Consider the following 51,382-nt stretch of genomic DNA (forward strand, 5'->3'; position numbering starts at 1 on the left):
CGCCAACGCCGTATGTGCAATGTGCGGGTCCGCCGGTGTGCGGCTCGACGGTTTACGGCTCGAACTTGTAGCCCAGGCCTCGTACCGTCACCAGGTAGCGGGGCGCTCCCGGGTCCGGTTCGATCTTGGCGCGCAGGCGCTTGACGTGGACGTCGAGGGTCTTGGTGTCACCCACGTAGTCCGCGCCCCAGACCCGGTCGATGAGCTGCATACGGGTCAGCACGCGGCCCGCGTTGCGCAGCAGCATCTCCAGCAGGTCGAACTCCTTGAGCGGGAGGTCGACCTTGCCGCCGGAGACCGTGACGACATGGCGGTCCACGTCCATCCGGACCGGGCCGGCCTCCAGGGCGGCCGGGGTGACCTCCTCCGGCTCGCCGCGGCGGCGCAGGACCGCGCGGATGCGCGCGACCAGCTCCCGCGAGGAGAAGGGCTTGGTCACGTAGTCGTCGGCTCCTATCTCCAGGCCGACCACCTTGTCGATCTCGCTGTCCTTGGCGGTCACCATGATCACCGGGACGTTCGACCTGCCGCGCAGCTGGCGGCAGACCTCGGTGCCCGGCAGGCCGGGCAGCATCAGGTCGAGGAGGACGAGGTCGGCGCCGTTGCGTTCGAACTCGTCGAGCCCCGCGGGCCCGGTGGTCGCGATCGCGACCTCGAAGCCTTCCTTGCGGAGCATGTAGGAAAGGGCGTCGCTGAAGGATTCCTCATCCTCGACGACGAGCACTCGGGTCACGGAAGGACCTCCGGGGCAGGTATCACGGTCGGGGAATCCAGCCGAAGGCCGCGGCTGGGGTCTGTTGCGGTGGCGTAGGGGGCGTGGTCGTCTTCGTCCGGCCCGGTGGTGGGTGTGCGGTCCCGTCCGGCGCCCGCCTCGGGCAGCCTCAGGGTGAAGGTGGAGCCCTGGCCTTCGGCGCTCCACACCGTGACCTCCCCGCCGTGCGAGGCGGCCACATGCTTGACGATGGCGAGGCCGAGGCCCGTACCACCGGTGGCCCGGGAGCGGGCCGGGTCGACGCGGTAGAAGCGCTCGAAGACCCGCTCGCGGTCCCTCTCGGAGATACCTATGCCCTGATCGGTCACGGCTATCTCGATCAGGTCCCCGCCGGTGGCGGAGACGCGGTGCGCGGCGATACCGACGCGCGTGCGGGCCGGTGAGTAGTTGACCGCGTTCTCGACGAGGTTGCCGAGGGCGGCGGCGAGCTGGCCGCGGTTTCCCCATACCCGCAGGTCGGCCGAGCCGCCCGAGGCCATGGTGATCTGTTTCGTGGACGCGGGCTGCCGGGACCGGTCGATGGCCTCGGCGACCAGTTCGTCCACCCGTACGGACTCCGAGTCCTCCAGCGGGTCGTCGTTCTGCACCCGGGAGAGGTCGATCAGCTCCTGGACCAGATTGGTGAGGCGCGTCGCCTCGATCTGCATCCGGCCGGCGAACCGGGTGACCGCCTCGGGGTCGTCCGAGGCGTCCATGACGGCCTCGGAGAGCAGCGAGAGCGCGCCCGTCGGGGTCTTCAGCTCGTGGCTCACGTTCGCCACGAAGTCGCGTCGTACCGCTTCGATACGGCGGGCTTCCGTGAGGTCCTCGACCAGGAGGAGGACGAGACGGGAGCCGAGCGGGGCGACCCGGGCGGAGACGGCGAGGGCCTCGCCCCGGCCCGTACCCCTCCGGGGGAGGTCCAGCTCCACCTGTCGTATCTCGCCGTCCCTGCGGGTGTCACGGGCCATGACCAGCATGGGCTCGACGGCGAGCTTGCCGCCTCTGACCAGGCCGAGGGCGTACGCCGCCGAGCTGGCCTTGACGACGGAGTCGCTCTCGTCGAGCACGACGGCCGAGGAGCGCAGCACCGAGAGGACGGTGTCGACGCCCGGGGGCAGTACGGCATCCGTGTGCAGTGAGGTGCGTGTAGGTCTTGCCTGGTCGCGTTCGCTCCAGCGAAACGCCAGCATGGCGATCACGCCGGTACACACCCCGGCGATCGCTGCCAATGCGGCGACTGCCGCGTTCACGTCCATGTGTCCCAGGTTATGCGCGGCCACCGACATGCTCCCAGCCATCAGGGTGTCTCCTCGAACACTCGTCGCCCAGAGTTCACCGAGGGGAAAGTGCCGGTTCATTTGGGAGGGAGGAGCCGGACGCGTAACGGACAGAACGTGGGAGCGTAGGGTCCCGGCCACCGTGGCTCCTGGCCCCGGCCCCCGGCCCTGCCTCTGGCAAAAACGTTATAAGAACGTCGAGAGAGGGACAAACCCCATGCGGGACGCGTACCACGAGGAACTGGACTCGATAGGCGAAGACCTGGTCGAGATGGCCCGGCTGGTCGGTTCCGCCATAGGGCGTGCCACCACCGCCATGCTCGACGCGGATCTGAAGCTCGCCGAGAGTGTGATCGCGGCCGACGACAAGGTCGACACGCTCCAGCACGAGCTGGAGGCGCGCGCCATCGCGCTGCTGGCGCGGCAGCAGCCGGTGGCGACGGATCTGCGGATCGTGGTCACGTCGCTGCGGATGAGCGCCGACCTGGAGCGCGCCGGTGACCTGGCCCAGCACGTGGCCAAGCAGGCCCGGCTGCGTTTCCCGGAGTCGCCCGTGCCGCGCGACCTGCACGCGACGCTGCTGGAGATGGGGCAGCTCGCGCAGCGTCTGATGGCGAAGGCCGCCGAGGTCATCGTCACCAAGGACGTCGAGCTGGCGCTCCAGCTCGAACAGGACGACGACGAGATGGACCTGCTCCACCGCACGCTCTTCCAGCACCTGATGGACGACCGCTGGAAGCACGGCATCGAGACGGCGGTGGACGTGACGCTGCTGGGCCGCTACTACGAGCGGTTCGCGGACCACGCGGTGTCGGTCGCCAAGCGGGTCGTCTACCTGGTGACGGGCGAGCACGCGGACGAGATCCAGGCGGCCGACACCCCGGTCGAGGGCGCATAGGCGTGCAGAGGTGAGGCAGGGGCGCGGAAGGGGCGCGAACCGCCGCGCTTGCGCGGGTGCGCCGCGCATGCGCCGTTGTTGCCCCGGCTTCGACGGGCATGCAATGGCGGAGGCGACATCCGTGCACGCCTTGAGGAGGATCCCATGGCCGATTCCCCTACCACCGCCCCCCGGCAGCAGGCCCCGGCGGCCTCTGTCTCCGTCGTACGTCCGCCCGTTCTCGGCGCGTGCGGCTGCGGCTCCGGCTGCGGCTGCGGCTGCCAGTCGGGCGGCCCGTGCCAGTGCGGCGGGGGCTGCGGCTGACGGCCGGCGCCCCTGACCGGCCGGCCAGCCGGCCGCGGCCGCTGACGCGCACCGTCACGTATGCGAAGACGTACGACGACGGACGTACGACGACGTATTTCGCTCACAGCACGCGCACGCGGAGGGCCCCGCCCGGACGGAACGTACGATCACGTTCCGCCGGACGGGGCCCTCCGGCCGTTCCCCGGCCTTCTCGGCCGCGCCGTCGCCGCCTACTTCGCCATCGCGGGTTCCTTGGCGGCCGTGGGTTCGGGGCCGCCCTCGCTGAGGCCGATCCGGTCATGGAGCTTGCGGAGGAAGCCGGGCGCGTACCAGGCCGAGCGGCCGAGCAGCCGCATCGCGGCCGGGACGAGTACGCCGCGTACGGCCAGGGCGTCGATGAGGATGGCCAGCCCGCTGCCCAGCCCGAACATCTGCATGAAGCTGATCTTGGCGGTGCCGAAGGCGAAGAAGCTCACCGCGAGGAGGAAGGCCGCCGCGCTGACGATGCGCCCGGTGTGGCCGAGTCCGTCGGCCACGGCGGTCTCGTTGTCCGCGCCCAGATCATGGAGTTCCTTGATCCGGCTGGTGACGAACACCTCGTAGTCCATCGAGAGACCGAAGGCGATGCAGAACATCAGCACGGTCATCGACACCTCCATCGGCTGCGCCGTGAAGCCGAGCGGGGAGGAGAGGTTGCCGTCCTGGAAGATCCAGGTCATGACGCCGAGGGTGGCCGCCAGGCTGATCACGTTGAGGGCCAGTGCGCGCAGCGGCTGCACGACGCTGCCGGTGAAGAGGAAGAGCAGGACGAAGGTGGTGAGGACGATCAGGGCCACGGCCATCGGGAGCCGGTCGGCGATGGAGTCCCTGGTGTCGACCAGTACGGCGTCGGTTCCGCCCACCAGGGGGTGTGTCCCGGCGGGCGGGGCGAGCGCCCGCACTTCCCTGACCAGGTTCTGGGCCGCGTCCGACTTCGGCGTCAGGGAGCTGGTCACGTTGATGCGCTGCGCGTCGGGCCGGCCGAGGGTTGCGCTGCCGGGGCCGGGCGGCGTGGCCTGTCCCGCGGCGTAGCTTCCCGTACCGGTCTCGACGCGTACGACGTCCTTGAGGCCGGAGAGCGCGACCGCGTACGACTCCAGCGGGGCGTCGTCCACGGACTTGTCGATGACGATGTGGAGGGCCGCGTCCTCGCTGCCGCCGAAGTTCTCCCGCAGCGCTGTGGAGACCTGGCGGCTGGCGGCGTCCTCGGGCAGGACGCGTTCGTCCGGGGTGCCGAAGGTGATGCCCAGCAGCGGACTCGCCGCCACCAGCAGTACGGCCAGCACGGGGAGCGCGGTGAGCACAGGTCGCCGCATGACCGTACGGGCCAGCCGCCCCCACATCGGCTCCCGGGCACCGGAGCGCCCCGGCTTCGCCCACGGCAGCCGCCCGCTGTTGACCCGGTGGCCCAGGACGGCCAGCAGGGCCGGCATCACGAACAGGGTGGCGAGGGCGGCGATGGCGACGACGCCGGCCCCGGCGAAGCCGAACGAGCGCAGGAAGTACTGCGGGAACACCAGGAGTGACGCGAGCGCCGCCGCCACGGTCGCGGCGGAGAACGCGACGGTACGGCCCGCGGTGCTCACCGTGCGCCGCACGGCGTCGTCCACGCTCGCCCCTGCCGCGAGCTGCTCCCGGAACCGGCTGGTCATCAGCAGGGCGTAGTCGATGCCCAGCCCGAGGCCCAGGGCGGTGGTGAGGTTGGTCGCGGTGTCGGCGACATCGGTGACGCTGCCGAGGAGGAAGAGCTGGGCGAACGAGCCGATGACCGCGATGACCGCGATGACCAGCGGCAGCAGGGCCGCGACGACGCTGCCGAAGACGAACAGGAGCAGTACGAGGGTGAGCGGTATGGCGATGATCTCGGCCAGGACCAGATCGTCGACCACCTGCGTCGACAGGTCGCTGCCCACGGCGGCACCGCCTCCGGCCTCGACCGTGAGGGCGCCCTTGTCCGTTCCGGTGTAGGTGTCGATGATCTGCCGGGCGTTTTCGCGCTGCTCCGTCTCGTCACCCGTCACATGGGCGAGCACCATGGCCTCGCGGCCGTCCCGGGAGCGGAGATCGGGGCTGTCCGTGTCCCAGTACGAGACGACGTTGGTGAGGCTCTCCTCCTTCTTGAGGTCGGCCACCAGGGCCTCGCCGCTCCGCGCGGCATCGGGGGTGTCGACGCGGCCGTCGGGGGCGCGGACGAGCAGAACCAGGTTGGTCTCCCCGCCGAACTTCTCGCCGATGACCTGAGCGGCCCGCGTGGACTGGGAGGCGGGGTCGTCGAAGCCGCCGCCGAGCAGCTTGCCGAACGCTCCGGCTCCCAGCGCCCCCATGAGGGCCACGACCACGACGGCGATGACGAGTACCAGCCGGGACCGGCGGATCGTCCATTCGGCCAAGCGTTCAAACACGTGCGCTCTCCTCTGCGTTCTCACGGTGCTGGGGATCCGGCGCAGTGCTCCGCCACGCCTCGTGCCCCCTGACGTCTCGTCAGGATCGCGAGTCGGTTACCGGCCCTCGGGTTCGTGAGAAGTTCTAACGCATTGCCGAGAGAGTGTCAATAATCTTCGTAATAGCCTCTAACGAAATGGAAGGTCCGGGCACAGCAACAGGCCCCCTACCAGCGAAGGAGTCGCTGATAGGGGGCCTGTGCGGGTGGACTCGCCTGAGGCGGGCCCACGTGAGGCGCGCCCAAGTAAGGCGGTCCTACTTCTTCTTGCCCTGGTTCTTCACGGCCTCGATGGCGGCGGCCGCCGCGTCCGCGTCCAGGTAGGTGCCGCCCGGGTTGACCGGGTGGAAGTCGGCGTCCAGTTCGTAGACGAGCGGGATGCCGGTCGGGATGTTCAGGCCCGCGATGTCGGCGTCCGAGACCCCGTCGAGGTGCTTGACCAGCGCGCGCAGGCTGTTGCCGTGGGCGGCGACCAGGACCGTACGGCCGGAGAGCAGGTCCGGGACGATCGCGTCGTACCAGTACGGGAGCATCCGCTCCACGACGTCCTTGAGGCACTCCGTGCGCGGGCGCAGCTCGCTGGGGATCGTGGCGTAGCGGGGGTCGTCGCTCTGCGAGAACTCCGTGCCGTCCTCCAGCGCGGGGGGCGGGGTGTCGTACGAGCGGCGCCAGAGCATGAACTGCTCCTCGCCGAACTCGGCGAGCGTCTGCGCCTTGTCCTTGCCCTGGAGTGCGCCGTAGTGGCGCTCGTTCAGGCGCCAGGAGCGCTGGACGGGGATCCAGTGGCGGTCGGCGGACTCCAGCGCGAGCTGCGCGGTGCGGATGGCGCGCTTCTGGAGGGAGGTGTGCAGCACGTCGGGCAGCAGGCCGGCGTCCTTGAGCAGCTCGCCGCCCCGGACGGCTTCCTTCTCGCCCTTGTCGGTGAGGTTGACGTCCACCCAGCCGGTGAACAGGTTCTTCGCGTTCCATTCGCTCTCGCCGTGGCGGAGGAGGATCAGCTTGTACGGTGCGTCGGCCATGGGCCAAAGCCTAATGGACCCGTCGCGCGCGGTCCGGGGGCGCCTCGTGCCCCGGTCCGCGCGGCTTCCGACGATGGACGAGTGAGGCCAATCGGGTGGCGGACCAGGGGCGCCCGTACATACATTTCCCCTGTTCGTCGCAGTGCCGGTCGGTCGCGCCGCTGACGGTCACCACCGCTCGTCACCACACTGCCCCGGGGGACCTGTATGTCCGTTTCCACGTCGGTCACGACCATGGCCGCCGTCTGGGCCACCGGGTTGCGGCGAGGGGTGCGCGACAGCGTCTCGGGGCTGCCCCGGGAGTTCTGGTGGCTGTGGACGAGCACTCTCGTCAACCGGCTCGGGGCGTTCGTCGCCACCTTCATGGCGCTGTACCTGACCCTGGACCGGGGCTACTCCGCCTCGTACGCGGGGCTGGTGGCCTCGCTCCACGGGCTCGGCGGGGTGGTCTCCGCGCTCGGCGCCGGGGTGTTGACCGACCGGCTGGGGCGGCGCCCCACGATCCTGTTCGCGCAGGTGTCGACGGCGGCGTCGGTCGCGCTGCTCGGTTTCATGCGGGACCCGGTGGCGATCGCGGCGGTGGCGTTCCTGGTCGGGATGGCCTCGAACGCCTCGCGGCCCGCCGTGCAGGCGATGATCGCGGACATCGTCCGGCCCGAGGACCGGGTGAGGGCGTTCTCCCTGAACTACTGGGCGATCAATCTGGGCTTCGCGGTCTCGGCGGCGGGCGCCGGGTTCATCGCGCAGTACAGCTACCTCGCGGGCTTCCTGGGCGAGGCCGTACTGACACTGGCCTGCGCGGTGGTGGTCTACCTGAGGGTGCCGGAGTCCCGGCCCGAAGGTACGGGGCCGACGGGCGCGGGTGCGGGTGCTGGGTCGGGCGCGGGTGCTGGGTCGGGGGCGGGCGCGGGCTCACGGGCGGGTGTTCCGGCGGGGGCGGGGCTGGGGGCGGTCCTGCGGGACGGTCGTTTCATGAGCGTCGTCGGACTGTCCTTCGTGGTGGCGCTGATCTTCCAGCAGGGGTACGTGGGGCTGCCGGTGGCGATGGGCGCGGCCGGGTTCGACAGCGCCGATTACGGCACGGCGATCGCGGTCAACGGCGTACTGATCGTGGTCCTCCAGATACCGGTCACCCGCTTCATCCAGCACCGCGACCCGCGCCATCTGCTGATCGCCTCGTCGGTCCTGGCGGGGTACGGCTTCGGCCTGACGGCGTTCGCCGGGTCGCTGGGCGTGTACGCGCTGACGGTCGTCGTCTGGACGCTGGCCGAGATCGTCAACGCGCCGACGCAGACGGGACTGGTCGTCCGGCTCTCCCCGCTCCACGGCCGGGGCCGCTACCAGGGGATGTACACGATGTCCTGGTCGGCGGCGGCGCTGATCGCCCCGCTGATGTCGGGCTTCGTGATCGACCGGTTCGGCGCGAACTGGCTGTGGGGCGCGTGCGCGGCGCTGGGGACGGCGGCGGGGCTCGGGTACTGGCTGCTGGTACGGGGGCTGTCGGATCCGGTGGGGCGCGAGCGTACGGACGGGGGCACCGGCGTTGCTCCTTCGGACGCGGGCGCGGAGAAGGACGCGGGCGTGGGCGTGGGCGTGGGCGTGGAGAAGGATGCGGGCACTGTCATGGCCGCGCCGAAAACGCTTGGACGGGCGGACGAGGCCACTGCGATCATGGGCGCGAGCCATCCGGACCTCCGACCCTGAGGAGAACGGTTCGCGTGCCCGCTGTTCCCGCCGACCCGACGGTGCTTCACCCGATGCCGGGTCAGCCGCGCGTCGTCCTGCTCAAGCCGCTGGTGACCTCCCCGCTGATCAAGGTCGGAGAGTTCTCGTACTACGACGATCCGGACGACCCCACCGCCTTCGAAACCCGGAACGTGCTCTACCACTACGGGCCGGAAGAACTCGTCATCGGGAAGTTCTGCGCGCTGGGCGAGGGTGTGCGGTTCCTCATGAACGGTGCCAACCACCGGATGGACGGCCCCTCGACATTTCCGTTCCCCGTCATGGGTGGTTCCTGGTCCGACCACTTCGACCTGATCACCGGATTGCCCGGCCGGGGCGACACCGTGGTCGGACATGACGTCTGGTTCGGCTACCGCGCGACGGTGATGCCCGGCGTCCGCATCGGCAACGGTGCGATCATCGCCTCGGGCGCCGTGGTCGTCGACGACGTACCGGACTACGGCATCGTCGGCGGCAACCCGGCGAAGCTCATCCGGAAGCGGTTCAGCGAGCCGGACATCGACCGCCTGCTCTCGCTCGCCTGGTGGGACTGGCCGATCGAGCACATCACCGAGCGCGTGCGCACGATCATGTCCGGAAGCGTGGACGATCTGGCGGCGGTGGCCCCCGCACGGGGGTGAGCAACCGCTCGGCCGACGGGCCGGTCCACGGATCGGCCCACCGTTCGGGCTGTCAGGCGGAGGCAGGCCCCTCGCCGCGCCGGGTCAGATGCGCGAACGCGTCCAGGTTCCGCGTGGACTCGCCGCGCGACACCCGCCACGCGTGCTCCTTGCGGATCGCGCTCGCGAACCCCAGCTCCAGCAGGGTGTTGAAGGAACCGTCCGCCGCCTCCAGCACCGAGCCGAGCAGCCGGTCGATCTCGTCCTCGGTGACAGCCGCCAGCGGCAGCTTGCCCGCGAGGTAGATGTCGCCGAGGGTGTCGACCGCGTAACTCACCCCGTACAGCTTGAGGTTGCGCTCCAGCAGCCAGCGGTGGACGCCCCCCTCGTTCTCGTCCGGGTGGCGGATCACGAACGCGTTGACGGAGAGCGCGTGCCGCCCGACGCGGAGCGAGCAGGTCGTCGAGAGCTTGCGGGTGCCGGGGAGGGTGACGACGTACGAGCCGGGCTCCGGGCTCTCCCACTCCAGCTCGGCGCCTTTCAGCGCCTGTTCGATGATCCGCCCGGTCCGCGCGGTCCGCTGTACGACATCGACGTCAGCCATGGGCCGAGCCTACGACACGGGCTCGGCCGGGGCGGGCGGGTCAGCCGTGGTGCTGGGGGCGGCCGCGGCGCCGGTGGTCCTGGACCGCCGCCGTGTAGACGTCCGCCGTCGCCGCCGCCGCGGTGTCCCAGCCGAAGGACTGGGCGTGGCGCGCCGCCGCCGCTCCCATACGGTCGACCAGCTCCGGGGTGTCGAGGAAGCGGCGCAGGGCCGTCGCGTACGCCGCCGGTTCGTGGCCCGGGACCAGGAAGCCGGTCTCCCCGTCCCGTACCGCCACCGGAAGTCCGCCCACCGCGGCGGCCACCACCGGGGTGCCCGCCGCCTGGGCCTCTATCGCCACCAGGCCGAAGGACTCGCTGTACGAGGGCATGACCAGTACCGAGGCCGCCCGGAACCAGTCCGCGAGCCGCGCCTGCCCGACCGGCGGCCGGAACCGTACGACATCGGCGATGCCGAGGCGCGCCGCCAGCTTCTGGAGCCCTTCCGGCTTGGCCAGGCCACTGCCGCTCGGGCCGCCGACGACCGGAACGACCAGTTTGCGGCGGAGCGAGGGGTCCTGCTCCAGGAGGACGGCCACGGCGCGCAGCAGCAGGTCGGGGGCCTTCAGCGGCTGGATACGGCCGGCGAAGAGGGGGATGAACGCGTCCGGGGGAAGCCCCAGCCGGGCACGGGCCGCGGCGCGGCCGTCGGCCGGACAGAAACACTCCAGATTCACCCCGGGGTGGACGATCGCGGCCTTGTCCGGCTCCGCCTCGTAGAAGCGGATCAGGTCGTCGGCCTCCTCCGCCGTGTTGGCGATCAGGCGGTCGGCGGCGCGCACGATCTGGGTCTCGCCGATGACCCGGGCCGCGGGCTCGGGCCGGTCGCCCTCCGCCAGCGCGGCGTTCTTCACCTTCGCCATCGTGTGCATGGCGTGGACCAGCGGGACGCCCCACCGCTCGGAGGCCAGCCAGCCGACATGGCCCGAGAGCCAGTAGTGCGAGTGGACCAGGTCGTAGTAACCGGGGCGCTGGCCCGCCCAGGCCTGCATCACGCCGTGCGTGAAGGCACAGAGCTGCGCGGGCAGCTCCTCCTTGGCCAGCCCCTCGTACGGACCGGCGTCCACATGGCGTACGAGCACGCCGGGCGCCAGCTCCACCGCGGGCGCCAGGCCACCGGTCGTGGCGCGCGTGAAGATCTCCACCTCGATGTCGATCGCGGCGAGGCGCTTCGCCAGCTCGACGATGTACACGTTCATCCCGCCCGCGTCGCCCGTGCCCGGCTGGTGCAGCGGCGAGGTGTGGACGCTGAGCATGGCTATCCGGCGCGGCTTGCGGTGCGGCCCTGGGAGGCGCCGCAGCCTGGGCGGACCTGCGAAAGTGCCGGCGATTCGGGACACGTACTGGCTCACGTCCACGGTCCTCTCGCAGGAAAGCATGCCGGGAAGCATGACGAAGGAAGGGCGTGGGGACCCCTCCGAAGGCCGTCAACAGTGGAACGCACCCCCTTCATTTCCGTTTTGCCAAATCATTACCGACAACGGCTCAACCCGCGCGCCCGTGCCCGATCTGGATACGCTCACCCGTATGGCGCAGCACCTGCCCTCTTCGGCTCATACGGCTTATACAGCTCATACGGATCGGACGCCACGTACGAGCCGTACGACTCGTACGGCCCGGCCGGTGGGCACGGTGACCCGTGGCACCACCCACCAGAACCGGCTGCGCCGCATGGACCGCTGGATCGCCGCCACCCACGGCCCGGCGCTGCGCCGTTCGGCCGATCCCGTGGTGGTGGACCTGGGGTACGGGGCCGCCCCGTGGACCGCCGTCGAGCTGCTGGGGCGGCTGCGCACGGCGGACCCGCGTACCGAGGTCACCGGCATCGAGATCGAGCCGGCGCGGGTCGCCGCGGCGCTCCCGTACGAGAGGGACGGGCTCCGCTTCCGGCACGGCGGCTTCGAGGTGCCGCTCCCCGACGGCCGCCGGCCGGTGCTGATCCGGGCGGCGAATGTGCTGCGGCAGTACGACGAGGGCGAGGTCGCCGCGGTCTGGGCGCGGCTGTGCGCGCGCCTCGCGCCGGGCGGGCTGCTGGTGGAGGGGACGTGCGACGAGATCGGGCGGCGGCATGTGTGGGTGGCACTCGGCCAGGAGGGGCCGCGTACGGTCACGTTCGCGACGCGGCTCGGTTCACTCGACCGCCCCTCCGATCTCGCGGAGCGGCTGCCGAAGGCGCTGATCCACCGCAATGTGCCGGGCGAGCCGGTCCACGCGTTCCTGCGCGACTTCGACCGGGCGTGGGCCGCGGCGGCCCCGTACGCCTCGCTGAGTGCGCGGCAGCGCTGGATCAGGGCCGTACGGGAGCTGTCGGCCGACTGGCCGCTCGCGGACGACGCGCGCCGGTGGCGGCAGGGCGAGGTGACGGTGAAGTGGGCGGCGCTGGCACCGGGTTCGGGGACGGGAGCCGTAACGGGTACGGGGACCGGGACCGGAACGTGAGCGTGGACCGGGACGTGAACGGGGGCTGGGGCAGGGGCTGAGCCCGGCCGCGGTCGGTGAGCCGCGTCGGGAGCACGGATATGGGAGGGGAACGCGAACACGGGAGGGGAGCGGAAACACGCGAGGCGCCTGGGGAACGACTGTGCGGGCCCGTTCGTCTCACCTGCGGGGAGGGGCCTCTGTCGTTTTGACGGCGGACATGGCACGATCTCGCCTGTAGCGAGATGTTACTGACGGTTCATCAGATATGTCTGCTGCGTGGTCGGCCTGGAGGGGGAGCCTGTGAACCGACGCCGTCGCGTCTCTGCCGCGATCACCCTGGTCTGCGCGCTCGCCGTGCTGTCCGCACCGGGAGCCGGCCTGCTGGGCCAGGCGTACGCGACGCCCGCGCCCCCGGCCGCCCCCGGGCCCGCGCCGACCACATCGCCGCCCGCCGTCGCACCACCCCCGGTCGAACTGCCCCCGGGTGTCACGCCGTCGGACATCACCGCGTCGGGCACGGCCGCGGCCTCCCTGGACGAGGTGCGCAAGGAGATAGAGGCCCTGTACCAGAAGGCCGCCTCCGCCACCGACGCGTACAACCTCGCCGACGAGCGCGCGAAGAAGCAGTCGGCGGAAGTCGTCGGGTTGACGGAGGACATCGTCAAGGGGCAGGTGCGGCTCGACAGCCTCAAGAAGCAGGCCGGTGCCGCCGCGCGGGCGCAGTACCGGGACGGCGGACTGCCGCAGGAGGCGGAGCTGATGCTCACCGGCGATCCGCAGCTCTTCCTGGACGGCGTCGGGCGGGCCCGGGAGGGCCAGAAGGCCACGCGGGACCTCATCGCCGAACTCTCCAGGGCGCAGGAGGACTTGAAGACCTACACCTCGGACGCGGGGACGCGGTGGCAGGAGCTGGAGGCCAACCGCGCCAAGAAGGAGAAGGCGAAGAAGGAGATCACGAAGCAGATCGCCGCCGCCGAGAAACTGGAATCGGGTCTGGCGCGCAAGGACCGCGCCCGGCTGTCCCAGTTGGAGAAGGACGCCGCGCTCACGGCGCAGACGGCGTGGCTCGGCTCCGGCGCGCTCCAGGAGATCAACCGGACGGCGAGCGCGCAGGGCAGGAAGGCGATCGGGTTCGCGACGGCGCAGGTCGGCAAGCCGTACGTCTGGGGCGCGGAGGGCCCGGACTCGTACGACTGCTCCGGGCTGACCTCGCAGGCGTGGGCGGCGGGCGGACGGCCCATCCCGCGCACCTCGCAGGAGCAGTGGCGGCTGCTGCCGCGCATCGACATCAAGAACATGCGGCCCGGTGATCTGATCATCTACCACCAGGACGCGAGCCACGTCGGGATGTACATAGGCGACGGCAAGATCGTGCACGCGCCCCGGCCGGGGCGGAACGTGACGGTCACAGGTGCGGGGTCGATGCGCATCCTCGGAGTCGTACGACCGGACAAATAGGACCGCGCCGCCCAGTCGCGCCCTCCGGGCGGAAGCCGCGTCACGCGTGCGGCCCGTGTGACGCGTTCCATGGTTGTCCCTTATGACACGCGCGTACGCACGTGATGTTTGTCATGGGCGCAGAGCCCCGAATCCCGCCGGATGCGTGACGGGAAGCGGCATATGACGGTGTGGTCCGGTCCGTACGCCATTCCACTGGGGTGGCGGCTACCGCTATGGTCCCCGTCTGGTGGAACGTCGATCGTCGCTCCACCGTGCCCTCAGGGGGAGGGAAGGAAACCCAGACCGATGTCCGTACCCGCATCTGTACCCGTACCGCGGCAGCGCACTGGTTCTCCAGCCGCCGGCACGGGCACCACGAGCACCACCGGCACCACGGCCGGCACGACCACCGCCACGGAGTCCGTCCCGGAACCCGCCATGGAACCCGTCACGGAGTCCGTCAAGAGCGGCGCCCTCACGCTGCTGCTGATCGAGGACGACCCCGCGGGCACCTTCGCCACCCCCGAACTGCCGGAGGGTGCGGGTACGCACGTCCGTATCCGCAGCGCCCGCAACCTCACCGAGGCCGAGCGGCTGCTCACGGACGACATCGACTGCATCCTGGTGGATCTCGCGCTGCCCGGCGCGGCCGACGGCGACGGGCTGGGCCCGCTGAAGCACGTCCTGCGGCTCGCCCCGCGCCATGCCGTGCTCGCGCTGGCGGCGGAGGGCGACGGCGAGCGGGGGGCGGCGGCCGTACGGGTCGGCGCGCAGGACTACCTCTACCGCGACGAGCTGGACGGACGGCTGCTGAGCCGCGCCATCCGGTACGCCGTCGAGCGCAAGCGCGCGGACATCGCCCAGCGCCAGCTCACCGAGTCCCGGCTGCGCGCCCAGGAGAACGCCCGGCTGGAGCGCGGCCTGCTGCCCACTCCCCTGCTCCAGGGCTCGGACCTGCGCTTCGCCGCCCGTTACCGCCCCGGCCGCTCCCGTGCGCTGCTGGGCGGGGACTTCTACGACACGGTCCGCACGCCGGACGGTACGGTCCACGCGATGATCGGCGACGTCTGCGGCCACGGCCCCGACGAGGCGGCACTCGGCGTGGAGCTGCGGATCGCGTGGCGGGCGCTGACGCTGGCCGGGCTCTGCGGCGATCAGCTCCTCTCGACGCTCCAGCAGGTCCTGGAGCACGAGCGGGAGAGCGAGGAGATCTTCGCGACGCTCTGCACCGTCGACATCTCGCCGGACGGACGGCGCGCCGGGATGTGCCTGGCCGGCCACCCGTCGCCGCTGATCACCCGCAGGGGCCGGGCGGCACGGCTCCTCCCGTACGAGGAGGGCGGCCCTGCGCTGGGCCTGCTGCCGCGGGCCCGCTGGCCACGCCGACAGGTGGAGCTGGGCGGGTCATGGAATCTGATGATGTACACGGACGGCCTGATAGAGGGCCGGGCGGGCCCGGACACCAGACAGCGGCTCGGCGAGGAGGGCATGGTCGAGATGATCAACGCCCAGCTCGACGCGGGGCTGCGCGGCGACGAACTGCTGGCGGCGGCCGTCGCGCGGGTGCGCGAGCTGAACGGCGGCGAGCTGACCGACGACGTGGCGGTCCTGCTGCTGGGCCGCGGCGCCTGAGCGGGCCCTGAGCGGCGACCGTACGGTCCCGGTCCAACTCGCGTCCGCGACCTCCGCCCGCGCCGGGGCCTGCACCTGTGTCTGCGCCTGCGCCGGTCAGCGTCCGCCGTTGTACGGACCGTAAGGACCGTCGCTGCTGGAACCGCCGCGCCGTCCGCCACCGCCGCCACCGGAGATCTGCTGGACGGCGGGGCGTACGTCGACCATGAAGACGATCGTGGCGACGAGCCCGGCGATCTGGAGGAACAGCATCGGCACGAAGAGGTTCACGGCGACCGTGACACCGAGAATGATCAGCCAGAACTTCTTGGTCTGCTTGTCAGCCGCCCTGTAGGCGTCCTCACGGGTCGTAGCGGAGAAGAAGAGCGCGACGACGGCGAGGACGAGCATGGCCAGATTGAGCAGCCACAGAACAGAACCGAATGCCGAGAGCAACATGCTGAGCACCGCCTAACAGTGGGTGGGACGCCTTGCGGTCCGTGTGCCGATCCGTACGTCGAAGGTACCTGGACAACGGGCCGGACACCCTTGAGGTGCCCGGCCCGGTCCGTTCTTCCGCTCGCCGTCCCGGCCGGCCTACTCGGCGGCGGGAGGGGTGGCCTTCTTGGCGGCCGGCTTGCGCGGCGCGGGCTTCTTACCGGCGGGCTTGGCCTCGACGACGGGCCCGGCCTTCGCCTCGACGACGGGCTCCGCCTTCGTCCCGGCCTCGGGCTCGGCCTTGGCCGCGGGCTCCGGCTCGACGGCGACGGCGATCTCGGTGATCTCGTCCGCCGCCTCGCCGCGCCACGCCCGTACGCTCTGCTCGCCGCGCTCGGCGACCTTCTCGTACGTCTCACGCGCCCTGACCGCGTACTCCGCGGCCACACCCACCCCGCGCAGCGCCAGGTCCTGGGCGGTCTCGCCCAGCTTCCGCAGATCGGTGTCGAGCGAACCGATCACCTCGGTGACCTTGGCCTGAACGGTCGCCTGAGCCTCTTTGGCCTGACCGGCGACCCTCTCCTGGACGGCCTTGGGGTCCGAGTTCCGTACGGCGTCGATCCGCCCCGGCGCCTCGGCCCGGATCTGCTCGATCAGACCGGGCACCTTCTTGGCCTGCTCCACGGCGAGATCGGCGGTACCGGCGGCGAAGTAGAGGGGCTTCGAGTCGCTGAAGGTCTTACGCAGGTCATCGGTGATGGCCATGACTGGGGTCCTTCCGGTCGGTTCAGTCTGAGGGTGGGGTGGCAGCACTGCCGCCGTCCGCACGGGCGGCTCGCTCAGAAGTCTGCTCAGAGGCATGCTCCGAGACTGATTCCGAGGCCGGTCCCGAGGTGTCCGTGTCGAGCGCGTTCTCCTTGCGGAACGAGTCGTAGATCTGGAGCAGCACCTGCTTCTGCCGCTCGTTGATCGAGGGATCGGCGAGGATGACGCCACGCGTCTCCAACTCCTCGCGCTCCCGCTCGTCGAGCATCCCGGCCTGCACGTACAGCGTCTCCGCGGAGATCCGCAACGCCTTGGCGAGCTGCTGCAAAATATCCGCGCTCGGCTTGCGCAGCCCGCGCTCGATCTGGCTCAGATACGGATTCGACACCCCGGCGGCATCGGCGAGCTGCCGCAACGAGAGCTGCGCGTTGCGGCGCTGTTCCCGCAGGTACTCACCGAGATTGCCGACGTTGAGTGATGCCATGACTCCATCCTGCGTCGCGCCGCTAACTTTTGCAAGCAGACGCTTGCAAAAGTGTTCCGCCCCACAGATCCGGGCCCGCGTGACCCGCAGCGACAACTGTCACTTCGCAGCGGTATCCGTCACTGGCTGTTGGTAGTCGCCAACTGATGAGGCGAGCCGAAGCACGATAGCTGTCACCAAGGCCGGCTGTCTGTCTGTCTGTCACCAGGACTTCCGGGCCGGGTGTGCGCGGGGCTGGAAGCCGTGCCAGAACCCGTGATCCGTGACGTTCCGCGACAGTGGACCGGGTTGGCAGAGCCAGTGCGGTTCCGGCGGTCACCTGAGACCCATCAGTCTCTCGTTTGTGCAACCCACTTCGATGTCCCGGCGTCCAGTTCCATGACGGACGGCTGCCGATCACCCGGGAGAGCACGTGGCGAAGAAGGACCGGACAACGGACGCGGCGAGGGAAAAGGACCGCGAGAAGTGGATGGCGCGTTTCCAGGTACGGCTGGCCATGCAGCCGGGCGTGGACCGGGCAGTGGTGCTCCGGGCGGTCAAGGACGTCACAACGCACTGCGCGGATACGGGAGAGCACCCGCAGACTGCTTTCGGCGCCCCGGACGCCTATGCCGTGCAGGCTGCCGAGCGGCTGGTGCCGGCGGACCGGGCGGCACGAGCGAGGCGGCACGACGCCGCGGTGGACGCGCTCGGCTCCGTGCTGAAAAAGGCCAGGGACGTCACGGGGCTGTGACCGGTTGAAGCGACTTCCGTCATGGCCCGGCGCACCTGGTGAAGGCCGCCACTCGCGGTCGCGCCGGCCGTCGCCGACGGACGTCGACGGGAGCGCTACTGCTCCGACGGTTGCAGCCACGAATGGCATCACCTGTCCGTCGACACCCCTTGCCGAAACGCTGACCTGATTCCTCGCGCTGTCGCCCCTATCGGGCCAGCGGCCCCAGGGGAAACATCGCGCTCAGCCGAGGCAGTTTGCGCGCCGTCTCGGCTTCGCTCCGCACGTCCCACTGCTCGCCGAGCGGCCCTCGGCTGCGCCCCATATCGTCCTGCTCGGCTTCGACGGCTTCATAGAAGGCGTCGCCGCAGTCATCGACGCCGGTAAGGAGCCCGTACGCCTCCATGGCGACGTAGTCGAGCGACTCCCACTCGGGCCAGTCGTCGTTCCAGAGCTCGCAAGGGCAAGCCACCAGGCACTGGACCTCAGGGGCGTCGGCCAGAGCGTCGGGATCGGCCACTGCCCTGGAGAAGGCGTCCCGGCCGAGCCCCACCATCCACAGGCCGAAGTAGCAGAACCCGTCGTCCGAACACCAGCCGCCGAAGATCCGCTCCGCCGCAGCCCATAGATCCCAGGTGAAGGCTTCGTGCGTCCCTTCGTCCAGGCGAACCTGGAATTGCACAATCTCTGCCAGCGGCCTCCGCGACAACTCGTCACGCAACCACGCCAGCCGTTCGTCCCGGTCCCGCGCCTGCCGTCGGCACTCTTCGATCAGCTTCCAGAAGGAATCGATGTCCACGGCGGCACTGTGCCAGGCACCTCTGACACCGCGCGGTCGCCGAACTATGTTCGAGCAGTGGAGAACGCGGAGATCATCATCAAGCTCACCCCTGATGAGGGACTGGTCCTGTCCGATTGGCTGGAGAGGGTGCAGATGACGGACCTCAGCCGTCTCGTCGGCGATGAGGCGGTCCGGGCACCCGTTCACAGGCCGGCCGGGACGCTGGACACCCGGACGCCGGACCTTCCCCGCGGTCGCGGTGCCCAACGGGGTGGTGAACACACCACCCTCTAGACGACTGGTCTAATCTGATGTTACGGTCGAGCCATGCCAGTGACCAAGGTGGAGACGCGCAAGAGCCTTCTGGACGCCGCGCGACGGATCGTGGCCGCCAAGGGTTACGCCGCGGTCGGCATCAATGAGATCCTCGCCGCCGCCGGTGTTCCGAAGGGGTCGTTCTACCACTACTTCGGCTCCAAGGACGCCTTCGGCGAGGCGATGATGAAGGCCTACTTCGACGAGTACCTCGCGACCATGGACGGGATCGTCGCCGACCAGGGCAAGAGCTCCGCGGAGCACCTGATGGGGTACTGGCAGAATTTCCACGACACGCAAGCCGTGGACGGCTGCCAGGGCGGTTGTCTGGTCGTCAAGCTCGGCGCGGAGGTGGCCGACCTCTCCGAGGCGATGAGAGTGGCGACGAAATCCGGGACCACGGCGATCGTCGACCGACTGGAGCGGATGATCACCGACGGCATCGCGGATGGGACCGTGTCCGTCGACGACAGCCCCCGCACGACGGCCGAGGCTCTCTACAACATGTGGCTCGGAGCGAGCATCATGGCGAAGATCCATCGCAGCCCGGACCATCTCGATCGCGCCATGACCGTCACGCGCCAGGTCCTCCACGTCTGACAAGCCCTCCACGCCTGACAAGCCCTCGCCGCCTGCGGCGCACCGGTCAGGACAACGAATAGTAGACCGGTCTAAACAAGGAGATCATCATGACGACCGACCTCATCCACTCCGACGCGAGCGGGCTCGCCGCACTGATCCGCGACAGGAAGGTGTCATCCGTCGAGGTGGTGCGGGCGCACCTCGATCGCATCAAGGCCATCGATCCGAAGGTCAACGCCATCGTCACACTCGCCGACGGTGCTCTGGAGGCCGCGAAGGCCGCGGATGAGGCGCTCGCGGCCGGCGTGGAGGCCGGGCCGTTGCACGGCGTGCCGTTCACGGTCAAGGACTCGTTCGACACCGCCGGGGTGCTGACCCAGCGCGGTTCCCCGATCTTCGAGGGCCGCATCCCCGATACGGACGCCACCAGCGTGGCCCGTATGAAGCGCGCCGGTGCGATTCTGCTCGCGAAGACGAACCTCCCGGAGTTCTCGTACTCGACCGAGTCCGACAACCTCCTGACGGGCAGGACGAACAACCCCTGGAACCTCGACCGCACGTCCGGCGGTTCCAGCGGCGGGGAATCGGCGGCGATCGCGGCCGGTATGTCGCCGCTCGGGCTCGGAAGCGATCTGGCCATCTCGGTGCGCGGGCCGGCTGCTCACACCGGCATCGCCGCCCTCAAGGCGACGCACGGGCGTATCCCGATGACCGGTGTCTGGCCGCGGGTGCCGCGCCGTGACTGGCACGTCGGCCCGATGGCCCGCACCATCCGCGACCTCGCACTGGCGTACTCGGTGCTCTCCGGCCCGGACGGCGCCGACGGCTTCGCCACCGTTCCGCGCGCGTTCGACGCCGGCCTGGGCTCGTCGCCCGACCGGCCCGTCCGCGTCGGCTGGCTGGTCGACTCCGGACTCGGCCCGATCGACCCGGAGGTCGCCGCCACCGTGCAGAAGGCCGCCGAAGCGCTCCAGGGCGCTGGGGTTCACGTCGAGGCTGTGGGCATCCCGGCATTCGAGCGGGACAACCCCCTCGACCTCTTCTACCGGCAGCACGTCATGGAGGTGAAGCCGGCCTTCCGGGACGTCACCGCCGGCCACGAGGACCAGATGGCCAAGGTCTCCAGGTCCATGCTCGCCGGCCCCGACACGTCCATCCGCGACTACGTCCTGGCCGAACAGGGCATCGAACGTCTCCGGGACGCGTTCACCGAGTACTTCCAGCGGTACGACGCCCTCCTGCTCCCGGTCCTGCCCGTCCCCGCCCACGAACACGGACTCACCCGGTTCACCATCAACGGCCGGACGGTGGACGCCGCCCACATCCAGACGGCGACCATTCCGTTCAACCTGACCGGACTCCCGGCCCTGTCCATGCGGTTCGGCACGAGCGGCGACGGCATGCCGATCGGTGTGCAGCTGGCAGCCAACTGGCACTCCGAATCGACGATCCTGCACATCGCGTCGCTGCTGGAGTCGCTCAGCCCGGTCCGTGACCAGCACCCCGCCATCTGACGTCACGGCGATGGTGGCGGACTTTGAACGTGCCGGAGGCATCGGAGCAGCTTCCGGCGCGCCCCGTGACGCGCGTCCGTAGGCCGGGCGGCGTTCGTGTTCGCGCCTGTGGCCGGCCGGTCGGCTCAGGCGGGGAGCTGGAGGCCGGCGGCGTGGAACAGCCGGTCACGGGAAGCCGCGGCCTCGTCGAAGACGGCGTCCCCGGCCTTCAGTACACCGTTCTCCTTGAGGACGTCACCGGCCACCACGACCAGGTCGACGTTGCCGGCGTGGCCGCCCGCGACGATCGTGGCGGCGACGTCCGTGGCGGGCAGCATGTTGGCGTGGTCGAGGCGGATCATGATCAGGTCGGCCTCCTTGCCGGGGGTCAGGCTGCCGGTGCGGTCGTCGATCCCCGCGGCCCGTGCGCCCTCGATGGTCGCGAAGGACAGCAGGTCGGCGGCGTCGAAGGTCGGCAGGCCGGGGATCCGGTCCATGGGTCCGGCCGCGCCGGCGCGGATCAGCTGCTGGTAGGCGAGCGTTGCCCGCATGACGCCGAACATGTCACCGCTCACGATCGTCTCGGTGTCCACGCTGAGGCTCGGGCGGACACCGGCGGCCAGCAGCCGGTTGGTGGCCGGCTGGCCGAGGCCCGGCATGAAGACCTCCAGGGCGCCGGCCACGGACGCGGTGGCCCCGTGCGCGGCCAGCATCCGCAGCTCCTCGTCGGTCGACGTGCAGCAGTGGATGAACGTCATGTCGGAGGCCAGCAGCCCCGTCTCGGCGAGCTGCCGGATGGCCTGCTGCTCGGCCCCCCACTCGCCGAGGCCCACGTGCATGCTGATCCGCAGGCCGAGCTCCCGGGCGAGCCGGATGTCCTGCTCGGACACGTCGGGGGTGGACAGCTCCGGTCCGCGGAGCATCGCGTTCAGCGTGACCCGCGCCGAGTCGTCGGACAGCACCTCGTCGCGGATGCGCCGGATGTCGGCGGGATGTGTGCGGTCGCTGCCGAACTGCCACTGCTCGGCCTCTGTCGACGGCCAGCCGTGGTCGAAGACGGCGCGGATGCCCGACTCCCAGTGCGCCGCGATCGCCGCGTCCGAATGCTCGGGGCTGTTGCTGATGTGGGACTCGTCCCGCACGGTCGTCACCCCGGAGTCGAGGGACATCAGGTCCGCCGCCAGGTTACCGACGTGGACATCCCGAGGTTCGAAGTGCCGGCCGAGGCCGATCTGCACCTGACCGCGGTACTCCTCGTAGGTCCAGGCGGGGCCCAGGTTGCGCAGCGCCCCCTGCCAGTTGTGGCGGTGGGTGTCGATGAAGCCGGGCAGCACGGCGTTCCCCGTCCCGTCGACGACCCGGGCCCGGCCGTCGGTCAGATCCCGGCCGATGCCGATGATCCTGCTGTCGGCGACGAGGACGTCGCCCACGAAGTTGCCGAGCTTGTCGTCCTGCGTCATCAGGTACGCGCCCTTGATCAGGATGCGTTCCTTGTTCTGCGGCTGGTCGTGGGACACCTTTTGTTCCTTTCGTGCCGCGCGCGGCACTGTGTCGCTTGTCCGTGGAGAAAGGGACGGTGGGTCAGGGGAGAAAGGGACGGTGGGTCAGGTCCGCTTCCGGTCCGGGAGCGGACGTGGATCGCTGCCCCGTCGTGCCCGTGGGCGCCGGGAGGCGATCCGGACGGCGGCGAAGGTGAGCAGCGCGCCGAGGACAGTGAGTACGGAGGGGGACCGACCGCCGGAGGGGACCAGGAAGTCCAGGGCGATCGAACTGGCGAGCTGTCCCGCGATCGAGGCCATGCTCAGCAGCAGGACACCGATCCGGCGCACGAGGAACGCCGAGGCGCCGATGAACACCATGCCGCACAGTCCGCCGAGGTAGACCCACCAACTGGTGGGCAGCGGATGCCCCGACGTTCCCTGGACGAGTGTCTTCACGCCCCAGGCGGCGACGAGAAACACCGCTCCGACGCAGAAGTTGAGCCAGGTCGCGGCGAGCGGCGAGCCCGACGCGGCGGTCGCCGCCCCGTTCAGGGCCTGCTGCACGCCGAGCAGGAAGCCGGCGGCGAGCGCGGCGAGGGCGGGCAGGACGATGGCGGCGGGCGCGGGGGTGTCGGCGAAGCGGGGCAGCGCGGACACCACGGCGGCCACCAGGATGACGGCCGCTCCCGTGAGCCGTGCGGCACCCGGGTGTTGCCTCAGCCCGCCGCCGATGCCACGGGCGTCCACGATCAGACCGCCGAGGGTCTGACCGGCGATGGCCGACACGGTGAACACGGCGATGCCGGTGACCAGCGCGGCGGTGGACTGGGCCAGCGCGAACGTGCCGCCGAGTACACCGGCCAGCAGGTACCGGCGGGGAAGCCGGCCGTCCCGGGCGGCCCCGGCCAGCCGGCGCAGCGCGCCACGCAGCCCGGAGGAGAAGACCGCGAGGAGGGACAGCAGGACGAATCCACCCGAGAAGCTGATCGCCGCCGCGGCGATGCCGTCATCGAGGCGATGGCTCAGTTCGCCGTTGAGCCGGGCCTGTACCGGTACGACCATTCCGGCGGCGATGGCCGCCGTGACGGCCAGGGAACCGCCGCGGGACGCGGACGGGCGGGAGTGTCCCGGTGACTGCGGGCCGGGCCCGGCAGGACGGCGGCCTGACCCAGGCGGTGCGGTGGGAATGGTCATGTCGAAGCCCTCAAGGAAGGCAGTACACGCATGGTCATCCTCATTCACTGACGTTTTCCTGGACGGGGCGGTAGCCCGCACGACAACGGTCGCCCCGCCTGGCTATCGTGTCCAACGAATGTTTCCGAATATCCAATCGGGAACATCGATGAATGGGGTCCGGTGGATCAGAAAAAGCTGGAGTACTTCATCGCCGTCGCCGAGGAACTGAACTTCACCCGGGCGGCCCAGCAACTGCACGTCACACAGTCCACGCTCTCGGCCGGCATCAAGGCCCTGGAGCAGGACCTGAGGGCCGAACTGCTCGTCCGCTCCACTCGGTCGGTCAGGCTGACGGAGGCCGGTTCGGCGTTCCTGCCCGAGGCGCGTACCGCGATCGAGGCACTCGACCGGGCCAGGGCCGCGGTGGAGCCGCTCGCCACGGGGCTGCGCGGCAGCCTCACCGTGGGCGTTCTCAGCGGGCTGACCGTCATCGACGTGCCCGCACTGGCGGGCGACTTCCACCGGCGCCATCCGGAGGTCCGGTTGCGTGCCGAGACCTCCCAGCGGGGGACCTCCGGGCTGATCGAGAAAATGAAGGAAGGCCACATCGACGTGGCCTTCGTGGGAGCCGATATCGCGGACGCGCACCTCAGGGTGAGGGCCGTCAAGAGGTACGACGTCCAGTCGCTGGTTCCCGCCGGTCACCCACTGGCTCTCCGGAAGAGCGTGCGGCTGAGGGACATTGCCGGGGAACCCTTCATCGACATGCCACTAGGGTTCGGGCAACGCCAGATCGTGGACGACGCCTTCACGAGGGCGGAGCTGTCCCGGCGTGTCCTGATCGAGGTGTCGGACATCACCACGATCGCGGAGTACGTGGCGCACGGTCTGGGCGTAGCGCTGCTGCCCCCGGACTTCGCGGAGGCGGCCGGGGACGCGGTGCGTCCCGTCCCCCTCGCGGACGCGCGTCTGTCCTGGACGCTCAGCGTGGTTGCCTCGGCGACGCGTCCGCCGACGCGGGCGCTGCACGCCTTCCTCGACCTCATCCCGCACCACATCCGTCGCGACCGCGTGTTCTGAGCGGACGTGCGCGACCGCGTACGAATCACTGCCCGGAAACGCCGGACTCGCGCGGACAGGGCATGTGCTCAGGGAGGCGAGCGGGTCGGCCGGCGGCCGGATGCGCTCCTTCCGCTCCCTGGAGTGGTACGCCGCCCCGGCGTCGCCGCGGTCGCCCGGCACGCCGCCATCCCGTTGTCCCTCTTGGCACGCGCATCGGGTCCCTGGGCGAAAACAGCGCGTCGATCTTCAGCTCATGTTTTCAGTACTGCGGCGGCCGTTCCCCGATCCAGGATTCGGGCGAAGGGCTGCGGGTGCGCCGGCGGCGAGGCCGTCGTACTTTGGACTCCGAATCATGCGTGCCGAGAGGAGTGAATCGTCATGAGCGACGATGCCGAACTTGTTCCCGGACCTGATCCGGCACGGAATCTGGACGCGGACGATTCCGAGCACCCGGGTTTTGTCGTCCTCGGCGAAGACGACACTCCTGGGCACAAGGCTTACTACATTCATCTTGAGGCGAAGCCGGGCAAGGAAGGCGAGCTCAAGAAGTTCCTTGAGGACATCAACGCCGGAGTGGATGACGAGCCGGGTACCGGCCCGTGGTTCGCGTTGCGCTTCTCGAAGACCGTTTTCGGAATTTTCGAAGCGTTCCCGGACAAGGAGGCCCGTCACACCCACGACATGGGTCCCGGAGGCCGCAACTTCCTGCGCTTCGACCTTCTCGCGGACACGCTGGCGTATCCCGCCCGTCTTTACCGGCTCGACGTCATGCACGGCAAGTACAGCGTGATGCTCGGCCACAAGGTGGTTCAGGCCTGAAGCGTGTCACGGAGGACGGTGACCCGGGAATTCTCCGTGTACGCATGGAATGTCGAGTGCCTGCTTTTCGATCTCCGGTCGGCCGTGGGAGGGGATGTCAGACCTGGGTGCCACACTGCGGTCCATGTCTCTCGCTGATCTCGGTCTCGACCAGTGGCGGTCCTTCGAACCGTCTGTCGCACGTCGCGTCGCCCAGGAGGCGGCGGACCGGGTGGCCGGTCGCGTGACCGTCGTGGAGACCGTTGAGCATCTCGGTGCTTCACTGCACCGGGTCCGGATCGAGAGGGACGGTCAGGAATTCGCCCTGATACCCGGCGGCGCGGTGACACTCGGCTTCGACGTCGACACCTGGCGGCCGACGCCTGAGCAGGCCGCCGACTACGCGGAGAGCCTGGATCAAGGCTTTGGCCACGGTCCCGACCTGCGGACCCATCTCGCGCAGGTGCTCAGCCCCCGCCGGAGCGTCGTCCTGGCCACGGTGCTCATGGCGGTGGAGGACGAGAATCTGACCGAACCGCCCGCCGGCATGCCGGCCGTCCTCGCCGCTCGCGGCCTGCGGATGCCGAGCTCCGACGAGTGGGAGCACGCCTGCGGAGCCGGTACGGACACGCTGTTCCGGTGGGGCGACGACTGCCCCCTCGACCGCACCCCCTACGGGGACAGCACCGGCCCGCATCAGCGGCTGAGCGGCTTCGGCCTGCGCATCGCCCATGACACCTACCGCACGGAGCTGACGAGCGACGTCACCGCGGTGCACGGCGGGGACGGCGGCGAGTCGGAGTGCGGGGGATACGGCCACATGCTGGCGTGGCTGCCCCTGGCCACCGCCAACCGCAACCCGTTCATGGCCGAGTTCGTGTACGGACCGGACGGCGAAGGCCTCTGCGAGGACTTCTCCACCCGGCCTGTGCTCACGCTCTGAGCGATCTCAGCAACGTCAGGGGCGTGAGAGTTGTTTTCGATGTATCGGAAACCTCCGCGCCGACCCTCCCCACTCACAGTAGAGTCGCGTGATCACACTCAGGGGGCCTCATGCAGTTTCGACGTGTACGGCGTAGAACGATCCTCGGCGCGATCCTCGCGGCCAGTCTGCTGTCCTGTTCCAGCGGCACGGACGACAGCATCGGCGGCGCCGAGGCGCGGGACACCTCCCGTTCCTCGTCCGCCGCGGCACCGGTGGAGGCCGCGAGGGAGAAGACCGCGGTTGGCCCTGATGCTGCGGCGGCCCCGGGGCCCGAGCTGGTCCGTGACGCCTTTGCCGGGCTCCAGGCCACGCTCAACGACTCCTGCGCGCCGGGCTCGGGAGAGTGCGCGAACTTCCTGGGCCGGGTCCACGAAGAGGTGATGGGCCTCGACGCGTCGATGAAGGCGGACCCGAAGGGCCCGGCCCACTTCCCGGAGCCCCTCACGTGGATCGCCGGCCTCCGTACGACGCTCGACGGCGACACCTCCACGGAGAACCTGGAGACCCACCGCACAGAGCTGATCAGCGTCCGCGACCGGATCAATGTCTGGATGCAGGACCACCCCGACGACTACAGCTAGCACCGCCATCAGCTCTGTTCGCCCGGTTATCCGGTGCCGCTATTCTTCGACGGGTACGGCGGCGCGCCGCTGGTGGCCACGCCGGTGGACCGCCCTGCACGGCAGACCAGCAGGTCGCGGTGTCCGCCGTACCGGTCGGCCGCGGACCGCGTGCGGCGGCCGTCCCGTACCGCCGGCTCCCCGTCCGCCCGCGCCGCGTCCGGGCCGGGCGGTGCCGACCGGCGTCGCGAGGACCCGCCCGCGCGACCGATGCTTCGCGCAACCGGTTCTTCGCGTAACCGATGCCCGTGGCTGATGCCCGTGACCGACACCCCGCGCAACAGATGGAGAGCACCACGATGAGGACGGACAGACCGCACGCCGCAGACAGTCACGAGCTGATCCGCGTGCACGGCGCGCGTGAGAACAACCTCAAGGACGTCAGCGTCGAGATCCCCAAGCGCCGGCTGACGGTGTTCACCGGTGTCTCCGGCTCGGGCAAGAGCTCCCTGGTGTTCGGCACGATCGCCGCGGAGTCGCAGCGGATGATCAACGAGACGTACAGCGCCTTCGTGCAGGGCTTCATGCCGACGCTGTCGCGGCCCGAGGTCGACGTCCTCGAAGGGCTGACGACCGCGATCATCGTCGACCAGCAGCGGATGGGCGCCGACCCCCGTTCCACCGTCGGCACCGCCACCGATGTCAACGCGATGCTGCGCATCCTCTTCAGCCGGCTCGGGCAGCCGCACATCGGCTCGCCCAACGCGTTCGCCTTCAACGTTCCCTCGGTGCGGGCGAGCGGGACGATCACGGTCGAGCGGGGTGGCCGCAAGACCGAGAAGCAGACCTTCAACCGCACCGGCGGCATGTGTCCGCGCTGCGACGGCAGGGGCACGGTCTCCGACATCGATCTCGCCCAGCTCTTCGACGACTCCAAGTCGCTCGCCGAGGGCGCGATCACCGTCCCCGGCTACAAGACGGACGGCCACTGGACCGTACGGATCTTCATCGAGTCGGGTTTCTTCGACCCGGACAAGCCGATCCGTGACTACACCGCGGCCGAGATGCGGGACTTCCTCCACCGCGAGCCCACCAAGATCAAGATCAATGGCATCAACCTCACCTACGAGGGGCTGGTCCTCAAGGTCCAGAAGTCGTTCCTGGCCAAGGACCGGGAGGCCATGCAGCCGCACATCCGGGCGTTCGTGGACCGGGCGGTCACCTTCACCGCCTGCCCCGAGTGCGACGGCACCCGGCTCGCCGAGGCGGCCCGGTCGTCACGGATCGGCGGGATCAACATCGCCGACGCGTGCTCGATGCAGATCAGCGACCTGGCCGCCTGGGTACGCGACCTCGACGAGCCGTCGGTGGCACCGCTGCTCGGGACGCTGCGGGAGACCCTGGACTCGTTCGTGGAGATCGGCCTCGGCTATCTCTCCCTCGACCGGCCGGCGGGCACGCTCTCGGGCGGCGAGGCGCAGCGCGTGAAGATGATCCGGCACCTCGGCTCCTCGCTCACGGACACCACGTACGTCTTCGACGAGCCCACCAGCGGCCTGCACCCGCACGACATCCAGCGGATGAACAGCCTGCTGCTGCGGCTGCGGGACAAGGGGAACACGGTGCTCGTGGTGGAGCACAAGCCGGAGACGATAGCGATCGCCGACCATGTCGTCGACCTCGGCCCCGGCGCCGGTACGGCGGGCGGCACCATCTGCTTCGAGGGCGGCGTCGAGGGGCTGCGGGCCGCCGGCACCCTCACCGGGCGCCATTTCGACGACCGGGCCGTCCTGAAGGAGACGGTGCGCAAGCCCACCGGCGCGCTGGAGATCCGCGGCGCGACCGCGAACAACCTGCGGGACGTCGACGTCGACATCCCGCTCGGGGTGCTGGTCGTCGTCACGGGCGTCGCCGGCTCCGGCAAGAGCTCGCTCGTCCACGGGTCGCTGGTCAAGGGTGCGGGGAGCGACGGTACGGGGCCCTCCGACACGGGCGTGGTGTCGATCGGGCAGGGCGCGATCCGCGGGTCGCGGCGGAGCAACCCGGCGACGTACACCGGACTGCTCGACCCGATCCGCAAGGCGTTCGCCAAGGCCAACGGGGTGAAGCCGGCGCTGTTCAGCGCCAACTCCGAGGGCGCCTGCCCCCAGTGCAACGGCGCCGGCGTCATCTTCACCGACCTGGCGATGATGGCGGGCGTCTCCACGACCTGCGAGGAGTGCGAGGGGAAGCGGTTCCAGGCGGCGGTGCTGGAGCACCACCTCGGCGGCCGGGACATCAGCGAGGTGCTCGCGATGCCGGTGACCGAGGCCGAGGAGTTCTTCGGCGCCGGTGAGGCGCGCACCCCGGCCGCGCACGCCATCCTCGGCCGGCTCGCCGATGTCGGGCTCGGCTACCTCAGCCTCGGCCAGCCGCTCACCACGCTCTCCGGCGGCGAGCGGCAGCGGCTCAAACTGGCCACCCACATGGCCGAGAAGGGCGGCGTCTACATCCTCGACGAGCCGACCACCGGCCTCCACCTCGCCGACGTCGAGCATCTGCTCGGCCTCCTCGACCGGCTCGTCGACTCCGGCAAGTCGGTCATCGTCGTCGAACACCACCAGGCGGTCATGGCGCACGCCGACTGGATCATCGACCTCGGCCCCGGCGCGGGCCACGACGGCGGCCGGATCGTCTTCGAAGGCACCCCCTCCGACCTCGTCACCGCCCGCTCCACCCTCACCGGCGAACACCTCGCGGCCTACGTCGGCACCTGACCGGGAGGTCTGAACGCGCGGCGCACGAAGGGTTCATGGCCGGCCTGGAGCGGGACGGGGCTTCTGACGGCCCGGACGCGTGAGCCGCTCGCTGACGGGGCGTGTACGGAGCGGGTCGTGCGGCCGTCCGGTGCGCGAAGCCCGTCGCGGGGGCTTCCGGTGGCCGGCGGGCCGGGGGACAATCGCCCTTTGTGACGATCACAGAGACCAGCGGGCCCACCGAGTCCCGCCGCATCGGGCCCGCCGCGCTGCTGGGCAGTCTGCTGACCGGTGCCGTGGTCGGCGCGGCGGTGGCGTCCGTGGTGGTCGGGATCATCATCGGGAAGGCCATGCTGTGGGGCGCCGGTGCCGGGTTCTTCCTGTTCGTCGTCCTGGTCACGGCCCTCTCGGGACGCCGGGCGCGGGCACGGACTCCGAGGCCCGAGAAACGTACGGCCCTCGCGATGATCGAGAGCCGGCGGGCGACCAACGGTGAACTGGCCGACGTCCCGGTCAGTTTCGTCCTGACGGTCGCCGCGGAGGACCGCCCCGCCTACCGGGTCGCGTTCTCCCAGTCGATCAACCTCGTCGACCTCGCCGACTATCCGCTGCGCCGCGTCGTGGTCGTCGAATACCCCGCGAACGAGCCGTGGGACGTCAGGATCGTGACCCGGCCGGACCAGGAGTGGGCGCGGCGGGCCGCCGAGGCGTCGATGGACTCCGCCCCCGAGTCCACGCTCGTCAAGAACCCGAGCCGGGAGGGGACGTACTGCCTGGCCTCCCTCCTCGCGATCCTCCTCGGTGCGGCGGTCATCGTTCTGCTGTTCCGCGCCGATCTGTTCCGGGAGGACCACGGGGCCGGCGGGAAGGGGGCCGGCGGCGGAACCGGGGGTGCCGAGGTCTCCGTCTCCGCCTCGGCCTCCCTCTCCTCGCGTACGAGCACCACGCGGACCACCGAGTCGATGCTGCGGGACGGAGGGATGCGCCGCACGGTCGACGCGCTGGCCATGGCGGGGGTCCTCACCGCCACCGAGTTCCGGATCGAGGAACACAGCATGGCGGCCGAGGGCGTCGGGGACGGCGCCGACAGCGGTACGGGTGGAGGTGAGCCGTCTTTCGCGCTGCGCTCCCTCCCGTACGAACGCCTCCCCGCCCTGGTCCGCGAGGCGCGCACCACCTCCGGCGCCGGTGACGACGGCTCCTGGCGCATCGACATCGGCCACGACGCGAAGACCGGCGCCCTGGTCATCCGCGTCACCGTCACGGACTCCCGCGGCTCCGCCACCCTCCGCGCGGACGCCCAGGGCCGCGTCGTCGAACCCGCGACCGCCCCGCGCTGACCCCAGCCCCGTCGCTGCGTGGAACCGGGCCGGCGGCCCCACGCGTAGGCCCCGACCACGCGGGCAGGGGACTCGGCGTCCAGATCCTGGCGGGCGAGATCGCCAGGACCGTCGCGGCGTGGCTCCCCATCCGGGAGAGTGGCCGGGGCAACTCGCCGTACCAGGCGGCGAGTCGTCGTGGCCCAGATGAAGTGAGAGGCACAGACGATGATGAGCACCGCCCCCCGTTTTCTCCATCTCGCCCGGCACGGCGAGGCGTCGGCGGACGAGACCGCGCTGACCGGGGACGGCCGCCGCCAGGCCGTACTTCTCGGCCAACGGCTGCGGAGCGTACCGCTGTCGGCGGTGCACCACGGTCCGCTCGCCCGGGCCGAGGAGACGGCCACGCTGCTCGCCGGACAGCTCGACGGCGTGCCGCGGCGCGTGTCGGACGCGGCCGGGGACTACGTCCCGCACCTGCCGCGGCGGGAGGAGCTGCCGCCGGACTCCGCCGACGCCATGCTCGCCTTCCTCGCTGGGGTGACGGAGGAGGAGGCCCGGGCCGGCGCCGCTCTGGCGCGCGAGGCGCAGGCGGAGTTCACCGGGCCGGTGGCCGGGGACACGCCTCGCCACGAGCTGGTCGTCACCCACAGCTTCCTCATCGGATGGCTGGTCCGCGCCGCCCTCGACGCGCCCGCGTGGCGCTGGATGGGCCTCAACTTCGCCAACGCCGCGCTGACGGTGATCCGTTACGCGCCGGGCCGGCCGCCGTCCGTGCTCTGCACGAACGACATGGGGCACCTGCCCGCCGAGCTGCGCTGGACCGGTTTCCCGCCCGAACTCCACGTCTGAGGGGCTGGGTTCGGGCGGTCAGGCGGTTCGGACGGTCAGGCGGGTCGGGCGGCGCGGCGGTGCGCGTCGCGGCGGTGCGCGGCCACCCTCTCGCGGGTCGCGCACCGCCGTGAGCAGTAGCGGCGGGCCGGTCCGCCGCCCTGTGTGAGGAAGACGTTCCGGCAGCTCGGCGACGCGCAGAGGCCGCCCGGCGGGCGCTGGTGGTCCCAGATCAGCACCGTCAGGGCGAGGCAGGACGAGGCGAGCAGCCACTCCCCCCACGGCGCCTCGTCATCGCTGTCCAGGTGCGGATGCCAGTCCGTGAGGCCGTTGTGCGAGGTGAGGCGTACGGTGCCGGTGCTCCGCCGGAGGAGACGGTTCAGGCCGGCCGCGGCGGTGTCCACGTCGGGCGCGGCGAAGACCTCGCGCAGGAGCAGCGCCGCCGTACGCATCTCCGCGATGTCGTCCGCGGAGAGTTGTACGGGGCCGGGCTCCCCGTGGGCGAGCAGGACCCCGGCGACGGTGTCCGGGGCGGGGAGCGGGGCGGGGCCCTCGCTGTCGGCCTTGCTGTCGGCCTTGCCGTCGTCCTCGCCGGTTGCGTGACTCCCGTACAGGGTCAGGGCGTTGACCAGGGCGACGGTCCGGTGCGCGGCGGACCGTACCGACAGCCGGGCGGACCGGTCGGCGGGACGGTGGCCGGGGTCGCGGGCGAGGCCGGGGTCGGGGTCGAAGTCAGGGTCGGGGGCGGGGGCGGGCGGAAGAGACGGCTCCATCCGGCGAATGTAACGCACCTGGTGAACCTTTGCGTTACATACGTAACGTGCTCCGCATGAAACAGCGTTACGCGCTACGGGTGTACGTCGGCGGTGCCACGGCGGCCCGTACCGGAGACGAGATGTCGGGCCCGGCCCTGCTGCTGGCCGCGCTCGCGGCCACCGGATCCGCGGCGACGGCGTCGACGCTGCTGGCCGGGGTCATGATCTCGGCGGCCGTCGGCGGACCGCTCTTCGGCGTCCTCCTCGACCGGTCGGCCGCGCCGGGGCGGCTGCTGGGCGGGGCGCTCGCCCTGTACGCGGCGGGGCTCGGCGTCATCCTGGTCCTGCTGGGGCTGAGCCGCGTGCCGGTCCATCTGGCCGTCCTCGTCGCGGTGGTCGCCGGACTCCTGAGCCCGGCCCTGTCCGGGGGATGGACCTCGCAACTGCCGCGCCTGGTACCGCTGGAGGGGCTGCGGCGCGCGACCGCGTTCGACGCGATGACCTTCAACCTCGCGAGTCTGACGGGGCCCGCGCTGGCGGGCGCGGTCGCGGGCCTCTACGGGGCGCGGGTCGGGGTGATCGTGTCCACCGGGCTGATCTGCGCCGCCCTGCCGTCGGCGCTGGCGCTTCCCTCCCCTGCTTCCTCTCCCGTCCCCCGTACCTCCCTCGTCCCGGTGGCCGTCGGCCTCGGCACCGAACTCGCCGCCGGGTTCCGCGCCCTCGTCCGCGCCCGGCCGCTGGCCCGCGCGACGGCGGCGTCCGTCGTCTCGGGCGTGGGCAGGGGCATGCTGATCGCCTGCTGCCCCCTGCTCGGCGAACGGGCCTTCGGTGCGGCCGACCGGGGCGCGCTGCTGCTCGCCGTCGTCGCCGCCTCCGCCCTCGTCGCCAACGCGGCCCTCACCCGCGCCGCTTCCCTTCAGGGGCTCGCGCCGGACACCGTCCTGTGGCTCGGCAGTGCCACCGCGTCCCTCGGCCTGCTCCTCGCGGCGACGGGCCGGCCCGCTCTCGTTCCGGCCGCGCTGGTACTGGTCGGCATCGGGGAAGGCCCGCAGCTCACCGCCCTCTTCGCGATACGTCACCGGGAGGCGCCCGACCGGCTGCGGGGCCAGATCTTCACCACGGGCGCCAGCCTCAAGATCACCGGGTTCGCCGTCGGGGCCGCCCTCACCGGACCGGTCGCCGCGTGGTCGCTGCCGGGCGCGCTGCTGACGGCTGCCGGGTGCGAGGCCCTGGCGGTGGCCGTCTGCGCCGCGTTCCGGCTCCGGGAGGCGCGCCTCAGGCGGCCTTGAGCGCGACGGCCTCGGCCAGCGCCGCGTCGATCGCCTGCTTGCGCTGCTCGGGGCCGTAGTTGATGCCCTGGGCGCGGACGAATTCGAGGTTCCGCACCCCGAGGAAGGCGAAGAAGCTGGTGAGGTAGGTCTCCTGGTGGTCGAACGACGCCGTCGGGGTGTCCGCCACGTACTCACCGCCGCGCGAGGAGGCGACGATGACGCGCTTGGCGCCCGCCAGTCCCTCGGGGCCGTCCTGGGTGTAGTGGAAGGTCTTGCCGAACACGGCCAGGGCGTCGATCCACGCCTTGAGCTGGCTGGGTATGCCGAAGTTGTACATCGGGGCGCCGATCACGACGACCTCGGCGGCCAGGAACTCCTCCAACGCCTCGTCGAGCTTGCTCAGTTCACCCAGGGCGCGGGCACCCGCGTCGAGGTCGGTGCCGGAGACGGACCCGGAATCGGCGCCCGAGCCGTCGTCGGCGCCCCGCGCCGCCGAGGCCGACTTGAGCTTCAGGATGGCCTCCGAGTGGTGCGGCAGCGGCTCGGCGGCGACATCGCGGTACGTGATCTCCAGGCCGGGGTGCTCATCCCTGAAACGGGCGACGACGGCGGCCGAGATCCGGCGGCTGGCCGACTCGGCGCCCGAGATGCTGGAGTCGATGTGCAGAAGCTTCATGAAGGGTGCCGCCTCGTTGGTGCGCCCGGAACACCTGGGTCCGGTTCATCTGGACATGGACGGAATACCGCTGTACGACCGCATACGGATGGCTCTCCGCTTCCTGCCGAGAGCAACGTACAGGCCATTGTTTCCCCATGGCGGACCGAGGTGCCCGGCGAGCGCTCCTGACGGCGGATCAGGCGAGGGGTACGGAAGCCGAGCATGTCGGTACGGCGTCGAGCGCGGCCGGCGTGGCGTCGTCGAACGTGATCGCGCCCGCCGCGATGTTCACCTCAAGACGGCACCCAGGCGATCTCCTCGGCGGAGCGGAGCGCGGGCATGTCCTCGTCGTCGCGCGCCACGAGGCTGTAGGGGTTCTGTACGCGGGCGGTGCCCGCCGGGTCCGCCCGGCGCAGCGCGTCGAGGCTCACGCTGCCGAGTCCGATCGTGCCGATCTTGGCCTCGTCGCGCAGCGCGGCGCCCGCAGTTCCTCGGGCCGCTGGGCGGGACGGAGCCCGGCAGGTCCGACCGCCGACCGGACCGTCCGTAACAGCCGTAGCCACAGCGGAAGTTCACGACACCCCGGGCCCCTGCCCCAACTCCCCCGGCAGCGGGCGGGCGTGCACGATGTGCAGGCGGGAGACCGCGCGGGTGAGCGCCACGTACAGGCGGTGCGCCCCGCGGGCCTCGGCCGCCAGTACCGCCGCCGGTTCGACCAGGACGACGTGGTCGTACTCCAGCCCCTTCGCCGCCGTCGCGGGCAGCACCGTCACCCTGGCCGCCGGCGCGCCGAGGTCGTCCGCCGTGACGGTGGCGATCCCGGCCCCCGCGAGGACGGTACGGAGCCGGTCCGCCTCGGGCCCGGCGGCGATCACGCCGATCGAGCCCTCGCGGGCGAGCGCCACCCGTACCGCGTCGGCCACCACCGCGTCCAGCCCGCCCGGACCGCCGCCCTCTCCCACCCGGCTGATCGTCAACTCCCCCGCGCCACGCAGGGAACGGGCCGGCGGCACGTCGACGTCCAGCGAGGCGAGCAGCAGGTTGGCGAGTTCCACGACCGAGCCGGGCACCCGGAATCCGGTGGTCAGCGAGATCACGGGCGCGTCCGGCCGGCCGAGGTGGGCGAGGAGGGCGGGCCAGGAGCGGGCCGCCCACGGGGTGGTGCCCTGTGCGAGATCGCCCAGCACCGTCAGCGAACCGAAGGCCGCGCGGCGCGCGATCGCGCGGCACTCCATCGGGGAGAGGTCCTGCGCCTCGTCGATGACGACGTGGCCGTACCCCTCGGGGTGTTCGATCAGCCCGGCGAGTTCGTCCAGCAGCACCAGATCGGCCGCGGACCAGGGCAGTTTCCTGGCCGCCCGGGGCCCCGAGGGGAGGCGGGCGCCCGCGCGGAGGATCGCCCGGCGCTCACCGGGCGTGAGGAGGGTGTCCGCCGACGCCGCCGGATCGGCCAGCACTCCGGCCAGCACCTCTTCGGGGCTCACCTTGGGCCACACCGCGTCCAGGTACGCGGTGACCGCCCGCGAACCGCCCACCCGCCGTACCCACAGCGCCGACCGCGGACCCGAACGCCGCTCCGCCCGGAGCTGAAGAGCCCGTACGGCGCGGCTGCGGACCCGCTCCCTGCCGACGCCGTACGGGGGCGCCTCGGCCCGCACCTCCGCGACGGTACGGGCCAGTTCGTCGGGTTCGAGGCGCCAGCGGTACGAACCGTCCGCCACGGCGAGCGGCGCCAGGGAGGACGCGGGCCCCGCGACCCGTCCGTACAGAGCGCGGCGCAGGACCTCGGCCATACGGGCGTCGTGCTTGACGACCGCCGCCGCCTCCGTGTCGTGCGTCCGCACCGGATGGCGCGCGATCTCGTCGCCGACCGTCGACTGGCGGATGCCGATCTCGCCGAGGGCGGGCAGCACTTCGGAGATGTAGGAGAGGAACGTCCGGTTGGGCCCGAGGACCAGCAGCCCGCCGCGTCGCAGCCGCTGCGGGTAGGTGTAGAGGAGGTACGCGGCGCGGTGCAGGCCGACGGCGGTCTTGCCGGTGCCGGGCGCGCCCTGGACGCAGAGGGAGCGGCCGAGTTCCGACCGTACGAGTTCGTCCTGCTCGGGCTGGATGGTGGCGGCGATGTCACGCATGGGCCCGATGCGGGGGCGCTCGATCTCGCCGGTGAGGATGGCGCTCCCGGCGGCGTCCGTCGCCCCTGCCGTCACCGTCCCCGTCCCCGCCGCCGCCCCGGAGTCGAGAAGCTCGTCCTCCAGGCCGGTCAGGTCCTCCGGTTCCCCTTTGCTCCACGGGGCCCACCCGAACCTGCGGCGCACGGCCACGCCCTGCGGGTCGGCGGCGCTCGCACGGTAGAAGGCGCGCGCGACGGGCGCCCGCCAGTCCACCACGAGGGGCGGGGCGGCGGGGTGTTCGGAGATCCGGCGGCGGCCGATGTGGTAGCTCTGCCCGTCGTGGTCGCCGGCGGCCGGGCCGCCGGTGAAGTCGAGGCGGCCGAAGAACAGCGGGCTGTCGGGCTCCTGCCGCAACTCCTCGGCGTAGCTGCGCAGATGGCGGCCGAGGACCTCGGCGTCGGCGCCGGAGGCGAAGGCGTTCTCGCCGGTGACGATCTGTTCGTGCGCGTCGTCCACCATGCCGGTCAGCGCGGCGCGGCAGGTCTGGTGGTAGGTCCGTTCCTCGTCGAGTGCTTCGGCTGCGGTCATTCCACCAAGAATAGCGTGACCGAGTAAAAAACCTTACCGAGTTAACCAAATGACGGGCGAGGACCCCGTCACCAGAGGCCGAGTCCGCTGCGCAGCCGCTCGAAGGCCAGCTCCGCCGAGGCCACCGCGTCGGGATACACCGCCCCGGCCGGCTCGCCCGCCGCGATCCGCCGCCAGTTCTCCTGCGCGAGGACACGGTGTACGGCGACGATCTGCGCCGCGCCGAGCGCCCCCTCGATCCCGCTCCCGAGGGCGGCGGCCAGCGCCTCCTCGGAGCGCCGCTGGTATCCGTACAACCGGGCCACCAGGCTCGGCGTCCCGTACAGCAGCCGGTGGTAGGCGAGCACGCCCTCGGCGTCGTTGAGCCCGGTCACCGGGTCGCGCCGGTCGAGTCCGGTCAGGAAGTGGAGGCGCAGCGCGTCCAGCGGGCGTACGCCGTCGGGCCGGCCGGAGACCACGCGGGCGGCCTCGTCCTCGTGGTCGGCGAAACGGTGCAGCACCAGGTCCTCCTTGGCCGGGAAGTACCGGAAGAGGGTGGGCTTGGAGATCTCGACGGCGGCGGCGACCTCCGCGACCGGGACCCGGTCGAAGCCCTTCGCGAGGAAGAGCGCGATCGCGGCCTCCGAGATCTCCTGGTAGCGCCGGCGTCTCTTCCGCTCCCGCAGACCGACATCGGAGTGGGGCGCGGAGTCGGAGCCCGGGTGGGGGTCGAGATGGGGGCCGGGGTGGAAGTCGGGGTCGAGGACCTCGTTGTCGCCGTCGCCGTTCATGACGGTGAAGCCTACGGGTGCGGCGCGCTCACCCCTGCCGCCGGATCCGCGCCTCCACCCCGTCCAGAAGGCAGTTCAGGCCGAAGGTGAAGTCGGCGTCCGGTTCCCCGTCCTCCTCCAGGCCCCCCTCGGCCAGCAGCCGGGCGACCGACGGGTAGCGGGCCGGGTCGGCCAGACGCCGGAGGGTGCGCCCGTACCCCTCCCTCACCTGCCGGGCCGACGCACCGCTCGCCCCGACCGCCGCGTCCAGATCCGCCATCAGCAGCGCCTCGTTCCGTACGAAGCCGCTGACCAGCAGGATCACCGAGATCCTGGTTCCGTCGTCGAGGCCCGTACCGTCCAGTGCCACCATCCCCTGTTCCCACCACGCCACCATGTGGGGCGTGCTGGGCGGGCCGGAGACCGGAAGGCGCAGCGACCACAGGTTCCGGTGGAACGCCTCCCGCTGCGCCGTGGCCCACCAGGTCAGCGCCTCGCGCCAGCCGAGCGCCGGGTCCGTCGGTGGGGGCGGGGCGCCGATCGCCTCCTCCAGCATGAGGATGTACAGCTCGTCCTTGGCGGCGACGTACCGGTACAGCGACATCGTGGAGACGCCGAGCTCCTTGGCGACCCGCCCCATCGAGACCGCGCCCAGACCCTCCGCCGCCGCGAGGCCGACCGCCGCGTCGACGATGCGCGCCAGGGTGAGGCCGGGCCTCGGCCCCTTGGACGGGCGTTCGCGCAGCCCCCAGGCCGCCTCGATGCTGGCGGGAAGCCCCGTACCGCCCCCCTCGGCCGTGCCGCCCGCGTTGCCCGTCATCGCCGTACCCCTCTTCTCCCGCTCCCCGCCGCTTGACTCCCATCCTAGTAATGCGTAACCCTTACACAGTAACGCGTATGCCATACGCAGAAGAAGCGGAGAAGCAGGAGAAGGAGGAGTGACCGTGCGTTCAGACACGACAGGCACAACAGACACGGCAGACACGGCGGCCACCGCAGACACGGCCATCGAGGCCACCGGCCTCGAAAAGTCCTACCGGGGCACGGGGAAAGCGGCCGTCCGCGTACTCCGCGGCATCGACCTCCGCGTCGAGCGCGGCACCGTCTTCGCCCTCCTCGGGCCCAACGGCGCCGGCAAGACCACCGCCGTGCGGATCCTCACCACCCTCACCACCCCGGACCGCGGCACCGCCCGCGTCGCCGGGTACGACGTCGTCACCGACCGGCGGCGGGTACGCGGCGCCCTCAGCCTGACCGGACAGTTCGCCGCCGTCGACGAGAAACAGACCGGCGAGGAGAACCTCCGCATGATGGCCCGCCTCGGCGGGCTCTCCCGGGCCGCCGCCCGCCGCCGCGCCGCCGAACTCCTCGACCGGTTCGGCCTCGCGGGCTCCGGCCACCGGCTCGCCGTCACGTACTCCGGCGGCATGCGGCGCCGGCTCGACCTCGCCGCGGGGCTGGTCGGCGCCCCCGAGGTGGTCTTCCTCGACGAGCCGACGACCGGCCTCGACCCGCGCAGCCGCCAGGAACTGTGGCAGGTCGTACGGGACCTCGCCGCGCGGGGCACCACCGTCTTCCTCACCACCCAGTACCTGGAGGAGGCCGACCGGCTCGCGGACCGTGTCGCCGTCATGGACCGGGGCCTGATCGCCGCCGAGGGCACCGTGGACGAGCTGAAACGCCTGGTCTCCGGCCACCGCCTCGACCTCGTCCTCACCGGTCCCGACGCCTACCTGCGCCTCGCGGACCGCGCCGTGCACCACGCCCCCGCGTCGCTCACCCTCGGCCTGCCGACCGACGGCACCGCCGCCCACGTACGCGCCCTGCTGGACGAGATCGATCCCGACGGTACGGAGGTGGCGCGCTTCGCCCTGCACAGCGCCACCCTCGACGACGTCTTCCTCTCCCTCACCCGCTCCACCCCCGCGTCCGCCCCCGACCTCGGCCCCCAGGAGCCCGCCCGTGTCTGACGCCCTCGCACCCGGACCCCGCGCCCTGACACCCCGCGCGCTGCCCCACTCCGTCACCCTGGCCGGGCGCGGCATCCGCCTCAGCCGGCGCAACACCGACGCCGTCGTCACCTCACTGATGCTGCCGGTCATGATGATGCTGGTCTTCGTCTACTTCTTCGGCGGCGCCATCAACACCGGTACGGAGTACGTCACGTACGTCGTCCCCGGCGTCCTGATCCTCTGCGCCGGCTTCGGCTCGGCCGGCACCGCCGTGAGCGTGAGCGAGGACATGAAGGGCGGCATCATCGACCGCTTCCGCTCCCTCGACGTCGGCGGCGCCCCGGTCCTCGCCGGGCATGTCGCGGCGAGCGTCGTCCGTAACCTCGTCTCGACCGCGCTCGTCCTCGGAGTCGCCCTGCTGATCGGCTTCCGCCCGGCGGCGGGACCGGCCGCCGCGCTCGCCGCCGCGGGCATCCTGGTCGCCTACATCACGGCGATGTCCTGGCTCTCGGCGGCGGTGGGGCTGCTCGCCAAGTCCCCCGAGGCGGCGTCCGGGTTCACCTTCCTCGTCCTGTTCCTGCCCTATCCGAGCAGCGCCTTCGTGCCCATCGGGACGATGCCGACATGGCTGCACGGCTTCGCCGACCACCAGCCGGTCACCCCGGTGATCGAGTCGCTGCGCGGACTGCTGCTGGGGCTGCCGGTGGGTACGGCGCCGTGGCTCGCGCTGGCCTGGAGCGCCGGGATCCTGGCGGTCGCGCTGGGGCTGTCGGGCGTGCTGTTCAGGTCCCGGACCTCATGAGACCGGTCGCCTCCCTCCGCCCTTCCCCCTCGCCCCTTCCTCCCGTTCCGCTTCGCCCGCTCCGCTCCGCCGGCCGCTCAGAAGACGTCCGGGCACCAGGGCCGCCGCGGCGTACGGAACAGCGCCTCCGCCACCGCCACCGCCCCCGGCCGCTCCTCCGTCACCGTCCCCAGCGCGGCGAGCCGCAGCGCCGACTCGTCCCCCAGGTACAGCGCGCCCAGCTCCCGTACGTCCAGGGCCAGATCGGCCGGCTCCGCCGTCGGCGCACAGCTCGCGCCCTCCGGCGACGCGTCCAGCCGGAAACGGCCGGCCGCCAGGCCCGCCGCGTCGTGGATCTCCAGCACCAGCGTGCCGGGGACGGCGTACGTACGCGCCTCCAGGGCCCGTACGACATCCAGGATCCGTACCCACAGGAAGTCCGAGTGCGTCACGATCCGCGCCGCGCGCGGGTCCGGCAGGAAGTGCGGGAGCAGGTCGTCCGGCGCACGGTGGCCCGTCCTGACCGTCGTGACCCAGTCGATCGAGCAGACGAACCGCCACAGCGCGCGCCCGGCCGCCGGGGTCAGTGCGATCAGGTCCCGTACGCTCGCGGTGTTCAGCGGCTGCTTGGAGTCGCCCCAGGCGCCGTCGGACGCGTAGACGGCCAGCCCCTCCACCTCGCCCGACGCCGAGCGGTACACGGCGTGGTACGGCTCCGTCCACGGAAGTCCGTTGGACGTCTGCCCGGTGAACGCGCCCCACCAGCGCTCGTCCCGGTCGACCGCGCCCGGCTGCCGCGCCCGGAAGCGCTCGTGCAGCTCGGGGCCGAGCTTCCGTACGTCCGCGCCGTCGACCAGGTCGATCCGGCCACCGTCCTCGGCGCCGGGGCCGGACCACCGCGGGTCGAGCCCTGAGCGCGCCACGTCGATCGCCCACTCGGTGATCCACGCGGCGGGCCCGAAGCCGTACCGGCCGTAGATCGGGTACTCGGCGGCGATCAGCGTGGCCACGGTGTCCCCGCGCTCCTTCGCCCGCGCGAGATCGGCGCCCATCATCCGGCCGAGCAGCCCGCGTCGGCGGTGGGTGGGCGAGACGGTGACGTTGGACACCGCGTCGGCGGACAGCACCGCGCCGCCGGGAACCGTCAGCTCCTGGGCGAAGGAGCGGAACGTCGCGACGCACCGTCCGTTCTCGAACGCCCCCTGGGTACGGTCGAGGTCGGCCCGCGCGCACCGCCACTCCACCGTCTCGTCCGCGTCGGTCGGCGCCCGCAGGAAGCCGGTGTTCACCGCCCGGTTCCAGTCGGGGAACTCGGCCTCGGTGACGGTACGGACCTCGATGCTCATGGTCCGCACGCTAGGCGCAGACGCACGGCCGCCGCATCCCGATTTCCGCCGTCCCGAGGCGGGGGCGTGCCGCGGCCCCGATCGCGCCCCCGGCGCCCTAGAAGGCCGCCCGTACCGCCCCGACCTCCGAGGCGCCGCCCAGCAGCGGCGCCCGGCCGATCCGGCCCAGCACCTCCGCCTCGACACCCAGGAGCTGGAGCGCCCGCGCCAGCACCGGGCCCATGGCCCGCGCCCCACCGTCGTCGATCTTGAACGCGAGCGCGCGGCCGTCCGCCAGCGCCACCGCCTGGACGGCCTCCGCGCCCATCTTCGACAGCGTCCCCGGCACCTCCCGCATCAGCCAGGTGTCGGAACGGCGCGTGCCCGCCACGTACTCGGGGTGCGCGCGCATCGCCTCCGCGACCCGCCCCTCGGCCGTCGTCGGCGCCGCGAGGACGAAGTGCCGGAAGGCGCGGGCGAGTCCGGTGAGGCTGAGGGCCATCAGCGGGGCGCCGCAGCCGTCCGTACCGACCGTGGGGACGTGTTCCCCCGCCGCCTCCTCGACCACCGTCAGCACGAGCTGCTGCAACGGATGGGCGGGGTCGAGGTAGCTCTCCGTCGGCCAGCCGTTGAGCGCGCAGACGGCGAGCATCGCCGTGTGCTTGCCGGAGCAGTTCATCACGATCCGCTCGCGCACCCCGCCCGCGGCGAGGTACGACTCCGCCTCCACCGGATCGAGCGGCAGGTCCGGCGGGGTCTGGAGGTCGTCGGGGGTCAGGCCGTACTCGGCGAGCATCGTCCGGACGAGATCGAGGTGGAAGCCCTCGCCGGAATGGCTCGCGGCGGCCAGCGCCAGCCGCTTCCCGGAGAGTTCGAGACCGGCCCGCAGCACGGCCGCCGCCTGCATCGGCTTGTTGCTGGAGCGCGGGAAGACCGGCGCCTGGGCGTCGCCCAGCTCCAGTTCGACCGTACCGTCCGCCGCGAGCAGCACCATCGAACCGCGGTGGCGTCCCTCCACGAAGCCGGACCGGACGACCTCGGCGAGGACCGGCGACGGCGGAAGCGCCCGAGCGCCGCCGGAGACACCGGTGCCGATGCCCGTACCCGTACCGGCGCCAACACCCGTACCGGTCCCGGTTCCGGGGCCGCGGGACGTACCGACACCGACCGCGGTGGACGTGCTGCTGGGCGTGCTGGAGGTCATCCTCGGCCTTCCGGAGGGGAGCAGGAGGGGGCAGGAGGGGCCCCGCCCACGCGCGAACGGACCGCCCGTCCACTACATGAGCAGGTCGTCCACCTGTGCTTCACCTTCACGGTACCTGCGCGCGATCTCCGCGCTGCAATCGTCCGCCGTCCGCTGAAGCTGGTGACGGCGGCGCGAGAGCTGCCGCTCGTTGCGGACCAGCCGCCCCATCGCCGCGTGCAACTCCTCGTCCGTACGCGCCTCCAGGTCCGACAGCTCCACCTCCGCCAGCGTCTCCGCGGCCAGCGCCCGGTACTCCGCGCTGCGCGGCGTGGAGAGCGTGACGTGCCGGGCGGAGCTGCGGTGGCGCGACGGGGCGTCGGTGAGGATCTCGGAGAGCCGGTCGAGCAACGGGGTCTCCGGAGCCGTACGACGGGCCAACTCGGCGCGCAGGATGTCGATACGGCCCTGGAGCAGCCGCCGCAGATAGCTGAGGTCCCCCTCGTCGCGGTGCGAGTCCCGGCGCAGCGCGCGCAGTTCGGGCAGCCTCAGCAGACCGAAGTCGTACGGCCGGGGCGCGGGCAGCGCCCCCTCACCGCCGGCCACGGGCCCACCCGTGCCGACCCCGCTGGTCGTACGGGTCGCCGGTACGGTACCGGGCGGCTGCCCGGCTCCGGATGTGCTCGATGTGCTCATCGCGCGTACTTCCCCTCACTCCGCTGGGGAGACCCGTCCCGCACTCCGCTGGGGACCCCCCTCCCTCGACGGGTGCCTGCCGCGCACCGCCTCCCGTGCATCGTGCCACTCCTGGCGCCCGGTATGGGGGCGGTCTGCACCCGTTCGGCCCCCGATAGATTGGTCCGCATGCGAGCAGTGGTGCAGAGAGTCGACGGCGCGAGCGTCCAGGCCGTGACCGGGGCCGGGACGGAAACCGTCGGCGAGATCGTCGGCGAAGGACTGTGTGTGCTGGTGGGAGTCACCCACGAGGACACGGTGGAGCAGGCGCGGAGGCTCGCCGACAAGCTCTGGTCGATACGGATGCTGGAGGGCGAGAAGTCCTGTTCGGAGGCGAACGCCCCGCTCCTGGTGATTTCGCAGTTCACTCTCTACGGGGACGCCCGGAAGGGCCGCCGCCCCACCTGGAACGCCGCCGCGCCAGGTCCGGTGGCCGAACCGCTGGTCGACGCGGTGGTGGCGCGACTGCGCGAGCTGGGGGCGAAGGTGGAGACGGGCCGGTTCGGAGCGGAGATGCGTGTCTCGCTCACGAACCACGGCCCGTTCACGGTGCTGCTGGACTTCTGACCCGTACGGCGGCGGGGGCGCGGCAGAGCGGGCCCCCGCCCTACGGGCCCTACGGCTCGACCACGACCTCCTGCGCCGCCGCCGTGTCCCCCGCCAGCAGCGGAGCGTCCACCGGCACATTGCGCTTGACCAGCGCCAGTGCGATCGGCCCCAGCTCGTGGTGGCGGGCCGAGGTGGTGATGAAACCGAGCTGGCGCCCCTCGGGGCCGTCCGCCGCGAGCCGCACCGGCGTGCCGTGCCCCGGGAGGTGGACGTCGCTGCCGTCGAGGTGCAGGAAGACCAGCCGGCGCGGCGGCTTCCCCAGGTTCTGGACGCGCGCCACGGTCTCCTGGCCCCGGTAGCACCCCTTGTCGAGGTGGACCGCGCCGCCGATCCACCCCAGCTCGTGCGGGATGGTCCGGTGGTCGGTCTCGAAGCCGAGCCGCGGCCGGTGGCCCTCGACGCGCAGCGCCTCGTACGCCAGGATCCCGGCCGGCGGGCCGTGCTGCTCCGCGTACGCGGTCAGCTCGGCGCGCGGCAGGAAGAGATCACGGCCGTGCGGGGTCTCCCGTACGACGGCGCCCTCCGGGACCGGGGCGATGGAACCGGCCGGGAGGTGGACGAGCGCGAAGTCGTCCGTACGGTCGGCGACCTCGACCCGGTAGAAGAACTTCATCGACTCCAGATAGCCCACCAGGGCTTCCCGCGTCCCGGGCTCGACATGCGCCCAGACCGTCTCGCCGTCGTCCACGAGGTACAGCGCGTGCTCGACGTGGCCGTTCGCGGAGAGGATCAGCGCCTCGGTCGCCCGGCCCGCGGGCAGCTCCGTGACGTGCTGGGTGATCAGCAGATGCAGCCAGCTGAGCCGGTCCGCGCCGGTGACGGTGACGACGCCGCGGTGCGAGAGGTCGACGAAGCCGGTGCCGTCGGCGAGGGCGCGCTGCTCGCGGAACAGATCGCCGTAGTGCGCGGCGACGCCTTCGTCCTGGCCTTCGGCCGCGACGGCTCCGGGCAGGGCGAGGAGAGGACTGGTGGTCGAATGTCGCTGCATAGTCATGAAGCCTACGACTCGGCCGCGCCCGTCGTTGTTCCCGTCGAGGATTCCGAGGAGCCGGCTGCCGCGGCGGTGGCCGTGCACTCCTGGCAGCGGCCGAAGATCGCGAAGTGCTTCATGTCCGTCGTGAAGCCGAAGTCGTTCCGCAGCTTCGCGGTGAACTCGGCCGCGACCTCGGTGTCCGCCTCGATCACCTCCGTGCAGTCCCGGCACACCAGGTGTATGTGGTGGTGCCGGTCGGCCAGGTGGTACGTCGGGGCGCCGTGCCCGAGGTGGGCGTGCGAGACGAGGCCCAGCTCCTCCAGCAGCTCCAGCGTCCGGTAGACCGTGGAGATGTTCACCCCGGAGGCGGTCCTGCGCACCTCGCAGAGGATGTCGTCAGGGGTCGCGTGTTCAAGGGTGTCGACGGCTTCGAGGACAAGCTGGCGCTGCGGGGTCAGCCGGTAGCCGCGCTGCCGCAGATCGCTCTTCCAGTCGGTGCTCACCACGCCCCCAGTGTAGGCAGGCGTGGCGGTACCCCGGCCGCGCCGTCCGGCCGACCGCGCGCGGACCACTTCGCGGACTCGCGGACTACTTGAAGAAGGCGATGCCGTCGTCCGGAAGGTCACCGAGGTCCTTGGCCCACTCGGCGACCTGCTCGGGGCTGACGACCTTCTTCAGGTGCGCCGACATGTACGGGCGCAGCGGCACGTCCGGGGTGGACTTCTCGCCCACCCACATCAGGTCGCTCTTGACGTACCCGTAGAGCCGCTTGCCCCCGCTGTAAGGACCGGAGGCCGCCGTACGGGCCACCGCGTCGGTCACCAGGTCGATCTGCGGCTTCTGGGCCCCCAGCTCGCCGTACCAGACCTCGACGACGCCCTGGTCGCGCACCATGACGACCTCGACCTTGCGGTCCTTGTCGATACGCCAGAAACCGGACTCGGACTCGATCGGCCTGACCTTCTTGCCCTCGCCGTCGAGCGCCCAGGTGTGCGACACGTACTCGATGAAGTCCCGGCCGTCGTGGCTGAAGGAGACCTCCTGGCCGAAGTTGGCCTTCTCCTCACCGGGGAAGTCGAAGACGCCGACGCCTTCCCAGTCACCGAGGAGGAAGACGAGCGGGACGAGGTCCGGGTGCAGGTCCGAAGGGATCTCGATCATCAGCGCTGGCCCTGGTACAGCTTCTTCACGGCCAGACCGGTGAAGGCGAGCACGCCGACACAGACGAGGACCAGCAGGGTAGCGAAGAAAGCCTCAAGCACGGGGTGCTCCTCGGATGAACGGTATGACGCGGTACGGCCGGGCCCCAGCCTAATGGGTGGGGCGCCGGCCCTCTCGCCGAGGTGCGCCAAGGGGCGTACGCCGGGGCTCAGCCGAGGAGCTGGCCCTGGAGCACCACGGTCTGGTGGAAGGGAACGACGGGGGTGCCGCCCTTCCGCTCGTGCACGATCAGCCCGATGGTGTCCCCCGCCGCGACATACGCGTGCCGGGCCTGCGTCGGGCCGTACGGCTCGGGCTCCGCGTAGACGTCCGTACTCACGAACATCTCGGAGCCTGGCGGCGAATCCGGCCAGGACTTGTCCGGCTCCGCACCGGGTGCCGAGGCCACCGACGTACCCACGCCGCTCCCGAACACCGCGCCGTGCTTGAAGCCGGTCGCGAGACCGGACGACGGGAACCGCAGCAGGTAGACCCTGGAGACGGTGCCGTCGGGCATGGTCCAGCCCCGGGCGGCGATGTGCCGTACGGCGAAGTCGTCCAGCAGCGTCGTGAGGGCGCCGCGCTGCTCTGCCGTGTACTCGGACAGGTACCGCTCCGTGCTCACCCAGCCGCCGGTCAGCTTCTTGTCCGGCGTGGCACCCGCCGGGGCCCGGAGCAGCAACGCGCGGAGATCGGCATGGTGGATCTCTCCGGCGTTCTCCGGGTTGAAGGGGCGCGGGGAGCCGGACGGCAGGGCGGGCAGGGAGAGCCGCGGATAGTCCCAGCGCCCGTCGCCGTGCGTCGAGAGCCCCGGGACATCGGTGCGCTCCATCCCGCCCACGCCGTACGCCGCACCGGTCCCGAGCCCGGCGAACACGGCCACGGCGACGGCCCACCGACCGACCGCACGCAGCACACGACGGGGCGGGCGCGGGGCCGGGGCAGGCGCGGGGGCGGGGGCGGGGGCGGCCTGCTCGGTCATACGTTCCCCCCCGGGGCGGCGATGCGGTCGAGCTGGTCCTTCACCAGCTCGGCGACGGTGGACTGGTTGAGCGGCATGCCCTGCGCGACCACGATGGCGAGCAGGTCGCCTTCGTACGCCAGGCAGGTCATGGTCCCGATGTCGGGCGTCCCCTCACTCTCGGACTCCTCGGTCTCCACGGAGCACGAGGAGTTCTTCCGGCCCTCGATGACCGGCCCCTCGCGCTCCCCGTCCGAGCGCTGTGACCCGTCCTCGTACCAGCGGCGGGCGCCGTACGCGTCCTTGACCGCGATGAGGGACACGTCAACGGTGAGCGCGCCCCCGGGGAAGGTGTACGAGCGGAGCGCGACGCCCTCCATCCCCATCCGGTCGATCTCCTTGTTCACCTGCCGGCGTACGGCGGCAGGAGCGTCGTAGTCGTCCGCGGTCGCCTTCATCATCTCGGTCGACTGGCCGGCGGTCAGCTCGGCGTCGTTCCCGTACGCGCCGATGTCGGGTCCGAGCACGTAGCCCGGCGGCACCGGCAGCAGCTTCCGGGTCAGGTCGGTATCGGCGCGGCCTCTGCCGATGGGCCCGGCGGGGTCCTTGGCCGGCTTGGCCCGGCTCTCCGCCCACACCGTGGTGGGAGCGTTCCGGTCCGCTCCGTCGACGGTGGCCCTGATGAACGCGAACCCGCCGCCGAGGGCACCGGCGACCAGGAGAGCGGGCAGTACGGTCCCGAGGAACCGGTGCGTGCGACGGTCGTTCACAGGCGCTCCACCTGGTCCTCGATCAGTGTCCGGATGTCCTTCTCGCCGATCGGCCCGCTGTCGAAGAGCTGGATCTTGACCAGCACATCGCCCCGGTGCGCGGCGGCGTACGCGCGGTACCGCAGAGGCGTCCCGTCACCGGCGTCGTAGACGTAGTAACGGCCCTTGGCGGTGCCCTCGACGGGGTTGCCCGAGCCGGAGCGCGCGATCATCCCCCAGGGCAGCGCCTCCAAGGCGGCGGTGGCGTGCGTGCCGACGCTCGGCCGGTACTGGGCCAGAACGATGTTCCCCTGCCGGTCGCCGCTTCCTGTCCAGGCCGTACCGGCGACCCGTCGGAGGCCGTTGTCCAGCGCCGAGGAGAACGCGTAACCGCCGCCTTCGAAGTACTGGGCGTAGGTCCTGACCGACACCCAGCCGTCCTCAAGCCACGGCACCGCAGTCTCCCGCGTACCGGCCGGCCTGTCGATCAGCAGCCCACGCAGATCGCCGTCCATCCTGACCTGGTTGTCCTCCTCGGCGGAGAGCGGCTTCGGCTCCTCCCCCGCGGGCAGCGGTTTCGCCGGGTACGCCAGCCCGGCCTGGGCGAGCGTCGGCAGGGGCGTCGGCGGCCGGTCGGCCTGGATGGCGTACCCCGTGGCCGTCCCGCCGACGATGCCGAGCACCGCGGCCACGGCGATCAGCAGCGCCGTACGGCCGCGTCTTCGCGCCGGTAAGGCCACCGGAGACGGCGGCTGCGCCTCCGGAGCGGCCGTCGGCTCCAGAGCTGGCTGAGCTTCCAAAAGAGTCCCCCCACGAGACCTGAGGCGCGGGTTCCGTTACCCGCGCACAGATCTGACCCGCCACGACGAAGGGGGGTTGTAGCGCGGCGGATTACGATTCGGCACATGCAATCCGCCGAGAACGCCAAGAAGCTCGTGATCAAGGTGACCGCCGGGGCCGACGCCCCCGAGCGCTGCTCCCAGGCGTTCACGGTGGCCGCGGTCGCCGTGGCCAGCGGGGTGGAGGTCTCGCTGTGGCTGACGGGCGAGTCGGCGTGGTTCGCGCTGCCTGGGCGCGCCGCCGAGTTCGAACTGCCGCACGCCGCACCGCTGCCCGAGCTGATCGAGTCGATCCAGGCGGCGGGGCTGATCACGCTGTGCACGCAGTGCGCCGCCCGGCGGGACATCACGGAGAAGGACGTGCTGGACGGGGTACGGATCGCGGGCGCGCAGGTCTTCGTCAGCGAGATCATGGCCGACGGCGTCCAGGCGCTCGTCTACTGACGGGTTCCGGGACGGCGGCGTGAGCGCGGGGCGTTAATGAGTTGACCGGTCGGCGCCCTCTGGGCAGGCTCCAGCCACCACCTGGACGAAAGCCTCCTTGATCGGGGACCGAGGGATGACTGCTCACCTCCACGCGCTGTGCTTCGACGCGAACGACCCGGCCCGTCTCGCGCGTTTCTGGGCCGGCGTCCTGGGCTGGGAGAAGACCGACGACCCCTCCGGTGGCGTCACGCTCCTGCCGGACGACGACACCGGGTTCCGGATCCGGTTCGTCCCGACCGAGGAGCGGAAGTCGGGCCCGAACCTGATGCACTTCGATCTGACGAGCACATCTCTCGACGACCAGCGGGAGACGGTCGCGAGGTCGCTGGAACTCGGCGCCCGCCACATCGACATCGGCCAACTCCCGGAAGAGGGCCACACCGTCCTCGCCGACCCCGAGGGCAACGAATACTGCGTCATCGAGCCGGGCAACGCCTTCCTCGCCGACTGCGGATTCATCGGAGCGCTCGCGGGCGACGGTTCGCAGGAGGTCGGGTACTTCTGGAGCGAGGCACTGGGCTGGCCGCTGGTCTGGGACCAGGACCAGGAGACCGCGATCCGTTCACCGCACGGCGGTCCGAAGATCACGTGGGGCGGTCCGCCGCTGATGCCGAACACCGGGAGGAACCGGCTGCGTTTCGACCTCGCCCCGCCCGCCGACGGCGAGCGGCAGGGGGAGATCGACCGTCTCGTCGCCTTGGGCGCGACGCGGACCGGCACCGGGCGCGACGAGACCGGCGGGGTGGCGATGACCGACCCCGACGGCCGCGAGTTCTCCGTACGGGCCCCTCGATGACGCGGCGGATCCGGAGGTCGCGACCGGTCGGCGACCCGCCTACCGTGGAAGAGGAGGAAGGGGCGGCCGCGGCGGCCCGGACCGGCGTGGCCCGCCCGACAGCACGACGCCGAGGAGCGCCATGTCACGCAACAGCAACCTCGCCACGTTGGAGAAGCTCGGATCCGCGGTCAACGGCAACCGTCTCGGCGAACTCGACGACTTCTTCGTGTCCGACTCGGTGGACCACGACCCGGCTCCCGGGCAGGTCCCGGGCCCCGAGGGGTACGAAGAGATGTTCGCCACGATGAAGCGGGCCTTCCCTGATCTGCACATCGACGTCGAGCACGTCGTCGCCACCGACGACGAAGTCGCGTTCGCGTACACCATCACGGGGACGCACCTCGGGGAGCTGATGGGGCACGGCGCGACGGGCCGGACGGTCAGCTACCGGGGCATGCAGATCAGCCGGTTCGCCGACGGGAAACTCGTCGAGCGGTGGGGCAGCAGCGACGAACTCGGCATGCTGCGTCAGCTCGGCCTCACGCCGTAGCCCGCCTCACGCCGTAGCCCCGCAACCGCCGTAGCCCCGCAGCGCAAGCGGCCTCGTGAACGTGAGCGGCCTCGTGCCGCTACGGGCGGTTCCGGCGTTCCAGCTCGTCCAGCCACCGGTCGTTCTCGTCGTTCTCGTGGCCTGCCGGGGGCTCGTCCCACCAGCGGTCGTCCTTGTCGCGCGTATTGCCCACGATGGCGGCGACCGGCGGGATCAGCAGGGCGACCACGCAGAGCGCGATGGCCGCGGGGACGGACCAGATGCGTACGAAGGCTCCGGCGGAGACGAAGAGGATCAGGCATCCGCCCATGAGCAGGAAATACCGGCGACGGCGTCGCGCGTACATATCTTCAGCGTACGACTCCGGCGGACCGACCGGAACGGCGCGAAGAGCATCACTCGCGCACGCGCGGAAGGGCCGCACCCCGGTCCGTCCCCCGG

At 71.4% G+C, this 51,382-nt stretch carries 53 protein-coding genes; 25 read left to right on the forward strand and 28 right to left on the reverse strand.

What is annotated here, in order from left to right; genetic code table 11:
• Window positions 1-52: 52 nt before the first annotated feature.
• Window positions 53-733 (reverse strand): response regulator transcription factor, encoded by a 681-nt coding sequence (locus ACFXPL_RS28565; RefSeq protein ID WP_046498012.1) that lies wholly within the window; start codon window positions 731-733, stop codon window positions 53-55.
• Complete coding sequence (locus ACFXPL_RS28570) at window positions 730-2,010, reverse strand: sensor histidine kinase (RefSeq protein ID WP_384924955.1); 1,281 nt, start codon at window positions 2,008-2,010, stop codon at window positions 730-732. The genes ACFXPL_RS28565 and ACFXPL_RS28570 overlap by 4 nt, the downstream gene beginning before the upstream one ends.
• A gap of 238 nt (window positions 2,011-2,248) precedes the next feature.
• On the opposite strand from ACFXPL_RS28570, the gene phoU reads away from it, so the two are divergent.
• Complete coding sequence (gene phoU, locus ACFXPL_RS28575; protein WP_384924957.1) at window positions 2,249-2,929, forward strand: phosphate signaling complex protein PhoU; 681 nt, start codon at window positions 2,249-2,251, stop codon at window positions 2,927-2,929.
• Between the two features lie 144 nt (window positions 2,930-3,073).
• Window positions 3,074-3,232 (forward strand): hypothetical protein, encoded by a 159-nt coding sequence (locus ACFXPL_RS28580; RefSeq protein ID WP_384924959.1) that lies wholly within the window; start codon window positions 3,074-3,076, stop codon window positions 3,230-3,232.
• Window positions 3,233-3,444: 212 nt separating this feature from the next.
• On the opposite strand, the gene ACFXPL_RS28585 is transcribed toward ACFXPL_RS28580, so the two are convergent.
• The gene (locus ACFXPL_RS28585; protein WP_384924961.1) at window positions 3,445-5,655 is read right to left on the reverse strand and encodes an MMPL family transporter; all 2,211 of its coding nucleotides are present in this window, start codon (window positions 5,653-5,655) and stop codon (window positions 3,445-3,447) included.
• A 295-nt stretch (window positions 5,656-5,950) separates the two neighbouring features.
• Window positions 5,951-6,712, reverse strand: a complete 762-nt coding sequence (locus ACFXPL_RS28590) for a phosphoglyceromutase (RefSeq protein ID WP_384924963.1) — start codon at window positions 6,710-6,712, stop codon at window positions 5,951-5,953.
• A gap of 234 nt (window positions 6,713-6,946) precedes the next feature.
• On the opposite strand from ACFXPL_RS28590, the gene ACFXPL_RS28595 reads away from it, so the two are divergent.
• Window positions 6,947-8,416: an MDR family MFS transporter gene (locus tag ACFXPL_RS28595; RefSeq protein WP_384925038.1), complete on the forward strand. Its 1,470-nt coding sequence runs from the start codon at window positions 6,947-6,949 to the stop codon at window positions 8,414-8,416.
• A 53-nt stretch (window positions 8,417-8,469) separates the two neighbouring features.
• Complete coding sequence (locus ACFXPL_RS28600) at window positions 8,470-9,078, forward strand: CatB-related O-acetyltransferase (protein WP_384925040.1); 609 nt, start codon at window positions 8,470-8,472, stop codon at window positions 9,076-9,078.
• 52 nt (window positions 9,079-9,130) lie between these two features.
• Here ACFXPL_RS28600 and ACFXPL_RS28605 read toward each other — a convergent pair whose 3' ends face one another.
• Window positions 9,131-9,661, reverse strand: coding sequence for a YbjN domain-containing protein (locus tag ACFXPL_RS28605; RefSeq protein WP_384924965.1), 531 nt, complete (start codon window positions 9,659-9,661; stop codon window positions 9,131-9,133).
• Window positions 9,662-9,701: 40 nt separating this feature from the next.
• Window positions 9,702-11,051: a D-inositol-3-phosphate glycosyltransferase gene (gene mshA / locus ACFXPL_RS28610; RefSeq protein ID WP_384924967.1), complete on the reverse strand. Its 1,350-nt coding sequence runs from the start codon at window positions 11,049-11,051 to the stop codon at window positions 9,702-9,704.
• A gap of 319 nt (window positions 11,052-11,370) precedes the next feature.
• On the opposite strand from mshA, the gene ACFXPL_RS28615 reads away from it, so the two are divergent.
• From ACFXPL_RS28615 to ACFXPL_RS28625, 3 genes are all read left to right on the forward strand, one after another.
• Complete coding sequence (locus ACFXPL_RS28615; protein ID WP_384925042.1) at window positions 11,371-12,138, forward strand: class I SAM-dependent methyltransferase; 768 nt, start codon at window positions 11,371-11,373, stop codon at window positions 12,136-12,138.
• 282 nt (window positions 12,139-12,420) lie between these two features.
• Window positions 12,421-13,578, forward strand: a complete 1,158-nt coding sequence (locus ACFXPL_RS28620; RefSeq protein WP_384924968.1) for an NlpC/P60 family protein — start codon at window positions 12,421-12,423, stop codon at window positions 13,576-13,578.
• Window positions 13,579-13,998: 420 nt separating this feature from the next.
• Window positions 13,999-15,192 (forward strand): PP2C family protein-serine/threonine phosphatase, encoded by a 1,194-nt coding sequence (locus ACFXPL_RS28625; RefSeq protein ID WP_384925044.1) that lies wholly within the window; start codon window positions 13,999-14,001, stop codon window positions 15,190-15,192.
• A gap of 96 nt (window positions 15,193-15,288) precedes the next feature.
• On the opposite strand, the gene ACFXPL_RS28630 is transcribed toward ACFXPL_RS28625, so the two are convergent.
• The 3 genes from ACFXPL_RS28630 to ACFXPL_RS28640 all read right to left on the reverse strand — a co-directional run bounded on the left by ACFXPL_RS28630 (window position 15,289) and on the right by ACFXPL_RS28640 (window position 16,858).
• Window positions 15,289-15,630 carry a DUF2516 family protein gene (locus ACFXPL_RS28630; protein ID WP_384925046.1) on the reverse strand — a complete coding sequence of 114 codons (342 nt, stop codon included), beginning with the start codon at window positions 15,628-15,630 and terminating at the stop codon, window positions 15,289-15,291.
• A gap of 138 nt (window positions 15,631-15,768) precedes the next feature.
• The gene (locus tag ACFXPL_RS28635; RefSeq protein ID WP_384924970.1) at window positions 15,769-16,374 is read right to left on the reverse strand and encodes a hypothetical protein; all 606 of its coding nucleotides are present in this window, start codon (window positions 16,372-16,374) and stop codon (window positions 15,769-15,771) included.
• Window positions 16,375-16,396: 22 nt separating this feature from the next.
• Window positions 16,397-16,858, reverse strand: coding sequence for a helix-turn-helix domain-containing protein (locus ACFXPL_RS28640; protein ID WP_384924972.1), 462 nt, complete (start codon window positions 16,856-16,858; stop codon window positions 16,397-16,399).
• A 412-nt stretch (window positions 16,859-17,270) separates the two neighbouring features.
• Here ACFXPL_RS28640 and ACFXPL_RS28645 point away from each other — a divergent pair, with 412 nt between their 5' ends.
• Window positions 17,271-17,591: a hypothetical protein gene (locus ACFXPL_RS28645; RefSeq protein WP_384924974.1), complete on the forward strand. Its 321-nt coding sequence runs from the start codon at window positions 17,271-17,273 to the stop codon at window positions 17,589-17,591.
• A 187-nt stretch (window positions 17,592-17,778) separates the two neighbouring features.
• Here ACFXPL_RS28645 and ACFXPL_RS28650 read toward each other — a convergent pair whose 3' ends face one another.
• The gene (locus ACFXPL_RS28650; protein ID WP_384924976.1) at window positions 17,779-18,369 is read right to left on the reverse strand and encodes a DUF4240 domain-containing protein; all 591 of its coding nucleotides are present in this window, start codon (window positions 18,367-18,369) and stop codon (window positions 17,779-17,781) included.
• 57 nt (window positions 18,370-18,426) lie between these two features.
• Here ACFXPL_RS28650 and ACFXPL_RS28655 point away from each other — a divergent pair, with 57 nt between their 5' ends.
• The 3 genes from ACFXPL_RS28655 to ACFXPL_RS28665 all read left to right on the forward strand — a co-directional run bounded on the left by ACFXPL_RS28655 (window position 18,427) and on the right by ACFXPL_RS28665 (window position 20,762).
• Window positions 18,427-18,645, forward strand: coding sequence for a hypothetical protein (locus ACFXPL_RS28655; RefSeq protein WP_384924978.1), 219 nt, complete (start codon window positions 18,427-18,429; stop codon window positions 18,643-18,645).
• Window positions 18,646-18,678: 33 nt separating this feature from the next.
• Window positions 18,679-19,266, forward strand: coding sequence for a TetR/AcrR family transcriptional regulator (locus tag ACFXPL_RS28660; RefSeq protein ID WP_384924980.1), 588 nt, complete (start codon window positions 18,679-18,681; stop codon window positions 19,264-19,266).
• A gap of 89 nt (window positions 19,267-19,355) precedes the next feature.
• Window positions 19,356-20,762 carry an amidase gene (locus tag ACFXPL_RS28665; RefSeq protein WP_384924981.1) on the forward strand — a complete coding sequence of 469 codons (1,407 nt, stop codon included), beginning with the start codon at window positions 19,356-19,358 and terminating at the stop codon, window positions 20,760-20,762.
• A gap of 125 nt (window positions 20,763-20,887) precedes the next feature.
• Here the strand turns inward: ACFXPL_RS28665 and ACFXPL_RS28670 are convergent, their stop codons facing one another.
• Both ACFXPL_RS28670 and ACFXPL_RS28675 read right to left on the reverse strand, forming a co-directional pair.
• A complete protein-coding gene (locus ACFXPL_RS28670; protein WP_384924983.1) occupies window positions 20,888-22,258 on the reverse strand; it encodes an amidohydrolase family protein in 1,371 nt (456 codons plus the stop codon).
• A gap of 87 nt (window positions 22,259-22,345) precedes the next feature.
• Entirely contained in the window at window positions 22,346-23,416 is a 1,071-nt protein-coding gene (locus ACFXPL_RS28675; protein ID WP_384924985.1) for a DMT family transporter, read from the reverse strand.
• Window positions 23,417-23,578: 162 nt separating this feature from the next.
• Here ACFXPL_RS28675 and ACFXPL_RS28680 point away from each other — a divergent pair, with 162 nt between their 5' ends.
• From ACFXPL_RS28680 to ACFXPL_RS28710, 7 genes are all read left to right on the forward strand, one after another.
• Window positions 23,579-24,478, forward strand: a complete 900-nt coding sequence (locus ACFXPL_RS28680) for a LysR family transcriptional regulator (protein ID WP_384924987.1) — start codon at window positions 23,579-23,581, stop codon at window positions 24,476-24,478.
• A 360-nt stretch (window positions 24,479-24,838) separates the two neighbouring features.
• The gene (locus ACFXPL_RS28685; protein ID WP_384924989.1) at window positions 24,839-25,279 is read left to right on the forward strand and encodes a putative quinol monooxygenase; all 441 of its coding nucleotides are present in this window, start codon (window positions 24,839-24,841) and stop codon (window positions 25,277-25,279) included.
• 124 nt (window positions 25,280-25,403) lie between these two features.
• Entirely contained in the window at window positions 25,404-26,201 is a 798-nt protein-coding gene (locus ACFXPL_RS28690; protein WP_384924991.1) for a hypothetical protein, read from the forward strand.
• 110 nt (window positions 26,202-26,311) lie between these two features.
• The gene (locus tag ACFXPL_RS28695; protein ID WP_384924993.1) at window positions 26,312-26,824 is read left to right on the forward strand and encodes a hypothetical protein; all 513 of its coding nucleotides are present in this window, start codon (window positions 26,312-26,314) and stop codon (window positions 26,822-26,824) included.
• 338 nt (window positions 26,825-27,162) lie between these two features.
• Complete coding sequence (locus ACFXPL_RS28700; RefSeq protein ID WP_384924995.1) at window positions 27,163-29,559, forward strand: ATP-binding cassette domain-containing protein; 2,397 nt, start codon at window positions 27,163-27,165, stop codon at window positions 29,557-29,559.
• 191 nt (window positions 29,560-29,750) lie between these two features.
• A complete protein-coding gene (locus tag ACFXPL_RS28705; RefSeq protein ID WP_384924997.1) occupies window positions 29,751-30,878 on the forward strand; it encodes a hypothetical protein in 1,128 nt (375 codons plus the stop codon).
• A 207-nt stretch (window positions 30,879-31,085) separates the two neighbouring features.
• Window positions 31,086-31,709, forward strand: a complete 624-nt coding sequence (locus tag ACFXPL_RS28710) for a histidine phosphatase family protein (RefSeq protein ID WP_384924999.1) — start codon at window positions 31,086-31,088, stop codon at window positions 31,707-31,709.
• A 35-nt stretch (window positions 31,710-31,744) separates the two neighbouring features.
• Here ACFXPL_RS28710 and ACFXPL_RS28715 read toward each other — a convergent pair whose 3' ends face one another.
• Window positions 31,745-32,461 carry a CGNR zinc finger domain-containing protein gene (locus ACFXPL_RS28715; protein WP_384925001.1) on the reverse strand — a complete coding sequence of 239 codons (717 nt, stop codon included), beginning with the start codon at window positions 32,459-32,461 and terminating at the stop codon, window positions 31,745-31,747.
• Between the two features lie 56 nt (window positions 32,462-32,517).
• Here ACFXPL_RS28715 and ACFXPL_RS28720 point away from each other — a divergent pair, with 56 nt between their 5' ends.
• Entirely contained in the window at window positions 32,518-33,732 is a 1,215-nt protein-coding gene (locus ACFXPL_RS28720; RefSeq protein WP_384925003.1) for an MFS transporter, read from the forward strand.
• On the opposite strand, the gene ACFXPL_RS28725 is transcribed toward ACFXPL_RS28720, so the two are convergent.
• The 5 genes from ACFXPL_RS28725 to ACFXPL_RS28745 all read right to left on the reverse strand — a co-directional run bounded on the left by ACFXPL_RS28725 (window position 33,719) and on the right by ACFXPL_RS28745 (window position 38,640).
• A complete protein-coding gene (locus ACFXPL_RS28725; RefSeq protein ID WP_384925005.1) occupies window positions 33,719-34,390 on the reverse strand; it encodes an FMN-dependent NADH-azoreductase in 672 nt (223 codons plus the stop codon). The two genes, ACFXPL_RS28720 and ACFXPL_RS28725, sit on opposite strands and share 14 nt — an antisense overlap.
• A 275-nt stretch (window positions 34,391-34,665) precedes the next feature.
• The gene (locus ACFXPL_RS28730; protein WP_384925007.1) at window positions 34,666-34,935 is read right to left on the reverse strand and encodes a hypothetical protein; all 270 of its coding nucleotides are present in this window, start codon (window positions 34,933-34,935) and stop codon (window positions 34,666-34,668) included.
• A 9-nt stretch (window positions 34,936-34,944) separates the two neighbouring features.
• Window positions 34,945-37,071 carry a HelD family protein gene (locus ACFXPL_RS28735; protein WP_384925009.1) on the reverse strand — a complete coding sequence of 709 codons (2,127 nt, stop codon included), beginning with the start codon at window positions 37,069-37,071 and terminating at the stop codon, window positions 34,945-34,947.
• Between the two features lie 68 nt (window positions 37,072-37,139).
• Window positions 37,140-37,841, reverse strand: a complete 702-nt coding sequence (locus ACFXPL_RS28740; RefSeq protein WP_384925011.1) for a TetR family transcriptional regulator — start codon at window positions 37,839-37,841, stop codon at window positions 37,140-37,142.
• 28 nt (window positions 37,842-37,869) lie between these two features.
• Complete coding sequence (locus tag ACFXPL_RS28745) at window positions 37,870-38,640, reverse strand: TetR/AcrR family transcriptional regulator (RefSeq protein WP_384925012.1); 771 nt, start codon at window positions 38,638-38,640, stop codon at window positions 37,870-37,872.
• Window positions 38,641-38,764: 124 nt separating this feature from the next.
• Here ACFXPL_RS28745 and ACFXPL_RS28750 point away from each other — a divergent pair, with 124 nt between their 5' ends.
• Together ACFXPL_RS28750 and ACFXPL_RS28755 are read left to right on the forward strand one after the other, a co-directional pair.
• Window positions 38,765-39,790, forward strand: coding sequence for an ATP-binding cassette domain-containing protein (locus ACFXPL_RS28750; protein ID WP_384925013.1), 1,026 nt, complete (start codon window positions 38,765-38,767; stop codon window positions 39,788-39,790).
• Window positions 39,791-39,815: 25 nt separating this feature from the next.
• Window positions 39,816-40,574, forward strand: a complete 759-nt coding sequence (locus tag ACFXPL_RS28755; RefSeq protein WP_384925048.1) for an ABC transporter permease — start codon at window positions 39,816-39,818, stop codon at window positions 40,572-40,574.
• Between the two features lie 77 nt (window positions 40,575-40,651).
• Here ACFXPL_RS28755 and ACFXPL_RS28760 read toward each other — a convergent pair whose 3' ends face one another.
• From ACFXPL_RS28760 to ACFXPL_RS28770, 3 genes are all read right to left on the reverse strand, one after another.
• The gene (locus ACFXPL_RS28760; RefSeq protein ID WP_384925014.1) at window positions 40,652-41,899 is read right to left on the reverse strand and encodes a GNAT family N-acetyltransferase; all 1,248 of its coding nucleotides are present in this window, start codon (window positions 41,897-41,899) and stop codon (window positions 40,652-40,654) included.
• Window positions 41,900-41,996: 97 nt separating this feature from the next.
• Complete coding sequence (locus tag ACFXPL_RS28765) at window positions 41,997-43,082, reverse strand: asparaginase (protein WP_384925016.1); 1,086 nt, start codon at window positions 43,080-43,082, stop codon at window positions 41,997-41,999.
• Between the two features lie 72 nt (window positions 43,083-43,154).
• On the reverse strand, window positions 43,155-43,757 hold the full coding sequence (locus ACFXPL_RS28770; protein WP_384925017.1) for an ABC transporter substrate-binding protein: 603 nt from the start codon (window positions 43,755-43,757) through the stop codon (window positions 43,155-43,157).
• A gap of 168 nt (window positions 43,758-43,925) precedes the next feature.
• Between ACFXPL_RS28770 and dtd the strand changes: the two genes are divergently transcribed.
• Entirely contained in the window at window positions 43,926-44,363 is a 438-nt protein-coding gene (gene dtd, locus ACFXPL_RS28775; RefSeq protein WP_384925019.1) for a D-aminoacyl-tRNA deacylase, read from the forward strand.
• A gap of 49 nt (window positions 44,364-44,412) precedes the next feature.
• Here dtd and ACFXPL_RS28780 read toward each other — a convergent pair whose 3' ends face one another.
• The 6 genes from ACFXPL_RS28780 to ACFXPL_RS28805 all read right to left on the reverse strand — a co-directional run bounded on the left by ACFXPL_RS28780 (window position 44,413) and on the right by ACFXPL_RS28805 (window position 49,088).
• Window positions 44,413-45,393, reverse strand: coding sequence for a YgfZ/GcvT domain-containing protein (locus ACFXPL_RS28780; RefSeq protein WP_384925021.1), 981 nt, complete (start codon window positions 45,391-45,393; stop codon window positions 44,413-44,415).
• An 11-nt stretch (window positions 45,394-45,404) separates the two neighbouring features.
• Entirely contained in the window at window positions 45,405-45,884 is a 480-nt protein-coding gene (locus ACFXPL_RS28785; protein WP_384925022.1) for a Fur family transcriptional regulator, read from the reverse strand.
• 82 nt (window positions 45,885-45,966) lie between these two features.
• Window positions 45,967-46,539 carry an FABP family protein gene (locus tag ACFXPL_RS28790; protein WP_384925024.1) on the reverse strand — a complete coding sequence of 191 codons (573 nt, stop codon included), beginning with the start codon at window positions 46,537-46,539 and terminating at the stop codon, window positions 45,967-45,969.
• A 208-nt stretch (window positions 46,540-46,747) separates the two neighbouring features.
• Window positions 46,748-47,560, reverse strand: a complete 813-nt coding sequence (locus tag ACFXPL_RS28795) for a hypothetical protein (RefSeq protein ID WP_384925026.1) — start codon at window positions 47,558-47,560, stop codon at window positions 46,748-46,750.
• Window positions 47,557-48,309, reverse strand: coding sequence for a hypothetical protein (locus tag ACFXPL_RS28800; protein WP_384925028.1), 753 nt, complete (start codon window positions 48,307-48,309; stop codon window positions 47,557-47,559). Before ACFXPL_RS28800 ends, ACFXPL_RS28795 begins: the two co-directional genes overlap by 4 nt.
• Window positions 48,306-49,088, reverse strand: a complete 783-nt coding sequence (locus tag ACFXPL_RS28805; protein WP_384925030.1) for a hypothetical protein — start codon at window positions 49,086-49,088, stop codon at window positions 48,306-48,308. Before ACFXPL_RS28805 ends, ACFXPL_RS28800 begins: the two co-directional genes overlap by 4 nt.
• A 105-nt stretch (window positions 49,089-49,193) precedes the next feature.
• Between ACFXPL_RS28805 and ACFXPL_RS28810 the strand changes: the two genes are divergently transcribed.
• The 3 genes from ACFXPL_RS28810 to ACFXPL_RS28820 all read left to right on the forward strand — a co-directional run bounded on the left by ACFXPL_RS28810 (window position 49,194) and on the right by ACFXPL_RS28820 (window position 50,941).
• Window positions 49,194-49,571, forward strand: coding sequence for a DsrE family protein (locus ACFXPL_RS28810; RefSeq protein WP_384925032.1), 378 nt, complete (start codon window positions 49,194-49,196; stop codon window positions 49,569-49,571).
• A 115-nt stretch (window positions 49,572-49,686) separates the two neighbouring features.
• Entirely contained in the window at window positions 49,687-50,409 is a 723-nt protein-coding gene (locus tag ACFXPL_RS28815) for a VOC family protein (protein ID WP_384925034.1), read from the forward strand.
• Window positions 50,410-50,530: 121 nt separating this feature from the next.
• On the forward strand, window positions 50,531-50,941 hold the full coding sequence (locus ACFXPL_RS28820) for an ester cyclase (protein WP_384925036.1): 411 nt from the start codon (window positions 50,531-50,533) through the stop codon (window positions 50,939-50,941).
• A gap of 79 nt (window positions 50,942-51,020) precedes the next feature.
• Here the strand turns inward: ACFXPL_RS28820 and ACFXPL_RS28825 are convergent, their stop codons facing one another.
• Window positions 51,021-51,365: a DUF3099 domain-containing protein gene (locus tag ACFXPL_RS28825; RefSeq protein ID WP_384925050.1), complete on the reverse strand. Its 345-nt coding sequence runs from the start codon at window positions 51,363-51,365 to the stop codon at window positions 51,021-51,023.
• Window positions 51,366-51,382: the final 17 nt, after the last annotated feature.

This window comes from Streptomyces sp. NPDC059092, assembly GCF_042756365.1.
In the GTDB taxonomy this organism is placed as follows: domain Bacteria; phylum Actinomycetota; class Actinomycetes; order Streptomycetales; family Streptomycetaceae; genus Streptomyces.

Bases quoted from the DNA above. Each gene is read 5' to 3' on its own strand.
- ACFXPL_RS28790 (WP_384925024.1), bottom strand. From the start codon at position 46,539: ATGATCGAGATCCCTTCGGACCTGCACCCGGACCTCGTCCCGCTCGTC.
- ACFXPL_RS28700 (WP_384924995.1), top strand. From the start codon at position 27,163: ATGAGGACGGACAGACCGCACGCCGCAGACAGTCACGAGCTGATCCGC.
- ACFXPL_RS28690 (WP_384924991.1), top strand. From the start codon at position 25,404: ATGTCTCTCGCTGATCTCGGTCTCGACCAGTGGCGGTCCTTCGAACCG.
- ACFXPL_RS28710 (WP_384924999.1), top strand. From the start codon at position 31,086: ATGATGAGCACCGCCCCCCGTTTTCTCCATCTCGCCCGGCACGGCGAG.
- ACFXPL_RS28625 (WP_384925044.1), top strand. From the start codon at position 13,999: ATGGAACCCGTCACGGAGTCCGTCAAGAGCGGCGCCCTCACGCTGCTG.
- ACFXPL_RS28715 (WP_384925001.1), bottom strand. From the start codon at position 32,461: ATGGAGCCGTCTCTTCCGCCCGCCCCCGCCCCCGACCCTGACTTCGAC.
- ACFXPL_RS28570 (WP_384924955.1), bottom strand. From the start codon at position 2,010: ATGGACGTGAACGCGGCAGTCGCCGCATTGGCAGCGATCGCCGGGGTG.
- ACFXPL_RS28760 (WP_384925014.1), bottom strand. From the start codon at position 41,899: ATGAGCATCGAGGTCCGTACCGTCACCGAGGCCGAGTTCCCCGACTGG.
- ACFXPL_RS28665 (WP_384924981.1), top strand. From the start codon at position 19,356: ATGACGACCGACCTCATCCACTCCGACGCGAGCGGGCTCGCCGCACTG.
- ACFXPL_RS28675 (WP_384924985.1), bottom strand. From the start codon at position 23,416: ATGACCATTCCCACCGCACCGCCTGGGTCAGGCCGCCGTCCTGCCGGG.
- phoU (WP_384924957.1), top strand. From the start codon at position 2,249: ATGCGGGACGCGTACCACGAGGAACTGGACTCGATAGGCGAAGACCTG.
- ACFXPL_RS28720 (WP_384925003.1), top strand. From the start codon at position 32,518: ATGAAACAGCGTTACGCGCTACGGGTGTACGTCGGCGGTGCCACGGCG.
- ACFXPL_RS28695 (WP_384924993.1), top strand. From the start codon at position 26,312: ATGCAGTTTCGACGTGTACGGCGTAGAACGATCCTCGGCGCGATCCTC.
- ACFXPL_RS28635 (WP_384924970.1), bottom strand. From the start codon at position 16,374: ATGGCCATCACCGATGACCTGCGTAAGACCTTCAGCGACTCGAAGCCC.
- ACFXPL_RS28770 (WP_384925017.1), bottom strand. From the start codon at position 43,757: ATGAGCACATCGAGCACATCCGGAGCCGGGCAGCCGCCCGGTACCGTA.
- ACFXPL_RS28600 (WP_384925040.1), top strand. From the start codon at position 8,470: ATGCCGGGTCAGCCGCGCGTCGTCCTGCTCAAGCCGCTGGTGACCTCC.
- ACFXPL_RS28640 (WP_384924972.1), bottom strand. From the start codon at position 16,858: ATGGCATCACTCAACGTCGGCAATCTCGGTGAGTACCTGCGGGAACAG.
- ACFXPL_RS28590 (WP_384924963.1), bottom strand. From the start codon at position 6,712: ATGGCCGACGCACCGTACAAGCTGATCCTCCTCCGCCACGGCGAGAGC.
- ACFXPL_RS28795 (WP_384925026.1), bottom strand. From the start codon at position 47,560: ATGACCGAGCAGGCCGCCCCCGCCCCCGCCCCCGCGCCTGCCCCGGCC.
- ACFXPL_RS28765 (WP_384925016.1), bottom strand. From the start codon at position 43,082: ATGACCTCCAGCACGCCCAGCAGCACGTCCACCGCGGTCGGTGTCGGT.
- ACFXPL_RS28595 (WP_384925038.1), top strand. From the start codon at position 6,947: ATGGCCGCCGTCTGGGCCACCGGGTTGCGGCGAGGGGTGCGCGACAGC.
- ACFXPL_RS28780 (WP_384925021.1), bottom strand. From the start codon at position 45,393: ATGCAGCGACATTCGACCACCAGTCCTCTCCTCGCCCTGCCCGGAGCC.
- ACFXPL_RS28820 (WP_384925036.1), top strand. From the start codon at position 50,531: ATGTCACGCAACAGCAACCTCGCCACGTTGGAGAAGCTCGGATCCGCG.
- ACFXPL_RS28580 (WP_384924959.1), top strand. From the start codon at position 3,074: ATGGCCGATTCCCCTACCACCGCCCCCCGGCAGCAGGCCCCGGCGGCC.
- ACFXPL_RS28810 (WP_384925032.1), top strand. From the start codon at position 49,194: ATGCAATCCGCCGAGAACGCCAAGAAGCTCGTGATCAAGGTGACCGCC.
- ACFXPL_RS28615 (WP_384925042.1), top strand. From the start codon at position 11,371: ATGGACCGCTGGATCGCCGCCACCCACGGCCCGGCGCTGCGCCGTTCG.
- ACFXPL_RS28630 (WP_384925046.1), bottom strand. From the start codon at position 15,630: ATGTTGCTCTCGGCATTCGGTTCTGTTCTGTGGCTGCTCAATCTGGCC.
- dtd (WP_384925019.1), top strand. From the start codon at position 43,926: ATGCGAGCAGTGGTGCAGAGAGTCGACGGCGCGAGCGTCCAGGCCGTG.
- ACFXPL_RS28740 (WP_384925011.1), bottom strand. From the start codon at position 37,841: ATGAACGGCGACGGCGACAACGAGGTCCTCGACCCCGACTTCCACCCC.
- ACFXPL_RS28660 (WP_384924980.1), top strand. From the start codon at position 18,679: ATGCCAGTGACCAAGGTGGAGACGCGCAAGAGCCTTCTGGACGCCGCG.
- ACFXPL_RS28815 (WP_384925034.1), top strand. From the start codon at position 49,687: ATGACTGCTCACCTCCACGCGCTGTGCTTCGACGCGAACGACCCGGCC.
- ACFXPL_RS28605 (WP_384924965.1), bottom strand. From the start codon at position 9,661: ATGGCTGACGTCGATGTCGTACAGCGGACCGCGCGGACCGGGCGGATC.
- ACFXPL_RS28735 (WP_384925009.1), bottom strand. From the start codon at position 37,071: ATGACCGCAGCCGAAGCACTCGACGAGGAACGGACCTACCACCAGACC.
- ACFXPL_RS28685 (WP_384924989.1), top strand. From the start codon at position 24,839: ATGAGCGACGATGCCGAACTTGTTCCCGGACCTGATCCGGCACGGAAT.
- ACFXPL_RS28745 (WP_384925012.1), bottom strand. From the start codon at position 38,640: ATGACGGGCAACGCGGGCGGCACGGCCGAGGGGGGCGGTACGGGGCTT.
- ACFXPL_RS28725 (WP_384925005.1), bottom strand. From the start codon at position 34,390: ATGAAGCTTCTGCACATCGACTCCAGCATCTCGGGCGCCGAGTCGGCC.